Origin of the sequence: Xanthomonas sp. LMG 12460, from assembly GCF_009192895.1 — a bacterium.
In the GTDB taxonomy this organism is placed as follows: Bacteria; Pseudomonadota; Gammaproteobacteria; order Xanthomonadales; family Xanthomonadaceae; genus Xanthomonas_A; species Xanthomonas_A sontii.
In genome coordinates this window covers 1-48,903 of record NZ_NKUH01000046.1, presented here as the reverse complement: position 1 = coordinate 48,903, position 48,903 = coordinate 1, and the positions used below count along the sequence as shown (strand labels likewise).

The window sequence follows — 48,903 nt, the reverse complement described above, 5'->3', positions numbered from 1 at the left end:
GGGAATCGGGAGTGGGGAATGGGAACGGCAAAAGCGGAACGTCGGGTGCCCAAGATGGCGAAGCGACGGGGAACGGCTTTTCCCATTCCCCATTCTCGATTCCCCATTCCCGACGCGCGTCAGCGCGTGAGTCGTTCGTTCACCAACGAATCCACCACCGACGGATCGGCCAGGGTCGAGGTGTCGCCGAGCTGGTCGGGGGCGTTCTCGGCGATCTTGCGCAGGATGCGGCGCATGATCTTGCCCGAGCGGGTCTTGGGCAGGCCCGGCGCCCACTGCAGGTGGTCCGGAGCGGCGATCGGGCCGATCTCCTTGCGTACCCAGGCCACCAGTTCCTTGTGCAGGGCCTCGCTCGGTTGCTCCTCGGCAACCAGGGTCACGTAGGCGTAGATGCCCTGGCCCTTGATGTCGTGCGGGAAGCCGACCACCGCCGCTTCGGCGACCTTGGGGTGGGAAACCAGCGCGCTCTCCACTTCGGCGGTGCCGATGCGGTGGCCGGAGACGTTGATGACGTCGTCGACGCGGCCGGTGATCCAGTAGTAGCCGTCGGCATCGCGGCGGCAGCCGTCGCCGGTGAAGTAGCTGCCCGGGTAGGTGCGGAAATAGGTGTCGATGAAGCGCTGGTGGTCGCCATAGACGGTGCGCATCTGCCCCGGCCAGGAATCGCGCAGCACCAGGTTGCCCTCGGTGGCGCCTTCCAGGATCTCGCCGTCGGCGCTGACCAGCGCCGGCTGCACGCCGAAGAACGGCAGTGTCGCCGAGCCGGGCTTGAGGTCGATGGCACCGGCCAGCGGGGTGATCAGGATGCCGCCGGTCTCGGTCTGCCACCAGGTGTCCACGATCGGGCAGCGGCCATCGCCGACCACGTCGTAGTACCAGCGCCAGGCTTCGGGATTGATCGGCTCGCCGACGCTGCCGAGCAGGCGCAGGCTCGTGCGCGCGGTCTTCTTCACCGGCGCCTCGCCCTCGCGCATCAGCGCGCGGATCGCGGTCGGGGCGGTGTAGAAGATCGTCACCTGGTGCTTGTCGATGACTTCCCAGAAGCGCGACACGCTCGGGTAATTGGGCACGCCTTCGAACATCAGCGCGGTGGCGCCGTTGGCCAGCGGCCCGTAGACGATGTAGCTGTGGCCGGTGACCCAGCCCACGTCGGCGGTGCACCAGTAGATGTCGTCCTCGCGCAGGTCGAATACGGTCTCGTGGGTGTAGGCGGCGTACAGCAGGTAGCCGGCGGTGGTGTGCAGCACGCCCTTGGGCTTGCCGGTGGAGCCGGAGGTGTAGAGGATGAACAGCGGGTCCTCGGCGTTCATGCGCTCGGGTTCGCACTCGGCCGGCTGGGTGTCGACCACGTCGTGGAACCAGCGGTCGCGCGGGGCCTGCATGTCCACCGCGCCGCCGGTGTGGCGTACCACCAGCACGGTTTCCACGCTGGTGGTGCCGGGCAGCTTCAGCGCCGCGTCCACGTTCGCCTTGAGCGGGATCTTCTTGCCGCCGCGCAGGCCTTCGTCGGCGGTGATGATCAGCTTGCTGCCGCAGTCGATCACCCGGTCGGCGATCGAGTTGGGCGCAAAGCCGCCGAACACCACCGAGTGGATCGCGCCGATGCGCGCGCAGGCCAGCATCGCCACCGCCGCGTCGGGGATCATCGGCAGGTAGATGGTGACGCGGTCGCCCTTGCGCACGCCCAGCGCGCGCAGCGCGTTGCCGAGCCGGCACACGCGCTCGTACAGCTCGCGATAGGTGACGCGGTAGGACGGCGCATCCGGGCTGTCCGGCTCGAACAGCAGCGCGGTCTTGTCGCCGCGGGTGGCCAGTTGCCGGTCCAGGCAGTTGACGCCGGCGTTGAGTTCGCCGTCGTCGAACCAGCGGATACGGAAATCGTCCAGGGCGAAGCTGACGTCCTTGATCCGGGTCGGCTTCTTGAACCAGTCCAGGCGCTCGGCCACCTTGCCCCAGAACGCCTCCGGCTGTTCCACCGATTCCTTGTACTGGGTCTGGTACTGGGTCTTGTCGACCCGCGCACGGGCGGCGAACTGCGGATCGACGGGATAGAGATCGGCCATGGTTCCCTCTGCATTGAACGGGGCGCCGCATGCGGCGGCGCGTCAACGCGCAGTGTGCCGCATCCGGCGTCAAGCGCACACGCGCCGGGTCTTAGACGATGGTCGTAACTCAGCCGACGTTCGACTAATGGCCAATAGGCGCGGCCGGTGCGGTCGCGCACGCTGGGCTACGGCCGTGCGCATGCGTGTGGCCATCCATTATTCGGGAGGGAGTAATGAGCAACCGCATCGCATCCTTGGCACGTCGCCCGTTGGCGGCGGCGCTGTTGGTGGCCCTGGTCGCGCCCGGCGCGGCCTTCGCCCAAGACAAACCCTCGGCGCGCGAACAGGCGCTGGAGACCCGCGTGGCCGAGCTGGAACGGCAGGTGCAGCAACTGCTGTCGGCGCAGCAACAGCAGCAGGGACAGATCGCGCAGACCCAGACCGAGGTCGCCGCGGTCCGCTCGACCCAGGCCGCGCCGCCGCCGCCCCCCCCGGCACCGCCGGCCGGCAAGGCGCCGATCCAGGTCACCACCATCACCCCGGGGGCCACGCCCGGCACCACCTTCAAGGTCGGCGGCTTCATCAAGGCCGATTTCCTGGCCACCCGCACCGGCGACGGCCAGCTCGCCGACGACGCCACCGGCCGCGCGCTGTACCTGCCCGGGCAGACCCCGGTGGGCGGGGCCAAGTCCGGCACCGACTACAACGCGCATGCCAAGTTCTCGCGGATCAACTTCGGCGTGGACAGCGTCACCGAAGGCGGCAACAAGGCCGGCGCGCTGGTGGAACTGGATTTCTTCGGCAATTCACTGGGCACCCAGACCGCCACCAATACCTACGGCGCCACCCTGCGCCATGCCTACATGTACTGGAACCATTGGCTGGCCGGCCAGACCTGGTCCAACTTCATGGACCCGGCGGCGCTGCCGGAAGCGGCCGACTTCATCGGCCCCACCGACGGCGTGGTGTTCGTGCGCCAGGCGCAGCTGCGCTACACCAACGGCGGCTTCAGCATCGCCCTGGAGAATCCGGAAACCACGCTGTACACGCGCAGCGTGGCCGGCGTGGTCAGCACCGCCAGTTCCGACCGCGGCGCGCTGCCGGACCTGACCGTGCGCTACGGCTGGAAGGGCGACTGGGGCAGCTTCGGCGTCGCCGGCGTGGTCGGCCAGCAGAAGGTCGACAACCGCGCCACCGGCGCCGACGCCAGCAAGGCCTCCGGCGGCCTGACCCTGGGCGGCAAGTGGGTGGCCAGCGACAGCGACAGCCTGTTCTACCAGCTCACCGGCGGCGAAGGCATCGGCCGCTACATCGGCCTGGGCATCGCCCAGAATGCGGTGTACGACGCCGCCGACCGCGACCTGGACACGGTCGGGGTGGTCGCCGGCTATGTCGGCTGGCGCCACGCGTTCTCGCCCAAGCTGCGCACCAACCTGATCTACGCGCGCAGCGACTACGACAACGACACCGCGCGTACCGGCCTGGCCGTGACCAAGAGCGTGCAGAGCATCCGCGGCAACGTCTTCTACTCGCCGTTGCCCAAGGTCGATATCGGCGCCGAGCTGATGTACGGCAAGCGCGAAATCGAAAGCGGCGCCACGGGCGACATCACCCGCCTGCAGTTCACCACCAAGTACAGCTTCTGATCCGCGCCGCGGCCACTTACCGGAGCCATCACATGAGCCTCTCCAACGACGCGCTGATCGCCAAGATCGACGCCAATCCGAAGTACCACGCGCTCAAGCGCCAGCGCAACGCGCTGGGCTGGACGCTGACCATCCTGATGTTGCTGGCCTACTTCGGCTTCATCGGCCTGATCGCCTTCGACAAGGCGTTCCTGGCCCAGCCGATGGGCAGCGGCGTCACCACCATCGGCATCCCGATCGCGATCGGGGTGATGGTCTTCACCATCGCCATCACCGCGATCTACGTGCGTCGCGCCAACACCATGTACGACCAGCTGACCGCCGACATCCTCGAGGACGCCCGCCAATGAGCAAGCACCTGCGCTTCCTTCTGCTGCTGCTGGCCGCGCTGCTGCCGGCCGGCGCGGCCCTGGCCGCCGGCGGCGATGTCGGCCAGACCGACAAGCAGCCGACCAACTGGGTGGCGATCGGCATGTTCGCCTTCTTCGTCGCCGGCACGCTGTGGATCACCAAGTGGGCGGCGAAGAAGACCCGCTCGGCGTCGGACTTCTACACCGCTGGCGGCGGCATCACCGGCTTCCAGAACGGCCTGGCGATCGCCGGCGACTACATGTCGGCGGCCTCGTTCCTGGGCATCACCGCGGCGGTGATGACCAACGGCTACGACGGCCTGATCTACGCCATCGGCTTCCTGGTCGGCTGGCCGATCCTGACCTTCCTGATGGCCGAGCGCCTGCGCAACCTCGGCAAGTACACCTTCGCCGACGTGGCCGGCTACCGCTTCGCGCCGACCGCGATCCGCAGCTTCGCCGCCTCCGGCACGCTGGTGGTGGTGCTGTTCTACCTGATCGCGCAGATGGTCGGCGCCGGCGCGCTGATCAAGCTGCTGTTCGGCCTGGACTACTGGGTGGCGGTGAGCCTGGTCGGCGTGCTGATGATGGTCTACGTGCTGTTCGGCGGCATGACCGCCACCACCTGGGTGCAGATCATCAAGGCGGTGTTGCTGCTGACCGGCGTGACCTTCATGGCCGTGGCGATCATGTGGCACTTCAACTTCAGCTTCGAGGCGCTGTTCGCCGAGGGCGTGCGGGTGAAGACCGCGGTGGCGGCCAACGGCGGCGCCTCGCCGGAAGAGGCGGCCACTGCCGGCCTGTCGATCATGGGCCCGGGCGGCTTCGTCAAGGATCCGATCTCGGCGATCTCCTTCGGCATGGCGCTGATGTTCGGCACCGCCGGTCTGCCGCACATCCTGATGCGCTTCTTCACCGTCCCCGACGCCAAGCAGGCGCGCAAGTCGGTGCTGTGGGCCACCACCTGGATCGGCTACTTCTACATCCTGATCTTCATCATCGGCTTCGGCGCCATCGCCCTGGTGTTGACCAACCCGCAGTTCGCCGACGTCGCCACCGGCACCATCCACGGCGGCAAGGGCGCGGCCAACATGGCGGCGGTGCTGGTCGGCAACGCGGTGGGCGGCAACGTGTTCATGGGCTTCATCTCCGCGGTGGCCTTCGCCACCATCCTGGCGGTGGTCGCCGGCCTGACCCTGTCCGGCGCCTCGGCGGTGTCCCACGACCTGTACGCCACGGTGATCAAGAAGGGCAATCCCGCCCCGGGCTCGGAGCTGAAGGTGTCGCGCGTCACCACCATCGCGCTGGGCGTGATCGCGGTGCTGCTGGGCATCGTGTTCGAGAAGCAGAACGTGGCCTTCATGGTGTCGCTGGCCTTCGCCATCGCCGCCTCGGCCAACTTCCCGGTGCTGATCCTGTCGTTGCTGTGGAAGAACTGCACCACCCGCGGTGCGGTGATCGGCGGTTTCCTGGGCCTGATCTCCTCGCTGGTGCTGACGGTGCTGTCGCCGTCGGTGTGGGTGGACACGCTGGGCAACCCGACCGGTTCGGCGCCGTTCCCGTACACCTCGCCGGCGCTGTTCTCGGTCACCATCGGCTTCGTCGGCATCTGGCTGTTCTCGGTGCTGGACCGCAGCGCGCAGGCCGGCAAGGAACGCGCCGCGTTCAAGGCGCAGCAGATCCGCGCCGAGACCGGGCTGGGCGCCTCGCGCGGGTCGGGGCACTGAGCCATCGACACGGCTGCCATCGACCAGGACGCCGGCCTCGTGCCGGCGTCCTGCGTTGGCCCGGGCGCTGATCGCATCAGCTTCTGCATCTGCCGATCTAGGGTGCCGACCGAGTGTTGGCTTGCGCACGCCGCCGCACGCTGGCGTCACGGCCATGTGGCCGATGACGAGGCAAGACGATGACACGCGCATTGAACCAGCAGGAATTCCAGGTCGCCGATCAGGCGCTCACAAACGTCTTGGCCCTCTGCAACCAGGTCCTCGGATTGTCGGACCAGGCGCTCGCCAGGTTGGTCGGCAAGCACTTCGACAGCCGCGGCACGGCCGCGCATCTGGACGGCTACCGTCGGGACTACCGACAGATTGTCGCGGCGCTGCAGCGTCTGGACCGTAAGGCCGCGTTCGAGTTCGACGAACACGAGGCCAAGAACACGATCGCATACGTCTGGCCGAACAATCCGCAGCGGATCTACCTGTGCGCGGCGTACTTCACCCTGGATGCGGTGGAGCAGGCGGGAACCCTGGTGCACGAGGCGTCGCACTGGACGGCAGTGCGGGGCACCGACGACCATGCCTACGGCGAGCGGCAGGTCCGGGCGCTGTCCTATACCCTCAAGCGCAACACGGCCGATGCCTACGAGTTGCTGGTCGAGGACCTGGCGCGGACGGGCGGATGAAGGCAGCGGACGGCGGCGCAGCGCTGCGCCGCCGTCCGTGCGCGGGAGGCCGTCGCGGCGCTACCATGGCCGCCCGCCGCTGCATCATCTCGCCGCATGCGCTACCGCTGGATCCTGTTCGACGCCGACGACACGTTGTTCCACTTCGATGCCTTCGCCGGCCTGCAGCGCATGTTCGCCGGCTACGGCGTGCAGTTCGGCGAGGCGGATTACGCCGAATACACCGCCTGCAACCGGCCGCTGTGGGTGCAGTACCAGAACGGCGCGATCACCGCGCTGCAATTGCAGCAGCGCCGTTTCGCCGACTGGGCGCAGCGCCTGCAGACCGCGCCGGAGACCTTGAACACGGCGTTCCTGGCGGCGATGGCCGAGCTGTGTGCGCCGCTGGACGGAGCGGTGGATCTGCTCGACGCCTTGCGTGGGCGCGCGCGCCTGGGCCTGGTCACCAACGGCTTCGGCGCGCTGCAGAACGCGCGCCTGCAGCGTACCGGGCTGCACGACCGCTTCGAAGTCATCGCCATTTCCGAGGTGGTGGGCGTGGCCAAGCCGCACCCGGGGATCTTCGCGCACGCGCTGGCGCAACTCGGCGACCCACCGCCGGCGCAGGTGCTGATGGTCGGCGACAATCCGCAGGCGGACATCGCCGGCGGCCTGGCCGCAGGCCTGCACACCTGTTGGTTCAATGCGCGCGGCGCCGCCGCGCCGGAGGGCATCGTGCCGCACCACCAGGTCGCCTCGCTGGCGCAGTTGCAGGCATGGTTGCTGGAAGAGCCGGCGGCGCTGTAGCACATCTGCTCGCGTGCCTGGTGCCATCGGGTCGGGACTGAAGTCCCTCCCACAGGTGGAAACTTCAGTTCGCGGCGATGCCGGCGCGCCCCTCGTGGGAGGGACTTCAGTCCCGACCCCGGAAGGGTGGGGGTTGCCGGTCCCGAGACGGGATGCCGCATCATCTCGCCCGGTCGCTGCTGCTCTCTTGTGGGAGGGACTTCAGTCCCGACGCGAGCCACCGTCAGACCCGGGGTCTCGGTCGCATGCTGCCGACCCCCGACGTGGCGCACGGCAGCCGCGACCGCCATCGTATAGTGCGCCCATGCCGACCCTCGCCGCCGCCGCCGCTTCCACCGACACGCCACTGGCCGCCTTGCCAGTCACCCTGCAGCGTCTGCGCGCGGCCTGGCAGTCGGCCAAGCCGGAGCGGGCGCAGCGTCGCGAGGACCTGCTGCGGCTGCGCGCGGCGCTGAAGCGGCGGTTGCCGGAGATGGCCGATGCCATCGCCGCCGATTTCGGCCACCGCTCGCGCCACGAATCGCTGATCGCCGACGGCATGACCGTGCTCGGCGAGATCGATCACCTGCTGCGCCATCTGAAGCGCTGGATGCGCCCGCAGCGGGTCGGCGCCGGCTGGCGGCTGTGGCCGGCGCGTGCGGAAGTGCGGCCGGTGCCGGTCGGCGTGGTCGGGGTGATCGCGCCGTGGAACTACCCGGTCAACCTGGCGCTGATCCCGCTGGCCACCGCCATCGCCGCCGGCAACCACGTCTACCTGAAACCCTCCGAGCACACCCCGCGCAGCGCGCAGTTCCTGCAGTCGCTGCTGGCCGAGGTGTTCCCGCCGCAGCGGGTGGCGGTGGCGCTGGGCGGTGCCGAGGTGGCGTCCGCCTTCGCCGCGCTGCCGCTGGATCACCTGGTGTTCACCGGTTCCACCGCGGTCGGCCGCAAGGTGATGGCCGCCGCCGCCCCCAACCTGACCCCGCTGACCCTGGAACTGGGCGGCAAGTCGCCGGCCATCGTCTGCGCCGACTACCCGCTGGAACAGGCCGCCGCGCGCCTGGCCACCGGCAAGTGGTTCAACGCCGGGCAGACCTGCATCGCCCCGGACTACGTGCTGATCGACGCCGGCCGCGAGGCGGCGCTGGTGCAGGCGCTGCGTGCGCAGGTGCTGGCGCGCTACGGCGATTTCGCCAGCGCCGAGGACTACACCCGCATCGTCAACGAGGGTCAGTACCGGCGCCTGCGCGGCTACCTGGACGATGCCCACGCGCGCGGCCTGGAGGTCATCGAACTGGCCACGGTGGCGCGCGAGCGTGCCGAGCGCGAACGGCTGATCGTGCCCACGCTGGTGCTGCAGCCGGGCGACGACGCGCTGCTGATGCAGGAGGAGATCTTCGGCCCGATCCTGCCGGTGCGCAGCTACCGCTCCCTGGACGCGGCCATCGCCGAGATCAACAGCCGCGACCGGCCGCTGGCGCTGTATCCCTTCAGCCATGACCGCGCGCGGATCGAGACGATCCTGCACGCCACCATCGCCGGCGGGGTCACCGTCAACGACAGCCTGCTGCATTTCGCCGCCAACGCGCTGCCGTTCGGCGGCATCGGCCCCAGCGGCATGGGCGCCTACCACGGCCGCGCCGGCTTCGACGCCTTCAGCAAGGCGCTGCCGATCCTGTGGCAGTCGCGCCGCGCCGGCAGCGATTTGCTGAAGCCGCCGTACGCGCGGATCGCGCGCATGCTCTCGTTCCTGGTGCGGTGAGCGGGGGAGCAGCCGACGTCCAGAGCGCGTGTGCATGGCGTGGCGATAGGGCGCCTGCGTGTAGGCGCGACGAGGCATTACCGGTAAAGCCCCGCGGCTGAAGCCGTTCCTACAAGGCCTGCCTCGGCCGCGACCGGCGAAGCCTCCGATGTGGCGCCACGCCCGGCCGCGATCGCCCCGCACGCGCGATCCACGCCTGGGCCGCGTCCGCAGCCCCGTCACCGGGAAGCAATGCGACCCGCCTGCCCCAAATCGCGGCGCAGTCCACAGTCCAACGCGGGGTCGCACCCCGGAAATAAATAATTCACAGTAAGTTATTAGGTTCTCGCCCGACGCCGTCGCCGATCACGGCGGCTCAGGCTCCTGCGCGAGACGTCCGTGCGGAGCGCAACACACGAGATGCCGCCATGCGTCGACCTGACCGGCGCTCGTCCCCCGTGTCTCCCCCTTTCCTTCAGAACCGGACGCAGCCCAATGAAGATCGCATTCGTTCCCTCGCCCCTGGCGCGCGCCTGTCGCGTGCTCGCCGCCCTGACGGTCCTGGCCGTCGTGCCGCAGCTGGCCATGGCCAACTGCAACGACACCGTCGGTACCAAGATGAGCAACATCCTGTTCGGCGACAGCAGCGGCGACACCGTCGTGCTGGCCCACCGCGGTCTGTGGGGCAAGTACGGCAACTTCCCCGACATGCCGGAAAACTCGCGCGGTTCGCTGCAGCTGGCCAACGACCAGTGCATGGACGGCGTGGAGCTGGACATCAAGATGACCAGCGACGGCGTGCCGGTGGTGCTGCACGACTGGAACCTCGGTCGCACCACCAACGTGTGGACCAGCCGTGCCGGCGAAACCAAGTACGACCCGATGAGCAACCAGGGCTACAACCCGTCGATCACCGTGACCCCGTGGTCGGTGGTGAGCGGCCTGTTCCTGCTGACCCCCGATCGCCGCACCACCACCGGCTACCACGTGCCGCGCGTGGATGACCTGTTCTCCTACTTCAAGGCGCATGGCCTGAAGACGCCCATCGTGTTCGACATCAAGGACGCCGCCTCGGTGCGTGCGGTTTCGCGCGCGGCCGATGCCGCGTTCTCGGTGGGTGCGTCCAACTTCGTCGCGGCCAAGGTCAATGCCACCCTGTACCCGAGCCGCTCGGCGTTCCGCGCCGACACCACCAGCATGGTCGGCATTCCGGTGTTCACCACCAACATGCTGACCAAGATCAATGTCGACAACGCCATATCGGCCTGGAGCGATACCAAGGAGGCGATGGAGATCAACGTCAAGCAGCTCGGTGGCCTGCTGCAGGGCCAGGCCGACCGCGTGCGCGAGCGCGGCGTGCGCGTGGGCGTGTTCCAGGCGATTCCGGACAGCCCGCTGGCCGGGAAGTTCTACCAGAACAGCGGCGCCTGCTGCTATCAGCTGTCGGACCTGTACTTCTCCTACTCCGGCGGCCGCGACACCGCCGACAACCGTGGCGATCTCAACTTCATCGTCAACCAGGAGGCGTTCAGCCTGATCACCACCGACGATCCGAAGGCGGCGATCGCGTACCTGAAGGCACGCGGCAAGCACGACTGAGTCCTTGCACGTCCTGGCGGCCGACCCCGCGGTCGGCCGCCGTGTCGCGGCCGCGGCGCTCCGGCGCCGTGGGCCGCCCTCTCCTGGAGAAGCGCATGTCCCTGTCTTTCGCCAAATCCGCCGTGGCCAGGTCCATCACCTTGGCCACCTGCGCGCTGGCCGCGTTCGCCGCCCTGGCTGCGCCGGCCGCCGAGCCCGCCACCGCCGACCCGGTGGTGCTGCGCGTCGGTGCGCAGCAGTTCACCGCCAGCGAGTACCGCGCCCTGGCCGGCGACGCCACGCGCGGCGCTGCCGGCATCGACGATGACTCGGTGGTGCGCCGTTTCGCCGACCGCGCCATCCTGCTCGACCAGGCCCGGCAGCAGCACCTGCAGGACGACCCGGTGGTGGCCGCGCGCCTGCGCCGTGCTACCGACGCGATCCTGGCCGAGGCCGCGCAGGCACGGCTCAGCGCCGACGCGCACATCGACGAGGCGATGCTGCGCCGGCAGTTCGCCGCGCATCCGGACGACTACACCGAATACCACCTGCGCCATCTGTTCGTCGCGCTGCATCCGCAGGGCGGGCCGCGCAGCGGGCACACCCTGACCGAGGCGCAGGCTCTGCAGCGCGCCGAAGCGCTCAAGCGCCAGCTCGACGGCGGCGCCGATTTCGCCACGCTGGCGATGCGCGAGTCCGACGACACCGCCACCGCCGGCGAGGGTGGGCAGTTGTCGCCGACCTTCGGCCGCTACCTGGCCGACGCCTTCGACGCGCCGATCCGCCAGCTCGCGGTGGAGCAGGTCTCCGCGCCAGTGCGCGGCCCCGACGGCTACCACCTGATCCGGCTCGATGCGAAGACCGCGGCGCGCTTCGACGCGGTGCGCGGGCAGATCGACCTGCAACTGCGCGAGCAGGCGGCGGCCGACGCCATGCAGCGCCTGCGCCAGGCGCAGCCGATGGCGTTCGACCGCGACGCCTACACCGCCGCGGCGCGCTGAGCATGGCGGCGATGCGGCGCCCGCTGTGTTGGTTCGCCGGCGTTGTGGTCGTGGGAATGGTCGCGCTCGCGGCGAAGCTGATGCCGCCGACGGCCGCACCCGCCGTTGCCGCGAGCAAGGTGCAGGCACCGGCGCTACCGCGCTCGGCAGCACCGTCGCCGTTGGCGGTGTCCGCGACCACGCCGCCCGATGCGGCGCTGGCGGCCGGCACCAGCGAGGCGCAGCGTCTGACCGCCACCGCGCTGTTGGCGCTGGATTGCCGGCAACGCGCGCAAGCGCCGCCGTCCCGCCCGGCGGTGCTGCCGGGCGCAGACGCCGAGGACGCCGCGGCACGCCGGACGGCCGAACGGCAACGTCTCGCGGCCTGTCGCGGCGTTGTCGGACTCGGTGCCGCGCAGATCGAGGCGATGCTGCGCAGTGCGGCCGCGCGCGGCGATGCCGATGCGCAACGCCAGTTGCTGGCGCAGCGCGTGGCGCAGTTGGTCGCGCGCGCCGGCAGCGTCGACGCGGAAGGGCAACGCGCTCCGCTGTCGGCCGCCGATGAGCGCGATGCCGAGGACGTGGTGACGCAACTGGAAGACCGCGCGCTGCACGGCGACCGCACGTCGATCGACGCCTTGGCGCAACTGCTGCGCGCGCCCTGGCTGGCGGTGGCCGATCCGCCGTACGCCGCGGCCTGGCAACTGGCCGCGCGGCAGGCGCCGGAGCGGCCGTTCCCGCCGCCGGAACAGGCGCTCGGTGCCGACGAACTGCTCGACGGCTTGAACGAGGCGCAGCGTCAGCAGGCGCTGAGCCTGGCGCCGGCGCTGTTCGCGCAATGCTGCGCGCGGCGCTGAACGGCCTGGTGCCCGCGGTTTGGCCGCCGCGGCGGCTGCGGTCAGAATAGCGGCCGGCTTCCCCGTCCCGGATTTCCCTTGAAGATCGCCAGCTGGAACGTCAACTCGCTCAACGTGCGCCTGCCGCACCTGCAACAGTGGCTGGCCGCGTTCGCGCCGGACGTGGTCGGGATCCAGGAGACCAAGCTGGAGGACCACAAGTTTCCCGACACGGCGCTGGCCGAGGCCGGCTACCGCAGCGTGTTCGCCGGGCAGAAGACCTACAACGGCGTGGCGATCCTGTCGCGCCTGCCGATCGGCGACGTGCAGATCGGCGTGCCGGGCCTGGAGGACGAGCAGAAGCGCGCCATCGCCGCCACCATCGGCGACCTGCGCATCGTCAATCTGTACGTGGTCAACGGCCAGGACGTGGGCACCGACAAGTACGCCTACAAGCTGCGCTGGCTGGAGGCGGTGCACGCCTGGCTGGCCGACGAGCTGCAGCGGCATCCGCGGCTGGTGGTGCTGGGCGACTTCAACATCGCCCCGGACGCGCGCGACGTGCACGACCCGCTGGTGTGGAGCGACAACCACATCCTCACTTCCACCGCCGAGCGCGGCGCCCTGCACAAGCTGCTCGGCCTGGGCCTGCACGACGGCTTCCGCCTGCATCATGCCGACGGCGGCATCTTCAGTTGGTGGGACTACCGCCAGGCCGGCTTCCGCCGCGACCTGGGGCTGCGCATCGACCTGACCCTGGTGTCCGAGGCGCTGAAGGCGCGCACCCGCGGTGCCGGCATCGACCGCGAACCGCGCAGCTGGGACCGTCCCAGCGATCACGCGCCGGCCTGGGTCGAGCTGGAGCCGGCGGCATGAGCGAGCGCCACGTGCGCCGCTGCATCGACAAGGTCGGCGACACCGCGATCGCGCCGCTGCACCGGCTCAGCTGCCACTGCGGTGCGGTGCAGATCGACCTGGAGCTGCCGCAGGGCATCGTCGACCCGCGCCGCTGCAACTGCTCGCTGTGCCGGCGCCGCGGCGCCATCGTCGCCTCGGTGCCGCTGACGGCCCTGCACGTCCGCCAGGGCGAGCAGGCGCTGCGCCTGTACCAGTTCCACACGCATACCGCGCAGCATTATTTCTGCGGCACCTGCGGGATCTACACGCATCATCGGCGCCGCTCCGATCCCAGCCTGTACGGCTACAACGTCGGCTGCCTGGAGGGCGTGGACCCGTATGCGCTGGCCATCGCGGTGCCGGTCGAGGACGGCGTGCGCCATCCGGCCGACCGCGCTGCGCCGTGAGCGGCAGGCCCGTAAACGCAAAACGCCCGGCGAACCGGGCGTTTGCGCAAGCGGCGGGGGCGGCGCGTCAGCGCGCGCGACCGCGGGTGAACAGGTTGACGATCGCCAGCAGGATGATCGCGCCGATCAGCGAATACAGGAACGTCCACAGGGTGATCGCCTGGTTGATGCCGCCGCCGAACAGCCAACCGGCGATCAGCGCGCCGACGATGCCGACCACGATGTTCAGGATGATGCCCTGCTGTGCGTCACGGCGCATGATGATGCTGGCCAGCCAGCCCACGATGCCGCCGACGATCAACCAGATAATGATGCCCATGCGTCAGACTCCTCGGTTCTGCCCGCACCAGGAGCGGTGGGGTGCGCGCCATTTAAGGAGCGCGGCCGTGAAGCGGCCGTATAGCGTCGGCCCCGCCGCGCAGCGGCCATTGCGCTTTGTGGGCGCGGCGTGAGCGCGCCGATGCCGCCCGTGGCCGACGGCACCGAGCCGCCGGACTGGCGCCTCGGCCCGGTGGCGCTGTGGCTGCGCCCGCATCCGCCGCGGACCTCCGGCGAGGCGCAGGCACGGCGCCTGCTGGCCGGCGAACTGGCGGTGCCGGCGGCGCAATTGCCGCTGCAACGCGACGCCCGCGGCCGGCCCGGCCTGCATGCACCGCTGGCGCACGTGGACACCGGTTGGAGCCACAGCGGCGACTACCTGCTGGTGGCGGTCGCCGCGCACGTGCGGCTGGGGGTGGACATCGAGCGCCAGCGGCCACGGCCGCGCCTGCTGGAACTGGCGCAGCGCTTCTTCCACCCGGACGAGGTCGCGCTGCTGGCCGCGCTGGCGGCGCCGGCGCGCGAGGCGCTGTTCTTCCGCCTGTGGTGCGCCAAGGAAGCGCTGCTCAAGGCGCATGGCCACGGCATCGCCTTCGGCCTGCACCGGCTGCGCTTCGCCGAGGACGCCGGCGGCGCGCTGCGCCTGGTCTGGTGCGACCCGGGCCTGGGCACGGCCGAGGCCTGGCACCTGCACGAATGGGAGGCCGCGCCCGGCTACCGGGCGGCGCTGGCCTGGTGCGCGGACGCGCCGGTCGAGGCCACGCCTTAGCGCAGCGCGCTTCGGGCAGCGGCGGCACCTGCGATAATCCGCCGATGACCGATGCTTCCCTTCCCGATTCCGTCCGCGTCGCGCTCGAACAGGGCCTGCACGCGCAAGGCCTGGACGCGGCCGCGCTGGCGCCGCCGCTGCTGGCCTACCTGGCGCTGCTGACGCGCTGGAACCGCACCTACAACCTGACCGCGATCCGCGACCCGCACGAGATGGTGACCCGCCATCTGCTGGATTCGCTGGCGATGCAGCCGTTCGCCCAGGAGGGCGCGCTGGCCGACCTGGGCACCGGCCCGGGACTGCCCGGCATTCCGCTGGCGATCGCGCGGCCGCAGCTGCGGGTGACCCTGGTCGAAAGCAATGGCAAGAAGGCGCGGTTCCTGCGCGAGGCGGTGCGCCAGCTGCGCCTGGACAACGCGCGCGTGGCCGAGTCGCGCGCCGAGGCGCTGGACGAGGCCGGCGCCTACGACCTGCTGACCGCGCGCGCGCTGGACACCCTGGCCGGCATCGTCGCCGTCGGCGGCCACCTGCTGCGCCCGAGCGGGCGCCTGCTGGCGATGAAGGGCGTGCGCCCGGACGAGGAGATCGCCGCGCTGCCGCCGGGTTGGGTGGCGCCGACGGTGCACCCGCTGCAGGTCCCCGGCCTGGGCGCCGACCGCCACCTGGTGGTGGTCGAGCGCGGTTGAGCGGCGGCCGCGGCCGGCCCCGATTTCCGCCAGGGGGGGCTGTGACCGCATAATGCCCGGTCCCACCCCATCGCCGACGAGGCTCCCGCATGGCCCGCATCATCGCCATCGCCAACCAGAAGGGCGGCGTCGGCAAGACCACCACCGCGGTCAACCTGGCCGCGTCGCTGGCGCGGCAGTCGCAGCGCGTGCTGCTGGTGGACCTGGACTCGCAGGGCAATGCGACGATGGGCAGCGGCATCGACAAGCGCGAGCTGGCCGCCTCCACCTGCGACGTGCTGCTCGGCGAGAGCAGCGCCGAACAGATCCGGGTGACCGCGCCGGAAGGCTTCGACCTGCTGCCGGGCAATATCGATCTCACCGCCGCCGAGATCCAGCTGATGGACCAGCCGGCGCGCGAGCAGCGGCTGAAGACCGCGCTGGCGCCGCTGCGCGAAGCCTACGACTTCATCCTGATCGACTGCCCGCCGGCGCTGTCGCTGCTGACCCTGAACGCGCTGACCGCCGCCGACTCGGTGATCGTGCCGATGCAGTGCGAGTACTACGCGCTGGAAGGGCTGACCGCACTGCTGGAGACCATCGAGGCGCTGCGCGCCGAGCTGAACCCGGCGCTGGAGATCGAAGGCGTGCTGCGCACCATGTTCGACGTGCGCAACAACCTGGCCAACGCGGTGTCGGCGGAACTGACCAACCACTTCGGCGACAAGGTGTTCCGCACCATCGTGCCGCGCAACGTGCGCCTGGCCGAGGCGCCCAGCCATGGCCAGAGCATCGTCGGCTACGACCGTACCTCGCGTGGCGGCGTCGCCTACCTGGGACTGGCCGGCGAGATCGTGCGCCGCCGCAACGAACGCAATCGGCCGATGCCGGCCATGGAGACCATCTGATGAGCGCCAAGCCCCCCGCCCTCGGAGCGAAGAAGCGCGGCCTAGGCCGTGGCCTGGAAGCGCTGCTGGGGCCGAAGGGCGCGGCCGCGCCGGCGCCGACCGCCGAGCTGCAGCCGGGCGAGAGCCTGCGCCGCCTGCCGGTCGGGCAGCTGCAGCCGGGCAAGTACCAGCCGCGCCAGGAGATGGACGAGGCTAAGCTGCAGGAGCTGGCCGAGTCGATCAAGGCGCAGGGCGTGATCCAGCCGATCGTCGCCCGCGAACTGGCGCCGGGCAGTTTCGAGATCGTCGCTGGCGAACGCCGCTGGCGCGCCTCGCAACTGGCCGGCCTCAGCGAGGTGCCGGTGGTGGTGCGCGAGCTGGACGATCGCACCGTCATCGCCATGGCGCTGATCGAGAACATCCAGCGCGAGGATCTCAACCCGCTGGAAGAGGCGCAGGCGCTGCAGCGGCTGATCGACGAGTTCTCGCTGACCCACGCCGAGGCCGCCGAGGCGGTGGGCCGCTCGCGCGCGTCGGTGTCCAACCTGCTGCGCCTGCTGGAACTGCCGCCGGCGATCCGCGCGCTGCTGGAAGCGCGGCGCCTGGAGATGGGCCATGCGCGCGCGCTGCTGACGCTGTCGCCGGAGCTGGCCAGTCGCCTGGCCTCCGATGCCGCCGACCAGGGCTGGTCGGTGCGCGAGGTCGAGCACCGTGCGCAGCAGTTCGCCGCCGGCAAGGTGCCGAGCAATCGCAAGGCCAAGCCGGCGCGCACCGCGCCGCAGGCCGACATCGCCTCGCTGGAAACCGAGCTGTCCGAGTCGCTGGGCACCAAGGTGTCCATCGCCCATGGCCGCGGCGGCAAGGGCAAGCTGGTGATCCACTACACCGACCTGGACACGCTGGACGGCGTGCTCGAGAAACTGCGCCCGCGGCAGGCCTGAGCGCCGCCGCCCGCGTCCGCCAGGACCGTCCCCGCCATGCATCCCAGCAAGGTCGACCGTCACCACCTGCTGCGCCTGACCGACCTGCCCAACGTCGGGCCGGCCTGCGAGAAGGACCTGCGCCTGATCGGCATCCGCGTGCCGGCGCATCTGCAGGGCCGCGATCCCTACGACATGTACGCACAGCTGTGTCTGCGCACCGGGGTGATGCACGACCACTGCGTGATCGACGTGTTCCTGTCGATCGTGCGCTTCATGCAGGGCGAGACGCCGCGCCCGTGGTGGGAATTCAGCAAGGAGCGCAAGGCGGCGCTGGCCAAGGACGCGCCGCTGACCCTGCGCTGAGGCCGCGCGCCGCGGCGCTGGCCAGCAACCGGAGCATTGCATGAGCAACGAGGACACGCAGATCAGCCCGGGCGGCAGCCCGATCCTGCAGCACCGCGAGGAAAAACCGTTCGCGCTGGCGAGCGGCGAGTCCTGCCTGGAGCAGATCGGCGCGCACATCGAACGCCACCTGGGGCCGGTCGCCGGCGTGCTGCACGAGATCATCTCCGACACCGTGCATCTGGATGTGCATGTGGTGCCCGCCACCGACGAGGTGCCGTATCTGCGGCTGGTCACCTCGGGGATGAGCGACCTGCCGATGGCCGTGCCCGAGGGCGTGGGGGCACCGCGCTTCATGGAGCTGATGCTGACCCTGCCGCCCGACTGGCCGATCGAGTACGAAGATTTCCAGGATGAGCGCCATTACTGGCCGCTGCGCCTGCTCAAGACCCTGGCGCGGCTGCCGCACAAGTACGACACCTGGCTGGGCTTCGGCCACACCGTGCCCAACGGTCACCCGGCCGAACCGTACGCGCCCGGCATCGGCTTCGACGGGGCGATCGTGCTGCCGCCGGTGAGCACGCCCGAGGCGTTTGGGGAACTGGTCGTCGATGCCGACAAGACCATCGTGTTCATGACCCTGGTGCCGCTGTATCCGGAAGAAATGGCGCTCAAGCTGAAGAAGGGCGCCGAGGCGCTGATGGACCGCTTCGACGCCAAAGGCCTGCAGGACGTGATCGATCCCGCCCGGCCCAATGTCGCCCGCAAGCGCTTCGGGCTGTTCTGACCTGCCGTTCCGATCCACACACCGCGCACGCTGTTCCACGCTTTCCAGGACTTTCGCCATGCCCATCCTCGTCACCGGCGCCGCCGGCTTCATCGGTGCCCACACCGTCCGTGCGCTGCGCGCCGCCGGGCAACTGGTGGTGGGCCTGGACAACTACAACGACTACTACGACCCGCAGCTCAAGCGCGACCGCGTCGCCGCGCTGTGCGCGAACGCGGACATCCGCACCCTGGACCTGACCGACCGCGACGGCCTGGCCGCGCTGTTCGACGAGGTGCAGCCGACCCGCGTGGTGCACCTGGCCGCGCAGGCCGGGGTGCGCTATTCGCTGCAGAACCCCTATGCCTACGTCGACAGCAACCTGGTCGGCTTCGTCAACATGCTGGAGCTGTGCCGGCACCGCGGCGTGGAGCATCTGGTCTATGCCTCCAGCAGCTCGGTGTACGGCGATTCGGCGACGCCGCCGTTCTCCGAGGATCAGCGCATCGACCAGCCGCGCTCGCTGTACGCGGCGACCAAGGCCGCCAACGAGCTGATGGCGCACACCTATGCGCAGCTGTACGGCCTGCGCGCCACCGGGCTGCGCTTCTTTACCGTGTACGGCCCCTGGGGCCGTCCGGACATGGCGCCGCTGCTGTTCAGCCGCGCGGTGCTGGCCGGGCGCCCGATCGAGGTGTTCAACCACGGCCGCATGCGCCGCGACTTCACCTTCGTCGCCGACATCGTCGCCGGCGTGCTCGGCGCGCTCGATCACCCCTCCAGCGAGCCGGTACCGCACCGCGTGTTCAACCTCGGCAACCACACCCCGGTGGAGCTGGAGCGCTTCATCGCGGTGATCGAGGACGCCGCCGGGCGCAGCGCCGAGAAACAGTATCGGCCGATGCAGCCGGGCGACATGATCGAGACGATGGCCGATACTGCGCGGGCCCACGCCGCGTTCGGCTTCGATCCGAGCACCCCGATCGAGGTCGGCCTGCCGCAGGTGGTGGCCTGGTGCCGGGAGTATTTCGGCGCCGCCGCCTGACGCTTCATCCGCGGATCATCGGTCCGCGGCACAATGCCTGCCGCTTTTTCCCCCACGCGCGCCCCGCGCCCAGCCTTGCCGAATCCATGAGCCAGCTTTCCCTCTCCGTCGTCGTCCCGGTGTTCAACGAGCGCGACAACGTGCCGCCGCTGGTCGCCGAGATCGTCGCCGCGCTGCGCGGCACGATCGATTTCGAGATCGTCTACGTCGACGACCATTCGCGCGACGACACCCTGGCGGTGCTCGAAGGGCTGAAGGCGTCCACGCCGGAGCTGCGCGTGCTGCACCATGTCAGCCAGAGCGGGCAGAGCACCGCGGTGCGCAACGGCGTCAAGGCCGCGCGCGGGCTGTGGATCGCCACCCTGGACGGCGACGGCCAGAACGATCCGGCCGACATCCCCAAGCTGCTGGCCGCGCGCCAGGCAGCCGAGCCGCTGGTCAAGCTGTTCGCCGGCTGGCGGGTGTCGCGGCAGGATTCGGGCAGCAAGCGCTGGGCATCGAAGTGGGCCAACGCGATCCGCGCACGCATGCTGCGCGACGACACCCCGGACACCGGCTGCGGCATCAAGCTGTTCGAGCGCGAGGCGTTCCTGGACCTGCCGTACTTCGATCACATGCACCGCTACCTGCCCGCGCTGATGCAGCGCGCCGGCTGGCAGACCCTGAGCGTGCCGGTCAATCACCGTCACCGCACCTCCGGCGTCTCCAAGTACAACAACCTCAACCGCGCCCTGGTCGGCATCCGCGACCTGCGCGGCGTGGCCTGGCTGATCGCGCGCAGCCGCCGCACCGCGGTGCAGGAGCGCTGAGATGGACGCGCATTTCCTCAACGAACCGATCCAGGCGCTGTACTGGACCGGGCTGCACGTCACCGGCTGGAAGCTGATCGGCTACGTCGGCGCGCTGATGTTCGGCGGCCGCTGGCTGGTGCAGTTCGTCGCCTCCAAGCGCGCCGGCAAGCCGGTGATCCCGCGGCTGTTCTGGTACATGAGCGTGATCGGCAGCCTGATGACGCTGAGCTACTTCATGTTCTCGGCCAAGCAGGACTCGGTGGGCGTGCTGCAGAACCTGTTCCCCGCCTTCACTGCCTTCTACAGCCTGTACCTGGACATCAAGCACCGCGGCTGGCACCGCGACCGCGCCTCGCATTGAGTGCGGTGCCGCTGCGCGCGATTGCAGGCGGCGCATGATCGCAGGCGGCACGTAACACCCTCCGATGGCGATCCGCCATTGTGGGAGGGACTTCAGTCCCGACGCGCGCATCTTCCACACCTCAGTGGTTCTACCGTCATTGCCGCCGATGACGCCAAGGCTCCCCATGTGGGAGGGACTTCAGTCCCGACGCGTGAATCTTTCAGGTCTCGGTAGTGCCGCCCTCTGCTTCACACAGCAGCGAGCACCGGCTTTCTGACGCCACGCCTGTGAGTTTCCCCACGCCTGTACCGGTCGATTCCCGATGGTCCCGCATGATCCGCCCTGCAACCCTGGCGTCATGCAAAGCAGAACTCCCCGAGGTTACCGCGCGCTGCGTGCAGGACGCTGGAGCGAGACCGGGCGCATCTATCTGGTCACCACAGTGACCTGGCAGCGCCAGCGCCTGTTCGAGGACTGGCGCTGCGCGTGGGCAGCCGCGTCCTGCCTGGGCCATGCCGATACCTGGGCCGGCGCGCAGCTTCTGTGCTGGGTGCTGATGCCCGATCACTGGCATGGGCTGGTCATGCTCGAGCGCGGTGCTGCTCTGCCAACCGTCGTGCGCGATGCCAAGGGCCGCGCCGCCAGGGCGGCCAATCATGCGCGGGGCCGCGGCGGCGCCGTGTGGATGGAGGGGTTCCACGATCGTGCACTGCGCGACGCGCGGCAGTTGCTGCCGGCAGCGCGCTACATCGTCGCCGACCCGTTGCGCGCCGGTCTGGTGCGCCGCGTCGGCGACTACCCGTACTGGGATGCGGTTTGGCTGTGTCCGGCCGCTACCGCGCCGTGCGCGACATCATGCTCGGGTGCAAGTGCGACGGCGTGATGCCGTGCAGACCGACGGTGAGGCTTGCGGTCGCATGGTCGATGTCGGCACCAGCAGGCCTGCGACCGCTGCAATGGCTGCAGTTGCTGCTGGATGCTGTCGCAGGCGGAGCGACCGCGCGTCGGGACTGAATTCCCTCCCACAATGGGAAGCCATCCTGCGCAGCGGCAGCGGCAGCGGCAGCCGCAGCCGCAGCCGCAGCGGCTGCCGCAGCCAGCCAGAGCTACAGCCATATTTATAGCTAAGCCAGCGATGCAGTTCCTGAGTTGCAGCCCGGTACAACCGCTGCGAAGTGCGTTTCCGTTCCCTGCATTGCCCCACACAGGACTTCCGGCCCACCCGCCAGGCCGGGCGGTGATGCGATCATCGGCGATCCGTTCCCGTCGTGTGCCGCCCATGCCCATGCTCGCCAAGACCCCGCTGGCCGTTTCCCTGCTGATCGCGTTCGCCGTGGCCACGCCCGCACTGGCCGCACCGCCGGCGTCGGCAGCGTCCAGTGCAACACCGGCCACGGCCAACGCCAACGCCGCCGATGCGCGCTTCCAGGCCATCTACGAGAAGGAGTGGGCCTGGCGCCAGGCGCAGCTCGGCCAGGCCGACGAGGACAGCGACAGCAGCGGCGACAACACCCATCTGCCCGACGTCGGCGCGGCGTCGCAGGCGGCGCGCCTGAAGGTGTGGGAGGACGTGCTGCGGCAGCTGGACACGCTCGATGCGGCCCAGCTCTCGCCCGAGAACCAGGTCAACCTGGCGGTGTACCGGCCGCAGGTGGAGAACCTGGCCGCGGCGGTGCGCCTGCGCGCCTACGAGATGCCGTTCAATTCCGACAGCGCGTTTTGGTCGGACCTGGCGTTCATGGCCCGGCGCACGCTGCGCACGCCCGACGAGTACCGCGCCTACATCGCGCGGCTGGAGGACGTGCCGCGCTACTTCGCGCAGCAGACCGACAACATGCGCGCCGGGCTCAAGCGCGGCTTCAGCGTGCCGCGCGCGGTGCTCGACGGCCGCGATGGCGCCATCGCCACCGTGGCCGAACTGAAGGATCCGACCGCGGCGGTGCTGTACACGCCGTTCAAGCAGATGCCGGCGCAGATTCCCGCCGCCGAGCAGGCGCAACTGCGCGCGCAGGCGCAGGCCGCGCTGCGCGACAAGGTGATCCCGGCCTACGCGCAGCTGCTGACCTTCTATCGCCAGGAGTACATGCCGCAGGCGCGCACCACGCTGGCGGCCGAAGCCCTGCCGGACGGCAAGGCCTACTACCGGCAGCAGATCCGCGAGTACACCACGCTGGACATGGACCCCGAGCAGATCCATCAGCTCGGCCTGCGCGAGGTGGCGCGGATCCAGAGGGAGATGGACGCGATCATCCAGCAGGTCGGCTTTCACGCGCCGGCCGGGCAGAAGACCTTCCCGGCATTCCTGCAGTTCCTGCGCACCGATCCGCAGTTCTACGTGAAGACGCCGCAGGAACTGCTCGATCGCGCCGCGTGGATCGCCAAGCGCGTGGACGGGGAGGTCGGCAAGTTCATCGGCACGCTGCCGCGCGGGCGCTTCACCATCGTGCCGGTGCCGGCGGACATCGCCCCGTTCTGGACCGCCGGCCGTGGCGGCGTCGGCACCTACTGGCTCAACACCTACGACCTGCCGTCGCGGCCGCTCTACAACCTGCCGGCGCTGACCCTGCACGAGTCTTCGCCGGGCCATTCGCTGCAGGGCGCGCTGGCCGAGGAGCAGGGCGCGCAGCCGGCGTTCCGCCGCGAGAACTACATCTCCGCCTACGGTGAGGGCTGGGCGCTGTACGCCGAGAAGCTGGGCAAGGAGATGGGCATCTACGCCACGCCCTACGAGGACTTCGGCCGGCTCAGCTACGAGATGTGGCGCGCCTGCCGCCTGGTGATCGACACCGGTATCCACCACAAGGGCTGGACCCGCGCGCAGGCGCAGGCCTACCTGCGCGAGCGCACCGCGCTCAGCGAGCACGAGGTCACCACCGAGGTCGACCGCTACATTTCCTGGCCGGGGCAGGCGCTGAGCTACAAGCTCGGCGAACTGACCATCCTCGACCTGCGCGCCGAGGCCGAGCGCGAACTCGGCCCGGACTTCGACATCAAGTCCTTCCACGACGCGGTGCTGCAGCAGGGCTCGGTGCCGCTGCCGGTACTGCAGCAGCAGATCCGCGCCTACATCGCCGCGCGCAAGAAGAAGGCCTGATCGCTGCCGCGCAGGCCGGCGCCGCTTCCTGCGGGAAGGGCGCCGGCCTGCGGCGGATCAGCCGGCGTGGCGTGGCCCGGCCACGCGTGCGGCGAAGGTCGGCAGCACCAGCAGGGTCAGGGCGGTGGCGGTGATCAGCCCGCCGATCACCACCGTCGCCAGCGGTTTCTGCACCTCCGCACCGGAGCCGCTGGCGATCGCCATCGGAATGAAGCCGACGATCGCGACCAGCGCGGTGGTCAACACCGCGCGGATGCGGCTGCCCGCGCCGTCGATCGCCGCCTGCAGCGGCAGGTCGCCGGCCTCCAGGCGCTCGCGGATCGCCTGCATCAGCACCAGGCCGTTCAAGGTGGCCACGCCGGAGACGGCGATGAAGCCCACCGCGGCCGACACCGAGAACGGCATGCCGCGCAGCAGCAGGGCGAGCAGGCCGCCGACCAGCGCCAGCGGCACGCAACTGAACACCAGCACCGCTTCCTTGACGCTGCGCAGGGCCATGAACAGCAGGCCGCCGATCAGCAGGAACACCACCGGCACCACGGTCGCCAGCCGCCGCTCGGCACGCTGCAGGTTCTCGAACTGGCCGCCCCAGGCCAGGTAGGCACCCGGCGGCAACGGTATGTCGGCCACCGCGGCCTGCGCTGCGCCGACGAAGCCGCCCAGGTCGCGGCCGCGCACGTTGGCCTGCACCACCACGCGGCGGCTGCCGTTGTCGCGGCTGATCTGGTTCGGCCCTTCGCTGACGGCGATGCGCGCCACCGACGACAGCGGGATCACCTGTCCGGTCGGCGTGGCGATCGGCAGCGCGGCCAGCTGATCCGGGTCGTTGCGCGCGGCATCGTCCATCCGCACCACCACGTCGAAGCGGCGGTCGCCCTCGAAGATCTTGCCGGCGGCGCGGCCGCCGATGCCGGTGGCCAGCGCGTCGCTCACATCCGCCGCGCTCAGCCCGACCTGCGCCGCCGCCGTGTGGTCGATGCTTACATCCAGCGTGGGCAGCCCGGAAATCTGCTCCACCCGCACGTCGGCCGCGCCCTCCACCGCGCGCAGCGTCGATGCGATCTGCTCGGCCACCTTCTGCAACTGGCCGAAGTCGTCGCCGAAGATCATCACCGCCAGGTCGGTGCGCACGCCGGAGATCAGTTCGTTGAAGCGCAATTCGATCGGTTGGCTGAACTCGAAGCTGTTGCCGAGCTGCTGTCCCGCCAGCGCCTCCAGGCGGGCCACCAGCCGCTCCTTGTCCAGCGCCGGATCGGGCCAGTCCTTGCGCGGCTTGAGCACGATGACGCTGTCGGAGATGTTGGTCGGCATCGGGTCGATCGCCGCCTCGGCGGTGCCGGTCCGCGAGAACACCGTCGCCACTTCCGGCTGCGCGGCGATGGCCTTTTCCAGCGCCAGCTGCATCGCCAGCGACTGTTCCAGCGAGGTGGACGGCACGCGCAGCGCCTGCATCGCCACATTGCCTTCGTCCAGCGTCGGCATGAATTCGCGGCCCAGCAGCGCGAACGCGCCGACGCCCGCCAGCAGCATCGCCACCGCACCGCCGGCGACCGTGCGCGGATGCGCGACGGCGGTGCGGATCACCGGTGCGATGCGCGTGCGCAGCGCGCGGAGCAGCCATGTTTCGTGCGCGCCCTCGGCCGCATGCGCCGCGTCGTCCGGCAGCGGCGGCTCGCGCACCAGCAGCGCCGCCATCGCCGGCACGAAGGTGAAGGAAAACAGGAACGCACCGACCAGGGCCAGCATGAAGGTGGCCGCCATCGGCTGGAACGTCTTGCCCTCCACCCCCTCCAGGGTGAGGATCGGCGCGAACACCAGCAGGATGATCAACTGACCGAAGGCGGCCGGCCGCGCCATCTTGCGCGCCGCCTCGGCGGCCACGCCCAGGCGCTCGGTCGCGCTCAACGCACGGCCCAGCGCGGCGCGGCGCTGGCCGAGCAACAGCAGGGTCGCTTCGATCACGATCACCGCCCCGTCCACCAGGATGCCGAAGTCCAGCGCACCCAGGCTCATCAGGTTGCCGCTGATGCCGAAGCGGTGCATGCCGATCACCGCGAACAGGAACGACAGCGGAATCACCAGCGCGGTGATCGCAGCCGCGCGCAGGTTGCCCAGCAGCAGGAACAGGATCACCACCACCAGCAGCGCGCCCTCGGTGAGGTTCCTGGCCACGGTCCTGATGGTCGCGTTGACCAGCACGCTGCGGTCCAGCACCGGCGCCGCCACGATGTCAGGCGGCAGCGACGCGTTCACCTGCGCCAGCCGCGTGGCCGCGGCCTGCGCCACAGTGCGGCTGTTGCCGCCGGCGAGCATCAGCGCGGTCCCCAGCACCGCCTCGTGGCCGTTGCGGCTGGCCGCGCCCAGGCGCGGGGCGCGACCGGAGGCGACCTCGGCCACGTCGGCCACGCGCACCACGATGCCGTTGCGGATGGTCACCGGCGCCTGCGCGAGATCGTCGGCGCTCAGCGCCAGGCCGTCTGCGCGCACCACCAGGCCTTCGCCGGCACGCTGCACGAAGCCGGCGCCGGCCTGCACGTTGGCGCGCTGCAGGGCGGCGACCAGGTCGGCCAGGCCCAGGCCGTGCGCGGCCAGTCTGGCAGTGTCCGGATGCACGCCGTATTCCTTGACGTAGCCGCCGACCGTATCGACGCCGGCCAGGCCCGGGCTGGAGCGCATCTGCGGCGCGATGATCCAGTCCTGCACGGTGCGCAGATAGGTGGTGCGCTCCTGCGGCGTGCGCAGCAGCTCGCCGTCCGGCGTGCGGTAGACCTCCCCGGCCTGCCAGCCCGCCGCGCCCGGTCGCGCCACCCGCGCCGGGTCGAACGCGGTGAAGTCCACCGTCCACATCAGCACCTCGCCCAGGCCGGTGGTCACCGGCGACAGCCGTGGCGTCACGCCGTCGGGCAACGCCTCGGCCGCCTCGCGCATACGCTCGGCCACCTGCTGGCGGGCGAAGTAGAGGTCGGTCGCATCGGTGAAGATCGCGGTGACCTGCGAAAAGCCGTTGCGCGACAGCGAGCGGGTGGCGGTCAGGCCGGGAATGCCGGCCAGCGCGGTTTCCAGCGGGTAGGTCACCTGCCGTTCGATCTGCTCCGGGGTCAGGGCCGGCGCCACCGTGTTGAGTTGCACCTGGCGGTTGGTGATGTCCGGTACCGCGTCGATCGGCAGCCTGCCCAACTGGAACAGGCCCACGGCGGCGAGCAGCGCGGCCAGCGCCACCACCAGCCAGCGGTGGCGCACGGCGGTGTCGATGATCAGCTTGAACATGGTCGCCTCCTCAGTGGCCGTGGTCGGCGTCGCCCTTGGCCAGTTCGGCCTTGAGCAGGAAGGCGTTGGCGCCGACGATGCGTTCGTCGCCGCGCAGTCCGCCGAGGATCTCGATGCGGTCGCCGGCGCGCCGCCCGACCAGCACCGGCTGCGCCTTGAAGCCGCCCGCGACCGCCACGAACACCGCGTTGCGGCCCTCGACGGTCTGCACCGCATCGGCGGGGACGCTGAGCGCGCTGTCCTGGCCGTCGGCGACCAGCACCGCCGAGACCGGCGAGCCGGCCGCCGGCAGGGGCGCAGCGACCGGCATCGCGCGGATCACCGCGGCGCCACCCTGCTGGCGCAAGTCGGCCGCCGCCGCCGTGACCCGGGCGGCGAAGCTGCCGCCCGTCCCGCGCACCTCCAGCGCCATGCCGGGCGCGACCTGCGCCGCCAGCGCCGGCGGCGCGCTGAACACCAGCTCGTTCATCGCCGGATCGGCGACCTCGGCCACCACGCTTCCGGCGGCGACCACGCTGCCGGGCGTGACCTGCACGTTGCCGACGATGCCGGCCACCGGGCTGACGATGCGCACGCGGCCGCTGGCATCGGGGGCGCCGCTGGCCGCGGCCTGCGCCTGCGCGGCGGCAGCCTGCGCCCGCGCCGCCAGCGCCCGCGCGTGCGAGGTTTCCAGCTCCTGGCGGGCGACCACGCCCTGTTCGACCAGGGCGCGGTCGCGGGCATGCGCCAAGCCGGCGGCCTTGGCCTCGGCCGCGGCCGCCAGCGCATTGGCGCGGAACACCGCGGCCTCGCCGCTGACCACGATGGCCAGCGGCTGCTGCGCCTGCACCGCGTCGCCTGGCGCGACCAGCACGCGCTCGACCCGGCCGGTCACCGTCGAGGCGACCGAGGCGCGCGCGCCCACCGCCGGTTCGACCCGCCCGGCCAGGCGCACCGAGGCGCCGCCGCCGCGGCCGACCGCGACCACATCCAGGCCGGAGGCGGCGATCTGTTGCGGCGTCAGCCGCACCACGTCGCCGGTTTCGGCATCCGCGTGGGCAGTGGCATCGGTCTTGGCCACCGGTGCGTGGGCTGCGTCCTTGCCCTCGGCGCCATGGTCGTGGGCGTCATCGGCCGCCGGGGCGGCCTGCCTGTCGCCGGCGCAGGCGGCCAGCAGGAGCGCCAGCAGCACGCTGCCGGCAAGGGAGATCGGACGGGACAGGTTCATTGGGCCTCCATGAACGGCGCGCGCCCTTCCAGGCGGGCCAGTTCGATTTCCGCCGCGACGCGCGCCAGGCGCGCGTCCACGGCAATGCCGCGCGCGGCGATGAGCGCAGCGCGGGTGCTGCGCAGTTCCAGTTGCGTGATGCGACCGGCATCGACGCCGATGCGGGCCAGGCGGTAGGCCTCCTGCGCCGCCGCCACGCCGTCGTCGGCGGCGCGTGTGCGGCTGCCGGCGGCCTTCAGCGTGGCCAGCGCGGACAGGCGGTCGGCGGCGCTGGTGCGACGTTGTCGCTCCAGTCGTGCCTCCGCCGCGCGCCGTTCGGCGCTGGCGGCACGGATGCCGCCGCGGTTGCGATCGAACAGCGGCAGGCTGAGGCTGACGCCGAGCGTGTAGGCGTGGGCGCGGTCTTCGCGGAACCGCGTCTGCGCGGCGGTCAGGCTCAGCTCGGGCAGGGCACGCTTGCGCTCCACTTCGACTAGGCGATCAGCGGCCTCGGCTTCCGCAGCGGCGATGCGCACTGGCAGCGCTGCCGCCTCGGTCGCGCGCGGCGACGGCGGCGTGCGGTCGAGCAGGCTGCCATCGAGGGACTGCACCGGCGTCTCCAGCAGGGCGATCGCCGCCAGGCGCGCCAGCGCCGCGTCGCGGAACGCCTGCGCTTCATCCAGCGCCGCGGTGGCATCGGCCACTTCGCTGCGCGCCTGCACCGCGCGCAGTCGCGGCTCGCGGCCCTGCGCGACCATCGCCTCGACGGCGGCCGCATCGTCGCGGATCAGGCCCAGCGCTTCCTCGGCCAGCGCGTAGCGGCGCAGTGCGCTTTCGGCCAGCGCGTAGGCCGAGGCCACCTCGCCGGCGGCCTCGCTGCGGCTCTGCGTGCCGCGCAGGGCGGCCCTGTCGGCGTCGGCGCGGGCCGCGCGGATGCGCGCGCCGCGTTGGCCCCACAGTTCCAGCGGTTGCGACAGGGTCAGCGAGGTTTCGGCCCGGTCGGTGCCCGCATAAGTGCCGCTGCCCCAGGCGTTTTCGGTGGACCAGGACAGCGACGGGTTGGGCAGCGCCCGCGCCTGTTCGGCGCGCGCATCGGCGGCCTCGGTCAGCGCCGCGCCGACGCGGCTGCCGGGCAGTTGATCGAGACGTTGCAGCAAGGTGTCGTACGAAGGGGCGGTCTGCGCCATCGCCAGCGCGGCCGGAGCCAGGCCCAGCAGCACGGCGACGACCCGCCCGGCCGCGCGCGGCGGCCGACGTGTCGGAGTCGACATGAGGAAATTCCAGAGGTGAGGGAAACGGAAACCCGCGATCGCGGGACACGCTCAACTCACGCTCTGGGTGGGCGCTTCAATCCGTCCTGGACGACGCCTGCAGGGGGGGCGTCGACGGCCTGCATCCAGCGCGCCGGTCGCGGCGCGCCGAACACGGCGAGGGCGCTCGCCGGCAGGCTCAGATTCGAGTGGTGGCAATGGTTGTGGCTGCAGGCGCCGGCATGCTTGCCGTCGCTGTCCTCGCCATCGGCATGCGCCGCGGCGGGCGCGTGCACGGCGTCGGCCGATTCCGGCTCCAGCGCGCAGGCCAGCGCATCGGCCACCGGCACGACCACGAACGCCGCCAGCAGCAGCATCAGCAGGGAGGTACGCAGTGGACGGAACAGGCGGCGCATGGTCTGGGCGAGGCTAGCAAGCGGCTTGCGCCGGATACAATAGCAACGCCCGCCTGGTCCATCCGCCCGGATCTGCGCGCGGCGCCTGGCCCTGTGGACAACTTGCACAAGCCCTTGATCGCCTGCATAATGCGCGGCTCGCTGTGCCCGACGAGGTCGGGGCCGGCGGCCGGATGCGCGATCTCCGGCCGGCCTTTCCCAGCGTAACCGCTTGATTTCCCACGTCGCGTGGTGGCCGCAGGGCTGCCGGGGCCGCCGTCTCCCAGGCTATGGGCGACCAAACTACTATCGAGGTGCGCAATGTCCCGCGTATGCCAAGTGTCCGGCAAGCGTGTGCAGACGGGTAACAACGTCTCCCACGCCAACAACAAGACCCGCCGTCGTTTCCTGCCCAACCTGCACGAGCGTCGCTTCTGGGTCGCCAGCGAGAACCGCTGGGTCAAGCTGAAGGTTTCCGCGCACGCGCTGCGCACCATCGACAAGAACGGCATCGACACCGTTCTGGCTGAGCTGCGTGCGCGCGGCGAAAAGGTCTGAGGAGTAGAGCATCATGGCAGGCAAGCGCGATAAGGTCCGTATGATTTCCTCGGCCGGTACCGGCCACTTCTACACCACGGACAAGAACAAGAAGAACACCCCGGGGAAGATGGAATTCCTCAAGTACGATCCGGTCGTGCGCAAGCACGTCCTGTACAAGGAAGGCAAGATCAAGTGATCGGCTGATCCTCGGATCGCTGCTCACGTTGCACACGGAACCCGCCGCAAGGCGGGTTTCGTGCGTCTGGAACAAGGAAAAAGCGCACCGCCGCTGCGGCCATGGTTGCGTTTGCCGGCGCAGTCCGCAGAATCGGGCGACCTGGGTTGCGAGGATCGCGATGCTGCCGGTCTGGTTGGAAGGCACGTGGCTGCTGGCGCTGGACTGGCTGATCCGGCTGGTGGCGCTGTTGTGGATCCCCACCCGCACCACGCCGGGCGCGGCGCGCAGCTGGCTGTTGCTGGTGGGCTTCGTGCCGTTGCTGGGGCTGCCGCTGTACCTGTTGCTCGGCCACCCGTGGCTGTCGCGCGAGCGCGTCCGGCGCCAGGCGCTGGCCTCGCAGGTGATCCGCGAGCAGCAGGTGCCGCTGACCGCGCTGCGCTGGGCGCCGCCGGCCGATACCGTGGTCGCCGAAGTGGTGCCGCTGGTCGAGCGCCAGGGCGACTTCATGCCGACCCACGGCAACAGCGTCGAGCTGCTCGACCGCTACGCGCCCTCGCTGCAGGCGCTGATCGACGACATCGACGCGGCGGTCGAGCGCGTGCACCTGTTGTATTACCTGATGTTCGACGACGCGGTCGGCGATGCGGTGAGCGCGGCGCTGCTGCGCGCCGCCGCGCGCGGCGTGCAGTGCCGGCTGTTGCTGGATGCGCGCGGCGGCCGCCGCGGCCTGCGCCGCTACCGCAAGCGCCTGCATGCGGCCGGGGTCGAGGTGCAGGCGCTGCTGCCGGGCGGGCTGCGCTGGCGCCGCAGCGGCCGCATGGACCTGCGCAACCACCGCAAGATCGCGGTGATCGACAACCGTGTCGGCTACATCGGTTCGCAGAACCTGGCCGAACCGCAGTTCGTCCCCGGCCATCCCAACCGCGAGCTGGTGGCGCGAGTACAGGGACCGGTGGTGGCGCACCTGGAAGCGGTGTTCGCCAGCGACTGGTTCATCGAGACCGGGCAACGCCTGAGCGTGGTCGCGCCCGCCTCCATCCACGGCGGCGGCGTCGCCGCGCAGCTGTTGCCCAGCGGGCCGGCGTACCCGTTCGAGAACGCCCGCGACACGGTCAACGCGCTGATCCATCTGGCACGGCGGCGCATCGTCATGGTCACGCCGTATTTCGTGCCGGACGAGGCCACGCTCAGCGCGCTGCGCATCGCCGCGCTGTCCGGGGTGGACGTGCAGTTGATCCTGTCCGAGAGCAACAACCAGCGGCTCACCGCCTGGGCGCAGGAGGCGTACTACGACGAACTGCTGCGCAGCGGGGTCAAGATCGCGCTGTACCGGCCGTGCTTCCTGCACGCCAAGCACCTGAGCGTGGACGAGGGCATCGCCCTGGTCGGCTCGATCAACCTGGACATCCGCTCGTTCGCATTGAACGCCGAGGTCGGCATGCTGTGCTACAGCGCTGCGGTGGTGCAGCGGCTGCGCGCGGTGGAGGCCGACTACCTGGCCGATGCGCGGGTGCTGACGTTGCAGGACTGGCGCAAGCGACCGGCCTGGCGGCGCAGCCGCGAAGGCATCGCGCGCCTCGCCGATGCACTGATGTGACGCATGCCGATGACAGGCGCATGACGCGCTCATGCGCGATCGGTGCCGGCACATGCACCACGGTTCTCAGCCGCGGGCCGGGCCGGTGGGGGCTTCCCTTACAATCGCGGCATGAATGAGCTTGTGCCCAGCGAACCGGCCGACGACGACTGCGACATCGCCATCGTCGGCGGCGGCGCGGCCGGCGTGCTGGTCGCGCTGCAGTTGCTGCGCCAGGCCGGCACCGCGCTGCGCGTGCAATTGATCGAATCGCAGCCGGCGCTGGCGCAGGGCGTGGCCTATGCGACGCCCTGCGCCGAACACCTGTTGAACGTGACGGCCGGGCGCATGAGCGCCTTCGCCGACGCGCCCGACGACTTCCTCGACTGGCTGCAGCAGCAGGCGTTGTATCCGCAGCTGTCGCGCGCCGCACTGGCCGAGGCCTATGTGCAGCGCCGCCATTACGCCGCCTATCTGCGCGCACGCCTGTGGCAGGCGCAGACCGCCGGGCCGGCGCGCCTGCAATGGCACCAGGCGCGGGTGCTGGCGCTGCATCCGCAGCCGACCGGCGGTCAGATTCTGCAATTGCACGACGGTGGACAGCTGCACGCTGGCGCCACCGTGCTGGCGCTGGGCAACAGCCTGCGTCCGCTGCCGGCGCGCGGTGCCCCCAGTCTCGACGCGCCGTCGCGGATCGAGGCCTGGGACTATGCGCAGTTGCAGGCGATTCCGCGCGAGGCCACGGTGTGCATCGTCGGCTCCGGGCTGAGCATGGCCGACAGCGTGCTGACCCTGCTGGCCAACGCGCACCGCGGCCCGGTGCATGTGGTCTCGCGGCACGCCTTGCTGCCGTTGCCGCATGCCGCGCATGGCGCGCCGGCCGACTTCGATGCGCAGGCATTGCTGGCGATGCCGCTGCGCCAGCGCGTGCGCGCGCTGCGTCGCCACGCCGCCGCGGCACAGGCGCAGGGCCGGCCCTGGCAGAGCGTGATGGACCGGATACGCCCGCTGAGCCAGGCGCTGTGGCAATCGCTGTCGATCACCGAGCAGCGCCGCTTCCTGCGCCACGTGGTGCGCTACTGGGACGTGCACCGGCATCGCATTGCCGCGCCGGTGTTCGCGCAGCTGCAGGCGATGCGCCGGGTCGGCCAGTTGCGCCTGCACCGCGCGCGGCTGGACACGGTGTTCCCGGTCGGCGCCTGCGTGCAGGTCAACGGCATGGGCGCAGACGGCGTGCCGCTGCAGCTCGACGCCCACTGCGTGATCAACGCCACCGGCGTCGAACTGCGCGTCCAGACCATGCGCAATCCGCTGCTGCACCAGTTGCTGGGTTGCGGCCATGCGCAGCCGGGGCCGCACGGCATCGGCGTGGGCAGCGCCGCCGACGGCGCGCTGCTCGACGCCGACGGCCGCGCCACGCCGCGTATCCGCGTGCTCGGCAGCCTGCGCATCGGCAGCCTGTGGGAAAGCCTGGCGATCCCCGAGCTGCGCGTGCAGGCGCAGCAGACCGCGCAGGCGCTGCTGGCGCTGGACGTGTCGGCCCGCGTCGCTGCGCAATGAACACCGCGGAACAGGCCTCGCTACGATGTATGTCGGCGCGGTGGTGACATCCGAAGGCCTCCCATCGCGCTCATTGCCACAGCGGACCGAGGTGTGACCGCGTAGAAGCTGCTTCAGCCGCGACAGGCCTTCGCCGGTCACGCCCATCGCGGCTGAAGCCGCTCCTGCACGAGACTTCCCCGCAGGTATCAGCGGCTTTCATCCACCGCGTCTTGCGGCGTGCGCCCGAGCAACAGGCATATCGCGATCGCCGCCAGCGCGGTGATCGCCGCCAGCACCCGGGTGAGCGTGCCGAAGGCCGCCGCGTAGGCCAGCCGCAGTTGCGTCGCGGACAGCGCGCCCTCGGCCATGGAGGCGGACAGATCGCCGGCGACCAGCCGCTGCGCGGTGTCCGCCAGGGTCGCGTGCGGCAGCAGCGGCGCGACCGCGGCCAGCTGCGCCTGCACCAAGGCCGCGAGCAGGGCCGCCACGCTGGCCAGGGCGATGCCTTCGCCGGCCACGCGCAGCGTGCCGAACAGGCCGGCGGCCATGCCGGCGCGTTCGATCGGCACCACGCTCACCGACAGCGCATCCATCAGGCCCCAGGGCAGGGCGGTACCGGCACCGATCAACAACAATGCCGGCAGCGCCTGCGCCGGGGGCCGCGCGCCGAGCCAGCACAGGCCGGCCGCGGCCGCCGCCAACCCGGCTGCCGACAGCCAGGCCGGGGCGATGCGCTGCGCCAGTACGGCGGCCAGGCTCGGCACCAGCAGCATCGGCGCCGACAACGCCAGCAGCGTCAGGCCGGCACTGGCCGCCGGCGTGCCATCCACGCCGATCATGCGCAGCGGCAGCAGCACCAGCAGCACCACGTAGCTGGTGCAGGTGGCGACCGGCAGCAGCTGCACGCCGACGAAGCGCCGGTAGCGGAACAGGCTCAGGTCCAGCAGCGGATGGCTGCGGCGCCGTTCGATGCACACGAAGGCGAGCAGCAGCAGGGCCGCGGCACCGAGCAGGGCCAGCGTCGCGGCGCTGCCCCAGCCGCTGTGTGGCCCCTGGATCAGGCCGGCGGTGAACAGCGCCAGCGCCGCGCTGAAACACAGCGCGCCGGCGCGATCCGGCGGGCCGGCGGCCGGATCGCGCGAGGCCGGCAGCCAGCGCGCGGCCAACGCACACGCCAGCGCGGCGACCGCGGCCACGCCGAAGAAGATCGCACGCCAGCCCAGCCGTTCGCTCAGCGCGCCGGCGGCCAGCGGGCCGAACGCCAGGCCGGTGCCGAAGGTGGTGCCGAGCAGGCTGAACGCGCGCGTGCGCGCCGCGCCGGTGTACAGCTGGGCCAGCGCCGCGGTGCCGGCGGCGAGCGCGGCGGCGGCACCGACGCCTTGCAGCGCCCGCCACAGGTCGATCGCCGCGACCGAGCCGGCCACGGCCACGCCCAGGCTGGCGCTGGCGAACAGCGCCAGGCCGCCGAGGAACACCCGGCGCCGCCCATGCCGATCGGCGAGCGCGCCGGCGGCCAGCAGCAGGCTGCCGAAGCTGAGCATGAAGGCGTTGGTGATCCAGGCCAGGGCCAGCGCGCTGCCGCCCAGGGCCGCGCCGATCGCCGGGGTGGCGACGGCGCCGCCGGAGAAGTTCAGCGGCAGCGCCAGGGCGGCCAAGCACACCGCGGCCAGGGCGGCGCCGCGGCGCGGCAGGGGAGTGGAATCGGGAGGCGAAGCGGAGGTCATCGGAGCGGCTCTGGCGGCGGATGTCGGAAGGCCACTAGAGATACCGAGGCGGCAATTCGCGAAAAAGGCCGCGATCCTCCGCACTTTGCGGAATGGAACGCTCTAATATCGCGGGATGGACCGCCTCACCGGCATCGTCGCCTTCGTCCGGGCCGCCGAACAGCGCAGCTTCGTCGGCGCCGGCCGCGTGCTCGGCATCTCGGCCTCGGCGGTGGGCAAGAGCGTGGCCGCGCTGGAGCGCGAGTTCGGCGTGCGCCTGCTGCAGCGGACCACCCGGCGCATCGCGTTGACCGCCGAAGGCGCGCTGTTCCTGGAGCATTGCCAGCGTGTGCTGGCCGATCTGCGCGAAGCCGAGGAGGCGCTGGCGCAGACCCGGCAGGCGCCGCGCGGGCGGCTGCGGGTCGGCCTGCCGACCATCGGCTACCGCTTCCTGGTGCCGCTGCTGCCCGAGTTCCGCCAGCGCTACCCGGACGTGGCGCTGGACCTGGAGTTCGACGACCGCGTGGTCGACCTGCTCGAGCACGGCCTGGACGCGGTGATCCGCAGCGGCGTGCAGGCCGACTCGCGGCTGCTGGCGCGGCGCCTGGGGCCGTTCCGCTTCTGCCTGTGTGCCGCGCCGGACTACCTGCGCCGCCGCGGCGTGCCGCAGACCCCGGCGGAGCTGGCCGCGCACGACGGCGTGCTGTTCCGCGTTCCCGATACCGGCAAGCCGCAGGACTGGCCACTGGCCGAACCGGCGCCGCTGCCGCCGGCGGTGCTCACCTGCAACAACATGGAAGCGGTGCGCGCCGCGGCGATCGCCGGCCTGGGCATCGCCTGCATGCCGGCGTTCCTGGCGCAGGACGCGTTGGCCGATGGCCGCCTGCAGTCGGTGCTGGACGCGCACCTGACCGACGGCGGCGCGTTCTTCGTGGTGTGGCCGTCGCGTCGGCAACTGTCGCCGAAGCTGCGCGTGTTCGTGGATTTCCTCGCCGAACGGCTGTTCCGCACCGATTGACGCCACGTCGTGTGCCGGGCGACGCGCGCTGTCGCAGCCGCTGCGCCGCCGCACCGGCTAAAATGCGCGGGTGGATGTCTCTCATTTGCTCGACGATCTGAACCCCGCCCAGCGCGAGGCCGTTTCCGCCGCGCCCGGCCATTATCTGGTCCTGGCCGGCGCCGGCTCCGGCAAGACGCGCGTGCTCACCCATCGCATCGCCTGGTTGCACCAGGTGCATGGGGTGCCGGTGCACGGGATCCTGGCGGTCACCTTCACCAACAAGGCCGCGGGCGAGATGCGCCACCGCGCCGATCTGCAGTTGCGCAACGGCAGCCGCGGCATGTGGATCGGCACCTTCCACGGCCTGGCGCACCGCCTGCTGCGCCTGCACTGGCAGGACGCGAAGCTGCCCGAGAGCTTCCAGGTGCTCGACGCCGACGACCAGCTGCGGCTGGTCAAGCGCGTGGTGCAGCAGCTGGAGCTGGACGAGGGCAAGTACCCGCCCAAGCAGATCGTGTGGTGGATCAACCAGCAGAAGGACGAGGGCCGCCGCGCCCAGCACATCCAGCCGGAACCGCGCGACGAGTGGGTGACCACCCTGCGCAACGCCTACGCGCTGTACCAGGAGCGCTGCGACCGCGCCGGCTTGGTCGACTTCGCCGAACTGCTGCTGCGCGCACACGAATTGTTGCGCGACACCCCGGCGCTGCTGGCGCACTACCGCGCCCGCTTCGGCGAGATCCTGGTCGACGAATTCCAGGACACCAACGCCATCCAGTACGCGTTCGTGCGCGTGCTCGCCGGCGACAGCGGCCACGTGTTCGTGGTCGGCGACGACGACCAGGCGATCTACGGCTGGCGCGGCGCCAAGGTCGAGAACGTGCAGCGCTTCCTCACCGATTTCCCCAGCGCGCAGACCATCCGCCTGGAGCAGAACTACCGCTCCAGCGCCAACATCCTCAACGCCGCCAACGCGGTGATCGCGCACAACCCCGACCGTATCGGCAAGCAGTTGTGGACCGATTCGGGGGATGGCGAGCCGATCGACCTGTACGCGGCCTACAACGAGGTGGACGAGGCGCGCTACGTGGTCGAGCGCGTGCGCCAGTGGGTGCGCGACGGCGGCAGCTACAGCGAGGCGGCGGTGCTCTACCGCAGCAACGCGCAGTCGCGCGCCTTCGAAGAGGCGCTGATCGCCGAGCAGGTGCCGTACCGGGTCTATGGCGGCATGCGCTTCTTCGAGCGCGCCGAAATCAAGGACACCCTGGCCTACCTGCGCCTGGTCGCCAACCGCGCCGACGATGCGGCGTTCGAGCGTGCGGTCAACACGCCGCCGCGCGGCATCGGCGACCGCACCCTGGACGAAGTGCGGCGCCTGGCGCGCGCGCAGTCGCTGTCGCTGTGGGCGGCGGCGCGACAGGCCGCGCAGCAGGGCGGCGACCTGGCCGCACGCGCGCGCAACGCGCTGGGCCAGTTCCTCGGCCTGATCGAGCAACTGGCCCTGGACGTGGCCGGGCTGCCGCTGCCCGAACAGATCGACCAGGTGCTGGCGCGCTCCACCCTGCGCGAGCACTGGGGCAAGGAAAGCCGCGGCGGGCTGGATTCGGAATCGCGTACCGACAACCTCGACGAACTGGTGTCGGTGGCCTCGCGCTTCGTCCGCGCCGACGGCGACGAGGACGCCGACGAAGGCCGCCAGGCGATGACCGAGCTGGTCGCGTTCCTCGCCTACGCCTCGCTGGAGGCCGGCGAAGGCCAGGCCCAGGCCGGCGAGGAGGGCGTGCAGTTGATGACCCTGCACTCGGCCAAGGGCCTGGAATTTCCGATCGTGTTCCTGGCCGGCATGGAAGACGGCCTGTTCCCCAGTGCGCGTTCGCTGGAAGAGAGCGGGCGCCTGGAGGAAGAGCGGCGCCTGGCCTATGTCGGCATCACTCGCGCCCGCCACAAGCTGGTGCTGAGCTATGCCGAGTCGCGGCGCATCCACGGCCAGGACAACTACAACGTGCCCTCGCGCTTCCTGCGCGAGATCCCGCGCGAACTGCTGCACGAAGTGCGGCCGAAGGTGCAGGTGTCGCGCAGCGCCTCGCTTGGCGCGCCGCGCAGCCTCGGGCACAGCGTGATCGAGGCCCCGGCGATCAAGCTCGGCGCCAACGTGCAGCACCCCAAGTTCGGCGGCGGCGTGGTCATCGACTACGAAGGCAGCGGCGCGCACGCGCGGGTGCAGGTGCAGTTCGACGAGGCCGGCGCCAAGTGGCTGGTGATGGCGTACGCCAATCTGACCCTGTTGTAGGTGCGCTCTTCGGTCCCGTCTGCGGACGCGGCGGGATGGCGACATGCTCGACGTTCTAAATGTCTTCAATAGAAGACTTAAAGCTGCATAAAATTCATAATTGAAGACTATTCTTCGATTTGCGGCCGATGTCTGCCGCGGTATGATGTATCCGATTAGTTGCATAAACGCTGTTTGCGTATCGGATTGAAGACATGGCTGCTTACGACAGGTTGTCGCCATTGGCGAGCTCGGCCATCACGTCGCTGGGAGACGTCATTCGTCGCGGCCGTAGAGCCCGGACGATGACCCAGGAGGAACTGGCCGAGCGTGCCCGGGTCAGCCGTCTGACCGTCCTCAAGATCGAATCGGGCAATCCCGGCGTCGCCATCTGGGCGTGGGTCAGCGTCATGGAAGTGCTGGGCCTGCTTGGCACATTGCAGGCATTGCACGATCCGGTGGCGCAGGCCATGGATGCGGCGCATGGACGCCGGGTGCGCAAGCGCGATCTGCGCAAGAAACTGGATTTCTGACGATGCCTGTCCACGAACGTTACGTCATGATCCGCCTTGAGGGAGCCGATCAGGACGTGCCCGCAGGGCTGCTGACCCTGGTGGAAACGCACGCCGCATCAGTCGGTAGCCGGTTTGCCTATGGCATGCGCTATTCCCGCCGCCCCGGCGCCATCGACGTCGATCCCCGCAGCCTGCGCCTGGACGAAGTAGCGCCCGGTATCGAGGTCGCACCGCCGGGCGATCTCGCCCTGTTCGGCGCCATCCGCGATGCCCTTCCCGATGCCTGGGGCCGGCGCGTACTTGCCAACACGCTGCGCATCCAGGAAGGCCAACTCAACGACCGGGTGCTGATCGACAATTCCAGTCCCAACCGCAGCGGTGCCCTCGACTTCCGTCGCAGTCCCGAAGACGCGCCGCGCGACAGCGGTCTGCTGCGGCCGATGCATCTGGATCACCTGCTCGATGCCGCCGAGCGAATCGAAGAGGGCGAGTCCGTTCCGCAACACTTGCTCGAGCTGCTGGGCGAGGCGCCCACGCTCGGCGGCATGCGGCCCAAAGCGGTGCTGGTCGATCAGGGACGGCAGTGGTTGGCCAAGTTCCCGACCCGGCGCGATCCGTTCGACATTCCCTTGATCGAGCACGCCACGCTGGAACTGGCCCGTCTTGCCAAGATGGATGTTCCCGACACCCGGCTGATCGATGTGCCAGGTCGCGGGACGGTGATGATGATTGCGCGCTTCGATCGCGGCACGGAGGCCGAGGGCTATCGCAAATGGCATATGGTCAGTGCGCTGACGGCGCTGGGCGTGCATGAAATGGATTCGCCGAAGATGGCCTATGCGGACATCGCCGACGCGCTGGGCCGGCTGGGTGCGGCGGGACAGGTGACTGCCGATCGCCACGAACTGTTCCGGCGCATGGTGTTCAACATTCTGGTCTGCAACGACGACGACCATCTCCGCAACCACGCGCTTGTGTACCGTGGCGACCTCGGCGGCTGGCGCCTGAGCCCGCTCTACGACGTGGTTCCCAGGCCGAGCGGCGGCAGCGAGCGCTTCCTGCACCTGGGGATCGGCGCACAGGGGCGCCTGTCCACGCTCGACAACGCGCTCACGCACTGCGCGAGGTTTGCCCTCACCACCGCGGCCGCGGCAGCGGTGATCGACGAGGTGGCGGGCGTGGTGCGCCAGTGGAAAGGCCACTTCGAGGCGCAAGGCGTACCTGGTTCGCAGATCGACAAGGTGCAGAACGCATTCCGGCGGCCATCGCAGATCGGCCTGGCACAAGTGAACCGGTTCCTGTAACGCGGTCTGCCGCTCGCGGCGGGCTGGCGCGACTGGCCGGGCAGGGCGGGCATCTACGCAGGGAGCATCCATGGTCTTGCTTCATGGTCCCTACGTCAGCGACCGCGGCCGCGCCAGGACGCCAGGCGATGACCGAACTGGTTGGGTTCCTGGCCTGTACCTCGCTGGAGAGCAGCGTAGGCCAGCACCAGGCTGACATGCGCCGCGCCCGGTGCGTGCGTCAGCGCGACGACGGCGTGGCAGATGCCGCGACGCGGGTGAAGTAGTTGGTGCGCATCGTCGGCGTGCCGTCCGGTGCGAACGCGGAGACCGTCTCGGTCATCGAGCGGCCGTCGGCGGCGACGGTGTAGATGCGGGTCGAGGCCACGCTCCTGTCCTTGGATAGCATCATCACCAGCACGTTGGGCGCGGGCATCCGCAGGGCAAAGACATCGGCCTCGAAGTTGTTCTTCACCGGCGTGGCGCTGCCATCGAGCGCGGCGACGCCTTCGGCATGCATGGTGCCGCCGCCCTGTTCGGCGATGTCGACCTTGACCGCCCACTTGCCCTTGCCCACCTCGCTGAAGCGCAGGGTGACGGCCTTGGGCCGGTCCTGGGGTGCCCGATCCAGGCGCGCCACGTCCACGGCCCAGTTGCCGAGCAGGGGCGAGGGCGCAGCGGATGCGGACAGACACGGCGACAGCAGCGCCGCGAGCGCGACGGCGAATAGCAGTTTCATGCGACCTCCCGGGAATGGTGTGCGGCGATGAGGACAGCCAATGGTGTGCGCTGCGCGCGTTCGCTCGGTCGACCGTGCCGGGGTGCCGAAGAGCGCATCCGTGCGGCGGCATGACCGCCCTGCTCCGGGACGCGTGCGCTGCGACGCTGGCACCGCAGGCGCAGCGCAACAGGTCAGGTGGTCACGGGTCTGGGTTTGCTGCGCACACGGTCTCGCTCAGGCCGCGCCGCCATCGCGCTTCCAGCAGCGCGTAGCCCGCACAGGCCAGCAGCAGCGGGCCGAGGTAATAGAAGGCGCGATAGGCCAGCAATGCCGCCAGCAGTTCCGCTTGCGGTGCATGCGATCCCAGCAGCGGCAGCACCACCGCTTCCAGCACGCCGATGCCGGCCGGCACGTGGGCGATGGCGGTGGCCACGGCCGCCGCCAGCAGTGCGCCGAGCGCCGCGGTATAGGCCACGCCGGCCGGCATCAGCACGTACAGCAGGGCGCCCATCAGCGCCCAGTTGCCGGTGCCCAGGCCGAGTTGCAGCAGCGCCAGCGGCAACGGCGGCAGGTGCAGGACGTGGCCGCGCACCTGCAGCGTGCGGCCATGCGCGCGCTGGCAGGCGATCAGGTAGCCCACCACCAAGCCCAGCATGGCGGCGCCGACCCATGGCAGCACCGCGCCGCTCAGCGGCCACTGCGCCGGCGTGCGCAGGCGGCCGCTGACCAGCAGCACGCCGGTCAGCAGCAGATAGCCCATCCAGTTGGTGGCGATGGCGAAGCCGACCACGCGGCTGATCGTCGCCAGGCCCAGCCCGGCGCGTCCGTACAGCCGGTAGCGGATCGCGGTGCCGCCGATCAGCGCACCGACATTCAGGCTGAAAGCGTAGGCGATGTCCGCGATCGCCATGACCCGCGGCGTCGGCACCGCATGCGTCGCGTAACGTCGCGCGGCCAGGTCGTAGCCGGCATACAGCACGTAGCTGGCCAGGCTCAGGCCTGCGGCGGCGGCCAGGGTGCCGGCACCGTAGCCCGCCAGGGTGGTGCCGACCTGCGCCCAGTCCACGGTGCGCGCCGCGCGCACCAGCAGGACCGCCACCAGGACCAGGAAGGCCAGATAGGCGAAGCGGCGCAGCATGCGCCAACGCGTGCGCGGATGGTTCATGGCGCGTGCCGCTTGCGCCGCAGCACCGCGGTGCGCGGCGTGCGCTTGGGCAGGCGGCTGGCCCACTGCGGCACGTTGCGCAGCACATGGAACAGCAGCGGCCGCAGCAGCGGTTGCCAGAAGCGTCCGTGTGGCACCTGCGCCGGCACGACTTCGCGGCAGTGCCGTTGCATCAGTCGCTGCAGGCGCCCGTGCAGGTCGCGCGCGAAGGCGGCATTTCGGATCATCAGGTTGGCTTCCAGGTTCAGCGCCAGGCTCAGCGGATCCAGGTTGCTCGATCCCACCGTGCTCCAGTGGCCGTCGATCACCGCGACCTTGCCGTGGAACGGGCGCTCGCAGTATTCGAAGATCTGCACGCCGGCATCGACCAGATGCCGGTACAGCGCGCGTGCGGCGAACAGCGCCAGCGGCGTGTCCGGCTGGCCCTGGAAGATCAGCTTCACCGCCACCCCGCGGCGCGCAGCGGCGCACAGGTCGCGCAGGAAGCCGTAGCCGGGGAAGAAGTAGGCGTTGGCGAGCACGATCTGGTGCCGCGCGTTGCGGAATGCCTGCCGGTAGGCGCGCTCGATGCTGCGTGAACGGCCGGCGTTGTCGCGTGGCAGGAAGCACACCTCGGCCGCGCCGGCGGGCGGCATATCGACGTTCTCCTGCGGCACCCACCCCGCACCGGTACCGTGGGTGGCCAGGGTCCGGCGCACGAACGCGACCATGTCCGCCACCACCGGGCCTTGTACCTCCACCGCGTAGTCCTGTTTCGCCTCCGGGCCGAAATCGGCCAGGTGATCGGCCGACCAGTTGATGCCGCCGATCATGCCGATCCGCCCGTCCACCACCAGCAGCTTGCGGTGCATGCGCCGGAACACGTTCAAACGCACGCCGAGCAGGGTCGGCTGCTGGTCGTACAGGCGCAGCTCGGCGCCGGCCTCGGTCAGTTCGCGCACGAAGCCGGGCGAGAGATCCGGCGAGCCGAACGCATCCACCAGCAGGTGCACGCGCACGCCGCGGCGCGCAGCGGCGACCAAGTGATCCTTCAGCGCCAGGCCGACCTTGTCCTCGAACCAGATGAAGGTCTCCAGCAGCACCTCGTGCCGGGCCGCGTCGATCGCGGCGAAGGCGCACCGGAAGTACGCATCGCCGTTCTCCAGCAACTCCAGGCGGTGGCCCTGGCGCCAGCGCGTGTCGCGGTTCGCGGTCCGGTTCACAGCACGATCCTGGCGTGCAGCGGGGCGTGGTCGGACAGGTGCGACCACGGCCGGCCGGTCAACACCCTTGCGGCCTCGATGCGCACGTTGCGCACATAGATGCGGTCCAGCGGCAACAGCGGCCAGCGCGCCGGGAAGCTGCGCGCCACGCGTCCGTGCAGGTGCACGAAGGCCTCGGTCAGGCCATGCCGCTGCAGCAGCGGATGCCCGCGCTGGCGCCAGTCGTTGAAGTCGCCGGCGACGATCAGCGGCGACTGTGACGGCAGTTCGGCGATCAGCGCACCGAGCAGGCCGATCTGCCGGCGCCGGTGCGCCTCGCGCAGGCCCAGATGCACGCAGATCGCATGCACCGCCACCGCAAGCCCAGGGATCTCCAGCACCGCATGCAACAGCCCGCGATGCTCGTGGCCGGCGATGGAGACGTCGCGGTTGACGAAGGAGGCGATCGGGAAGCGCGACAGCAGCGCGTTGCCGTGATGCCCATGCGGATACACCGCATTGCGGCCATAGGCGAACTGCGGCCACAGCGTATCGGCGAGGAATGCGTACTGGCTCTGCGCCGGCCAGTCGGCGTGGCGGCCGGCGTGCAGCTGATGCTCGCCCAGCACCTCCTGCAGGAACACCAGGTGCGCGGGCAGGGCGCGGATCGCCGCACGCAACTCCGGCAGCATGAAGCGCTGCTTCAGCACGCTGAAGCCCATGTGCGCATTGATGGTCAGCAACTCGATCGCAGGCATGCCGGGACAGGACGGAAACCACACCTGCCATTGTCGTCGGCGTCCGCGTGCGGCGCGTGACGGTGCCGCGTCGCGCACCTGCCGCCGCTGCGTTGTCGGCAGCGGCGGCGGTGTCGGCTCAGTGCCGTGCGGCGATGATCTTGCTCAGGTAGTCCTGCGTGCCCTCGACCCGCACCAGGTGCGGGTACTGCAGGCCGTCGTGGTAGTTCACCGGCACGTCGCGCACGCCGCCCTGGTACTTGAGCGTCAGCACGATCGGCGCGCTGCCACCCTTGGCGTCGGCGATGGCCTGCTTGAGCGTGTCGCGCGAGTAGTCCTGGCCGTTGACCGCCAGCACCGTGGCGCCGCTGCTGACCCCGGCCTTGAACGCCGGGCCGTCCCACAGCACGTCATTGATGCTGGCGTCGTCGTTCATCACCAGGCCGATCGACCAGGCGAAGTTGTAGCGGTGCCGCGCCGACTGGTGGCGGCCGTCGTACTGCTTTTCGAATGCGCTGGGCTGGTCGGTGTACACCAGCTTCCAGCCGCTGGCCTGCAGGCCTTCCAGCAGCGGCGGGTCCACCTGATACACGCGGCGGTTGATGTAGTCGGCCCAGTCGTAGCGGACCACGCCGTCGAGCGCGGCGATGACGTCGTCGAAGGTGTAGGTCTTGACCGCGAAACTGCCGTCGTCGATGCCGAAGAACGCCTTGGCCACGTCGTCCAGCGACTTGCGCCCGCCGCTCATCGCGCGCAGCTTGGCGTCCACCGCCAGCCACACCATCTGCCCGCCGCTGTAGTAGTCCTCGCTCATCTGCCAGCTGCGGTAGGGCAGCGGGGACCGGTGCGCGGCGGTGGGGTCGTTGGTGGTGTCCTCCAGCGAGCGCCAGCGGAAGCCGGCGCGGTTGCGGTCGTAGTTGGCGGCGGTCATCGCCAGCGCGTCGCGGAACTGCTGCGGCGTCCACATCCCGGCGCGCGCGGTCAACACATAGCCCCAGTACTGGGTCTGGCCCTCGTAGACCCACAGCAGCGAGTCGCCCATCGGCACGTTGAAGGTCGGCGTCCACAGGTCGGCCGGGCGCCGGAACTTGCCATTCCACGAGTGCGTGTATTCGTGCGCCAGAAGATCGCGGTCCGGCGCATTCTCGTCCCAGGCGCTGAAGTAGTCGGCAGCCAGTCCGTTCTCGCTGGATTGGTGGTGTTCCAGGCCGTTGCCGCCCAGCACGTCCGACAGCGAGAACAGGAAGTCGTAATGCGCATAGTGATGCGAGCCGAACAGCTTGATCGCCTGTACCGGCAGATTGCGGTGCGCCTGCAGCTGCTCGGCGCTGATGTCCAGGAACCGCGGTGCGTCGGCGACCACGTCCAGGTGCACCGGCGCGCCGCCGGCCGGGGTCAGGTCCACGCGCTTGAAGTAGCGCCCGGCGTAGATCGGCGAGTCGACCAGGGTGGTGAAGTCCACCGGCTTGAAGGTGGTGGTGGCGCCGTTGCTGCTGGCGGTCTCCAGCGCGGTGCCGAACTCCCAGCCGGCCGGCAGGGTCACGCTCGGCGCCACGGTGATGCCGCGGGTGTCGTGGCCGGCCGGGTACAGCGCCACCTTGTTCCACTCCAGCTGCAGCATCTTGTCGGTCATCTCGAAGCCGTCGTCGCGCGGCGACAGGTACTGGAAGCTGGCGTCGATCGCGCTCACGCCCTGCGGCACGTCGACGTGGAAGCTGTACACGTCGAAGGTGTCGCGGCGCCACGGCAGCGGCTTGCCGTTGGCGGTGAGGGTGAGACCGGCCAGCATCGCCACCGGCCCGCTCGGCGAATGGTCGCCGGGAATCCACTGCGGGTACTGCAGGGTCAGCCGCCCGGCGCTGACCGGGATGGTCTCGTGCACCCGGTAGATACCCTGGCGCACATCGCCGGCGTCCACCTGCAGGGTCAGGGTGCCGGGGTAGGGCGTGTCCTGCGGCGCCGGCACGTCCGGTGTGCGCACCACCTGTGCCTGCGCGGCGCCGGCGAGCGCCAGGCCGATGCCGAGGACCAGCGCCTGGCGGGCGCAACGGGAGACGGGAAAAGCGGTTGCGGACATGCGCGGCTCCGGGAGCGGGATGGGATGCGAAGCGCGGAACGTTAGCACCTGCCGCCGTCGCCGTCGCACTTGCCCGGCCCGGTCACGCAGGTGCCAGGCAATGCCATTCATCCGGCGGCCACGGGTCCCGGGCTGTGACCGCGGGACGGCCGCGCGACAGCGATGTCCCTCCAGCGCCTGGCGGCAGCGTTGGTCGTCCAGCGCTGTCCCACTGTGGACCGCCGCCAAGTGCGCAACCCCTTGGACTCCGGCTGCACCGCAGCTGCGGTGTTGCAGCTGGAAAGTGTGCCGCCTCAGTCTTTCAGCGCCCCGTCGCTCGGATCGCTGGCGGCATAGGTCGAGGTTGGCAACTCCGCATCATGCGGATGCCGCAACGCCTCGCGCAGCGGCGCCGGCAGGTGCTCGACCGCCAGGATCACCTTGCCGAAATGCACGTCGCGCACCGCGCTCGCCGGCACCACGAAGTCGCCGCCATTCTCGATGTTGACGACGAACGCGGCGCCGCCGTCACGGACCTCGCGCACCGCCCCTACACCGACCTTGCCATCGGCGACGAACACCATCTGGCCTGCTTCCACACGTTCGGACATCGCGCACCGCCTTTGTCTGGGGAGAGCCCACGCGGGCTGGAATGCGCCGGCATGGGCGTTCGATGATCGGACGCATAGGCGTTGCTGGACGGTGAATGCGACGTGGTCTGTTGGTCACGACGTCGCCGTGGCTGCGGCTTGCGCGTCACCGCCAGGGACACGCGCCGTGACGCAGCGCGATGCGATCATTCGCGTTCGACCACTGCCTGGGAGGGCAAGTATGCGAAGCGAGAAAGAGAAGATGCTGGCCGCCGAACCGTATCGCCCCAACGACGCACAGCTTCAGGCCGAGCAGGACGCGGCCAGTGCCTGGATGCAGCGCTACAACGCGGCGCTGGCCGAGCCACCGGCGCGGCGGCACGCGCTGCTGGTCGAAGGACTGGGTTCGGTGGGACGCGGCGCGGTGGTGCGGCCGCCGTTCCATTGCGACTACGGCTACAACATCCATCTCGGCGAGGACGTGTTCCTCAACTTCAACTGCGTGATCCTGGACGTGGCACCGGTGCACATCGGCGCCGGCACCCAGATCGGGCCGGCGGTGCAACTCTATGCCGCCGATCATCCGCGCGATGCTGCGCAGCGCGCCGAGGGGTTGGAGTTGGGGCGGCCGGTGACGATCGGGCGCAACGTCTGGATCGGCGGCGGCGCGATCGTACTGCCCGGTGTGACCATCGGCGACGACGCGGTGGTCGGCGCCGGCAGCGTGGTCACCCGCGACGTGCCGGCCGGCGCGCGCGTGGCCGGCAATCCAGCACGCCTGCTGAAGCCGCACAGCGACTGAATTTGATCCGGGTCAAGGCAGGCGCCGCGCAATGGGTGTGCAATGCTGTCCAGGCCGCCGTGTGCGGCGTCACCGGAGCATCCCATGTACCAGCGCATCCTGATCGCCATCGATGGTTCCGAGTTGTCCGCCAAGGGTCTCCAGCAGGGGCTGGCGCTGGCCGCCGCGCTTGGCGCGGACGTGGATATCGTCACCGTGTCCGAGCCGTGGGCAATGGGCATGTACGACGCGATGGGCTGGAGCGTGGGCTACGAGGCCAGCCCCGAATACCGCCAGGACCGCGAAGCCGGCGCGCAGAAGATCCTGGCGCCGGCGCTGGCCGCGGCCGCGGCTACCGGAGTGACCGCGCACGGCCGCCACGTGCTCGACCGCTACGCCGCCGAGGGCATCATCGACATGGCCGTGGCCTGCAACAGCGACCTGATCGTGATGACCTCGCACGGCCGCCGCGGCATGAGCCGGGTCCTGCTTGGCAGCCAGACCGCGGAAGTGCTCGCCAACAGCCAGGTCCCGGTGCTGGTGATCCGCTGAGGCGCTGACCGGCCCGCGCCGGGGTCGGCGCGGTGCGGAACACGTTCGAGGCCGGCATCCGGCCGCTGGCCGCAGCGACCTATCGCTTTGCCGATACGCTTCGGCCTGTCACGCGGCTGCGCCGGGAGGCGACGCCGCGACAGGGGCCGGCATCCGGCACGTGCATGCATTCGTCCGTCTGGGCAGATCGGGGACGCGAGCACGCCCGCGCGCCGCCGCCGTTGGGTGGCGCGCCGGGCGCGCCATCACCAGCTGTACAGCTTCCAGTACACGGGCGACACATTGTCCTTGCTGCCGTCCACTTCCATGTGGCCGTCGCCGTTGCGGTCGTACAGGTAATAGGCCGGGCCGCGCGCCGGGGTCACCTTGACCATGCGCAGTTGGCCACCCACGCGGTACTCGTCGACGGTATCGCCGTTGTCCATCTTGCGCTGGGTCGTTTCCGCGCCGCGCACGTCCATCGGCGCGCCGTCCGGGCCGAGGCCGGTGGAGGCGCAGCCCGCCAGCAGCAACAGCGGGACCAGGATCAGGGCTTTCATTGCGGTGTTCTCCACGGGCAGGACATGCGCAGAGTATGCGCCGAGTGTCTGCATGCGGTGTGGGAATGGCGCGCCGCACCCTCACCCCAACCCCTCTCCCGGTGGGAGAGGGGCTCGCGCCTTTCCTTCTCCCTCCGGGAGAAGGTGCCCCGAAGGGGCGGATGAGGGTACGGGCGCAGCCTCGTGCACCCAAACATCGCGAGACGCTTCGCGCCGGACCCTCACCCCAACCCCTCTCCCGGTGGGAGAGGGGCTCCTGGCTGTTCCCTTCTCCCCCCGGGAGAA

The 48,903-nt window shown here is 70.4% G+C and carries 46 protein-coding genes; 32 read left to right on the top strand and 14 right to left on the bottom strand.

All coding sequences use genetic code 11. From position 1 onward, the window contains the following. Window positions 1–119: 119 nt before the first annotated feature. The gene (gene acs, locus CEK66_RS11095; RefSeq protein ID WP_152236952.1) at window positions 120–2,063 is read right to left on the bottom strand and encodes an acetate--CoA ligase; all 1,944 of its coding nucleotides are present in this window, start codon (window positions 2,061–2,063) and stop codon (window positions 120–122) included. A 215-nt stretch (window positions 2,064–2,278) separates the two neighbouring features. Here acs and CEK66_RS11090 point away from each other — a divergent pair, with 215 nt between their 5' ends. The 11 genes from CEK66_RS11090 to CEK66_RS11040 all read left to right on the top strand — a co-directional run bounded on the left by CEK66_RS11090 (window position 2,279) and on the right by CEK66_RS11040 (window position 13,649). Beyond that, window positions 2,279–3,691 carry a DcaP family trimeric outer membrane transporter gene (locus CEK66_RS11090; RefSeq protein ID WP_152236951.1) on the top strand — a complete coding sequence of 471 codons (1,413 nt, stop codon included), beginning with the start codon at window positions 2,279–2,281 and terminating at the stop codon, window positions 3,689–3,691. Between the two features lie 32 nt (window positions 3,692–3,723). Then, complete coding sequence (locus CEK66_RS11085) at window positions 3,724–4,041, top strand: DUF485 domain-containing protein (RefSeq protein WP_152236950.1); 318 nt, start codon at window positions 3,724–3,726, stop codon at window positions 4,039–4,041. Then, window positions 4,038–5,768, top strand: a complete 1,731-nt coding sequence (locus CEK66_RS11080) for a cation acetate symporter (RefSeq protein ID WP_017915353.1) — start codon at window positions 4,038–4,040, stop codon at window positions 5,766–5,768. The genes CEK66_RS11085 and CEK66_RS11080 overlap by 4 nt, the downstream gene beginning before the upstream one ends. Before the next feature lie 179 nt (window positions 5,769–5,947). Then, complete coding sequence (locus CEK66_RS11075; protein ID WP_152236949.1) at window positions 5,948–6,445, top strand: M35 family metallo-endopeptidase; 498 nt, start codon at window positions 5,948–5,950, stop codon at window positions 6,443–6,445. 96 nt (window positions 6,446–6,541) lie between these two features. Next, window positions 6,542–7,231, top strand: coding sequence for a pyrimidine 5'-nucleotidase (yjjG, locus tag CEK66_RS11070; RefSeq protein WP_152236948.1), 690 nt, complete (start codon window positions 6,542–6,544; stop codon window positions 7,229–7,231). Between the two features lie 304 nt (window positions 7,232–7,535). Beyond that, complete coding sequence (locus tag CEK66_RS11065) at window positions 7,536–8,972, top strand: coniferyl aldehyde dehydrogenase (protein WP_152236947.1); 1,437 nt, start codon at window positions 7,536–7,538, stop codon at window positions 8,970–8,972. A gap of 474 nt (window positions 8,973–9,446) precedes the next feature. Then, window positions 9,447–10,550, top strand: a complete 1,104-nt coding sequence (locus CEK66_RS11060) for a glycerophosphodiester phosphodiesterase family protein (RefSeq protein ID WP_017915595.1) — start codon at window positions 9,447–9,449, stop codon at window positions 10,548–10,550. 95 nt (window positions 10,551–10,645) lie between these two features. Continuing rightward, window positions 10,646–11,530, top strand: a complete 885-nt coding sequence (locus CEK66_RS11055) for a peptidylprolyl isomerase (protein ID WP_152236946.1) — start codon at window positions 10,646–10,648, stop codon at window positions 11,528–11,530. Between the two features lie 80 nt (window positions 11,531–11,610). Next, entirely contained in the window at window positions 11,611–12,366 is a 756-nt protein-coding gene (locus CEK66_RS11050; RefSeq protein ID WP_152236945.1) for a hypothetical protein, read from the top strand. Window positions 12,367–12,444: 78 nt separating this feature from the next. Further along, a complete protein-coding gene (gene xth / locus CEK66_RS11045) occupies window positions 12,445–13,221 on the top strand; it encodes an exodeoxyribonuclease III (RefSeq protein WP_017915013.1) in 777 nt (258 codons plus the stop codon). Next, the gene (locus tag CEK66_RS11040) at window positions 13,218–13,649 is read left to right on the top strand and encodes a GFA family protein (RefSeq protein ID WP_043093833.1); all 432 of its coding nucleotides are present in this window, start codon (window positions 13,218–13,220) and stop codon (window positions 13,647–13,649) included. The genes xth and CEK66_RS11040 overlap by 4 nt, the downstream gene beginning before the upstream one ends. A gap of 67 nt (window positions 13,650–13,716) precedes the next feature. Here CEK66_RS11040 and CEK66_RS11035 read toward each other — a convergent pair whose 3' ends face one another. Then, entirely contained in the window at window positions 13,717–13,968 is a 252-nt protein-coding gene (locus CEK66_RS11035) for a GlsB/YeaQ/YmgE family stress response membrane protein (protein WP_017908994.1), read from the bottom strand. A gap of 141 nt (window positions 13,969–14,109) precedes the next feature. On the opposite strand from CEK66_RS11035, the gene CEK66_RS11030 reads away from it, so the two are divergent. The 11 genes from CEK66_RS11030 (at window position 14,110) to CEK66_RS10980 (ending at window position 23,592) form a co-directional block, all read left to right on the top strand. Then, window positions 14,110–14,736 carry a 4'-phosphopantetheinyl transferase superfamily protein gene (locus CEK66_RS11030; RefSeq protein ID WP_052250819.1) on the top strand — a complete coding sequence of 209 codons (627 nt, stop codon included), beginning with the start codon at window positions 14,110–14,112 and terminating at the stop codon, window positions 14,734–14,736. Window positions 14,737–14,780: 44 nt separating this feature from the next. Continuing rightward, window positions 14,781–15,422, top strand: coding sequence for a 16S rRNA (guanine(527)-N(7))-methyltransferase RsmG (rsmG, locus tag CEK66_RS11025; RefSeq protein WP_152236944.1), 642 nt, complete (start codon window positions 14,781–14,783; stop codon window positions 15,420–15,422). Between the two features lie 89 nt (window positions 15,423–15,511). Beyond that, window positions 15,512–16,309, top strand: a complete 798-nt coding sequence (locus CEK66_RS11020) for an AAA family ATPase (protein WP_017913880.1) — start codon at window positions 15,512–15,514, stop codon at window positions 16,307–16,309. Continuing rightward, complete coding sequence (locus CEK66_RS11015; protein WP_017908742.1) at window positions 16,309–17,229, top strand: ParB/RepB/Spo0J family partition protein; 921 nt, start codon at window positions 16,309–16,311, stop codon at window positions 17,227–17,229. Before CEK66_RS11020 ends, CEK66_RS11015 begins: the two co-directional genes overlap by 1 nt. Window positions 17,230–17,265: 36 nt before the next feature. Next, the gene (locus tag CEK66_RS11010) at window positions 17,266–17,574 is read left to right on the top strand and encodes a helix-hairpin-helix domain-containing protein (RefSeq protein ID WP_017917017.1); all 309 of its coding nucleotides are present in this window, start codon (window positions 17,266–17,268) and stop codon (window positions 17,572–17,574) included. A 40-nt stretch (window positions 17,575–17,614) separates the two neighbouring features. After that, entirely contained in the window at window positions 17,615–18,340 is a 726-nt protein-coding gene (locus tag CEK66_RS11005; RefSeq protein ID WP_152236943.1) for a suppressor of fused domain protein, read from the top strand. 58 nt (window positions 18,341–18,398) lie between these two features. Beyond that, window positions 18,399–19,364, top strand: a complete 966-nt coding sequence (locus CEK66_RS11000) for an NAD-dependent epimerase/dehydratase family protein (RefSeq protein ID WP_017908745.1) — start codon at window positions 18,399–18,401, stop codon at window positions 19,362–19,364. 86 nt (window positions 19,365–19,450) lie between these two features. Further along, a complete protein-coding gene (locus CEK66_RS10995) occupies window positions 19,451–20,173 on the top strand; it encodes a glycosyltransferase family 2 protein (RefSeq protein WP_010342743.1) in 723 nt (240 codons plus the stop codon). A gap of 1 nt (window position 20,174) precedes the next feature. Continuing rightward, window positions 20,175–20,516, top strand: coding sequence for a lipid-A-disaccharide synthase N-terminal domain-containing protein (locus CEK66_RS10990; protein WP_017908747.1), 342 nt, complete (start codon window positions 20,175–20,177; stop codon window positions 20,514–20,516). A 340-nt stretch (window positions 20,517–20,856) separates the two neighbouring features. Continuing rightward, window positions 20,857–21,381, top strand: coding sequence for a transposase (locus CEK66_RS10985; RefSeq protein WP_226978577.1), 525 nt, complete (start codon window positions 20,857–20,859; stop codon window positions 21,379–21,381). 396 nt (window positions 21,382–21,777) lie between these two features. Next, window positions 21,778–23,592: a DUF885 family protein gene (locus CEK66_RS10980; protein ID WP_193312632.1), complete on the top strand. Its 1,815-nt coding sequence runs from the start codon at window positions 21,778–21,780 to the stop codon at window positions 23,590–23,592. A 57-nt stretch (window positions 23,593–23,649) separates the two neighbouring features. On the opposite strand, the gene CEK66_RS10975 is transcribed toward CEK66_RS10980, so the two are convergent. From CEK66_RS10975 to CEK66_RS10960, 4 genes are read right to left on the bottom strand one after another with little or no spacing between them, the layout of a single operon-like run. Further along, complete coding sequence (locus CEK66_RS10975) at window positions 23,650–26,859, bottom strand: CusA/CzcA family heavy metal efflux RND transporter (protein WP_152236942.1); 3,210 nt, start codon at window positions 26,857–26,859, stop codon at window positions 23,650–23,652. 10 nt (window positions 26,860–26,869) lie between these two features. Then, window positions 26,870–28,066: an efflux RND transporter periplasmic adaptor subunit gene (locus CEK66_RS10970; RefSeq protein WP_152236941.1), complete on the bottom strand. Its 1,197-nt coding sequence runs from the start codon at window positions 28,064–28,066 to the stop codon at window positions 26,870–26,872. Then, complete coding sequence (locus CEK66_RS10965) at window positions 28,063–29,316, bottom strand: TolC family protein (protein WP_152236940.1); 1,254 nt, start codon at window positions 29,314–29,316, stop codon at window positions 28,063–28,065. Before CEK66_RS10965 ends, CEK66_RS10970 begins: the two co-directional genes overlap by 4 nt. 56 nt (window positions 29,317–29,372) lie before the next feature. Next, window positions 29,373–29,711, bottom strand: coding sequence for a hypothetical protein (locus CEK66_RS10960; protein ID WP_150410188.1), 339 nt, complete (start codon window positions 29,709–29,711; stop codon window positions 29,373–29,375). Window positions 29,712–30,011: 300 nt separating this feature from the next. On the opposite strand from CEK66_RS10960, the gene rpmB reads away from it, so the two are divergent. From rpmB to CEK66_RS10940, 4 genes are all read left to right on the top strand, one after another. Beyond that, on the top strand, window positions 30,012–30,248 hold the full coding sequence (gene rpmB, locus CEK66_RS10955; protein ID WP_010342733.1) for a 50S ribosomal protein L28: 237 nt from the start codon (window positions 30,012–30,014) through the stop codon (window positions 30,246–30,248). Window positions 30,249–30,258: 10 nt separating this feature from the next. Then, a complete protein-coding gene (gene rpmG / locus CEK66_RS10950) occupies window positions 30,259–30,426 on the top strand; it encodes a 50S ribosomal protein L33 (RefSeq protein WP_169411268.1) in 168 nt (55 codons plus the stop codon). Window positions 30,427–30,586: 160 nt separating this feature from the next. Next, complete coding sequence (gene cls / locus CEK66_RS10945) at window positions 30,587–32,005, top strand: cardiolipin synthase (RefSeq protein WP_152236939.1); 1,419 nt, start codon at window positions 30,587–30,589, stop codon at window positions 32,003–32,005. 111 nt (window positions 32,006–32,116) lie between these two features. Next, complete coding sequence (locus CEK66_RS10940; protein WP_152236938.1) at window positions 32,117–33,544, top strand: FAD/NAD(P)-binding protein; 1,428 nt, start codon at window positions 32,117–32,119, stop codon at window positions 33,542–33,544. Between the two features lie 188 nt (window positions 33,545–33,732). On the opposite strand, the gene CEK66_RS10935 is transcribed toward CEK66_RS10940, so the two are convergent. Then, the gene (locus tag CEK66_RS10935) at window positions 33,733–35,250 is read right to left on the bottom strand and encodes an MFS transporter (RefSeq protein ID WP_152236937.1); all 1,518 of its coding nucleotides are present in this window, start codon (window positions 35,248–35,250) and stop codon (window positions 33,733–33,735) included. A gap of 115 nt (window positions 35,251–35,365) precedes the next feature. On the opposite strand from CEK66_RS10935, the gene CEK66_RS10930 reads away from it, so the two are divergent. The 4 genes from CEK66_RS10930 to CEK66_RS10915 all read left to right on the top strand — a co-directional run bounded on the left by CEK66_RS10930 (window position 35,366) and on the right by CEK66_RS10915 (window position 40,317). Continuing rightward, on the top strand, window positions 35,366–36,247 hold the full coding sequence (locus CEK66_RS10930; protein WP_152236936.1) for a LysR substrate-binding domain-containing protein: 882 nt from the start codon (window positions 35,366–35,368) through the stop codon (window positions 36,245–36,247). 70 nt (window positions 36,248–36,317) lie between these two features. Further along, complete coding sequence (gene uvrD / locus CEK66_RS10925) at window positions 36,318–38,519, top strand: DNA helicase II (RefSeq protein WP_043091413.1); 2,202 nt, start codon at window positions 36,318–36,320, stop codon at window positions 38,517–38,519. 194 nt (window positions 38,520–38,713) lie between these two features. Then, on the top strand, window positions 38,714–39,031 hold the full coding sequence (locus CEK66_RS10920; protein ID WP_223875660.1) for a helix-turn-helix transcriptional regulator: 318 nt from the start codon (window positions 38,714–38,716) through the stop codon (window positions 39,029–39,031). 26 nt (window positions 39,032–39,057) lie between these two features. Next, on the top strand, window positions 39,058–40,317 hold the full coding sequence (locus CEK66_RS10915) for a HipA domain-containing protein (protein ID WP_193312631.1): 1,260 nt from the start codon (window positions 39,058–39,060) through the stop codon (window positions 40,315–40,317). A gap of 220 nt (window positions 40,318–40,537) precedes the next feature. Here the strand turns inward: CEK66_RS10915 and CEK66_RS10910 are convergent, their stop codons facing one another. From CEK66_RS10910 to CEK66_RS10885, 6 genes are all read right to left on the bottom strand, one after another. Beyond that, the gene (locus CEK66_RS10910) at window positions 40,538–41,035 is read right to left on the bottom strand and encodes a hypothetical protein (RefSeq protein WP_193312630.1); all 498 of its coding nucleotides are present in this window, start codon (window positions 41,033–41,035) and stop codon (window positions 40,538–40,540) included. Between the two features lie 181 nt (window positions 41,036–41,216). Further along, window positions 41,217–42,182, bottom strand: a complete 966-nt coding sequence (locus CEK66_RS10905; RefSeq protein ID WP_226978576.1) for a lysylphosphatidylglycerol synthase domain-containing protein — start codon at window positions 42,180–42,182, stop codon at window positions 41,217–41,219. Next, window positions 42,179–43,384 (bottom strand): cardiolipin synthase ClsB, encoded by a 1,206-nt coding sequence (gene clsB, locus CEK66_RS10900; protein WP_152236933.1) that lies wholly within the window; start codon window positions 43,382–43,384, stop codon window positions 42,179–42,181. Before clsB ends, CEK66_RS10905 begins: the two co-directional genes overlap by 4 nt. Beyond that, on the bottom strand, window positions 43,381–44,121 hold the full coding sequence (locus tag CEK66_RS10895) for an endonuclease/exonuclease/phosphatase family protein (RefSeq protein WP_152236932.1): 741 nt from the start codon (window positions 44,119–44,121) through the stop codon (window positions 43,381–43,383). Before CEK66_RS10895 ends, clsB begins: the two co-directional genes overlap by 4 nt. Window positions 44,122–44,239: 118 nt before the next feature. Continuing rightward, window positions 44,240–46,177, bottom strand: a complete 1,938-nt coding sequence (locus CEK66_RS10890) for a M61 family metallopeptidase (protein ID WP_152236931.1) — start codon at window positions 46,175–46,177, stop codon at window positions 44,240–44,242. Between the two features lie 293 nt (window positions 46,178–46,470). Beyond that, window positions 46,471–46,740 carry a hypothetical protein gene (locus CEK66_RS10885; protein ID WP_152236930.1) on the bottom strand — a complete coding sequence of 90 codons (270 nt, stop codon included), beginning with the start codon at window positions 46,738–46,740 and terminating at the stop codon, window positions 46,471–46,473. 247 nt (window positions 46,741–46,987) lie between these two features. Here CEK66_RS10885 and CEK66_RS10880 point away from each other — a divergent pair, with 247 nt between their 5' ends. Both CEK66_RS10880 and CEK66_RS10875 read left to right on the top strand, forming a co-directional pair. Next, on the top strand, window positions 46,988–47,548 hold the full coding sequence (locus CEK66_RS10880) for a sugar O-acetyltransferase (protein ID WP_152236929.1): 561 nt from the start codon (window positions 46,988–46,990) through the stop codon (window positions 47,546–47,548). An 84-nt stretch (window positions 47,549–47,632) separates the two neighbouring features. Further along, window positions 47,633–48,079 (top strand): universal stress protein, encoded by a 447-nt coding sequence (locus tag CEK66_RS10875; RefSeq protein ID WP_152236928.1) that lies wholly within the window; start codon window positions 47,633–47,635, stop codon window positions 48,077–48,079. Window positions 48,080–48,324: 245 nt separating this feature from the next. Here the strand turns inward: CEK66_RS10875 and CEK66_RS10870 are convergent, their stop codons facing one another. Continuing rightward, window positions 48,325–48,618 carry a DUF2782 domain-containing protein gene (locus tag CEK66_RS10870; protein WP_017910345.1) on the bottom strand — a complete coding sequence of 98 codons (294 nt, stop codon included), beginning with the start codon at window positions 48,616–48,618 and terminating at the stop codon, window positions 48,325–48,327. Between the last annotated feature and the right edge of the window lie 285 nt (window positions 48,619–48,903).

Bases quoted from the DNA above. Each gene is read 5' to 3' on its own strand.
- CEK66_RS10965 (WP_152236940.1), bottom strand. From the start codon at position 29,316: ATGTCGACTCCGACACGTCGGCCGCCGCGCGCGGCCGGGCGGGTCGTC.
- CEK66_RS10910 (WP_193312630.1), bottom strand. From the start codon at position 41,035: ATGAAACTGCTATTCGCCGTCGCGCTCGCGGCGCTGCTGTCGCCGTGT.
- CEK66_RS11020 (WP_017913880.1), top strand. From the start codon at position 15,512: ATGGCCCGCATCATCGCCATCGCCAACCAGAAGGGCGGCGTCGGCAAG.
- CEK66_RS10905 (WP_226978576.1), bottom strand. From the start codon at position 42,182: ATGAACCATCCGCGCACGCGTTGGCGCATGCTGCGCCGCTTCGCCTAT.
- rpmB (WP_010342733.1), top strand. From the start codon at position 30,012: ATGTCCCGCGTATGCCAAGTGTCCGGCAAGCGTGTGCAGACGGGTAAC.
- CEK66_RS10870 (WP_017910345.1), bottom strand. From the start codon at position 48,618: ATGAAAGCCCTGATCCTGGTCCCGCTGTTGCTGCTGGCGGGCTGCGCC.
- CEK66_RS10930 (WP_152236936.1), top strand. From the start codon at position 35,366: ATGGACCGCCTCACCGGCATCGTCGCCTTCGTCCGGGCCGCCGAACAG.
- cls (WP_152236939.1), top strand. From the start codon at position 30,587: ATGCTGCCGGTCTGGTTGGAAGGCACGTGGCTGCTGGCGCTGGACTGG.
- CEK66_RS10935 (WP_152236937.1), bottom strand. From the start codon at position 35,250: ATGACCTCCGCTTCGCCTCCCGATTCCACTCCCCTGCCGCGCCGCGGC.
- CEK66_RS10985 (WP_226978577.1), top strand. From the start codon at position 20,857: ATGCAAAGCAGAACTCCCCGAGGTTACCGCGCGCTGCGTGCAGGACGC.
- CEK66_RS11090 (WP_152236951.1), top strand. From the start codon at position 2,279: ATGAGCAACCGCATCGCATCCTTGGCACGTCGCCCGTTGGCGGCGGCG.
- CEK66_RS11055 (WP_152236946.1), top strand. From the start codon at position 10,646: ATGTCCCTGTCTTTCGCCAAATCCGCCGTGGCCAGGTCCATCACCTTG.
- rsmG (WP_152236944.1), top strand. From the start codon at position 14,781: ATGACCGATGCTTCCCTTCCCGATTCCGTCCGCGTCGCGCTCGAACAG.
- CEK66_RS11015 (WP_017908742.1), top strand. From the start codon at position 16,309: ATGAGCGCCAAGCCCCCCGCCCTCGGAGCGAAGAAGCGCGGCCTAGGC.
- CEK66_RS11075 (WP_152236949.1), top strand. From the start codon at position 5,948: ATGACACGCGCATTGAACCAGCAGGAATTCCAGGTCGCCGATCAGGCG.
- CEK66_RS10990 (WP_017908747.1), top strand. From the start codon at position 20,175: ATGGACGCGCATTTCCTCAACGAACCGATCCAGGCGCTGTACTGGACC.
- CEK66_RS10915 (WP_193312631.1), top strand. From the start codon at position 39,058: ATGATCCGCCTTGAGGGAGCCGATCAGGACGTGCCCGCAGGGCTGCTG.
- CEK66_RS11080 (WP_017915353.1), top strand. From the start codon at position 4,038: ATGAGCAAGCACCTGCGCTTCCTTCTGCTGCTGCTGGCCGCGCTGCTG.
- CEK66_RS10960 (WP_150410188.1), bottom strand. From the start codon at position 29,711: ATGCGCCGCCTGTTCCGTCCACTGCGTACCTCCCTGCTGATGCTGCTG.
- CEK66_RS11040 (WP_043093833.1), top strand. From the start codon at position 13,218: ATGAGCGAGCGCCACGTGCGCCGCTGCATCGACAAGGTCGGCGACACC.
- CEK66_RS10880 (WP_152236929.1), top strand. From the start codon at position 46,988: ATGCGAAGCGAGAAAGAGAAGATGCTGGCCGCCGAACCGTATCGCCCC.
- CEK66_RS11035 (WP_017908994.1), bottom strand. From the start codon at position 13,968: ATGGGCATCATTATCTGGTTGATCGTCGGCGGCATCGTGGGCTGGCTG.
- CEK66_RS10980 (WP_193312632.1), top strand. From the start codon at position 21,778: ATGCCCATGCTCGCCAAGACCCCGCTGGCCGTTTCCCTGCTGATCGCG.
- CEK66_RS11065 (WP_152236947.1), top strand. From the start codon at position 7,536: ATGCCGACCCTCGCCGCCGCCGCCGCTTCCACCGACACGCCACTGGCC.
- CEK66_RS11050 (WP_152236945.1), top strand. From the start codon at position 11,611: ATGCCGCCGACGGCCGCACCCGCCGTTGCCGCGAGCAAGGTGCAGGCA.
- CEK66_RS11000 (WP_017908745.1), top strand. From the start codon at position 18,399: ATGCCCATCCTCGTCACCGGCGCCGCCGGCTTCATCGGTGCCCACACC.
- CEK66_RS10970 (WP_152236941.1), bottom strand. From the start codon at position 28,066: ATGAACCTGTCCCGTCCGATCTCCCTTGCCGGCAGCGTGCTGCTGGCG.
- acs (WP_152236952.1), bottom strand. From the start codon at position 2,063: ATGGCCGATCTCTATCCCGTCGATCCGCAGTTCGCCGCCCGTGCGCGG.
- CEK66_RS10885 (WP_152236930.1), bottom strand. From the start codon at position 46,740: ATGGTGTTCGTCGCCGATGGCAAGGTCGGTGTAGGGGCGGTGCGCGAG.
- CEK66_RS10940 (WP_152236938.1), top strand. From the start codon at position 32,117: ATGAATGAGCTTGTGCCCAGCGAACCGGCCGACGACGACTGCGACATC.
- CEK66_RS10895 (WP_152236932.1), bottom strand. From the start codon at position 44,121: ATGCCTGCGATCGAGTTGCTGACCATCAATGCGCACATGGGCTTCAGC.
- CEK66_RS11060 (WP_017915595.1), top strand. From the start codon at position 9,447: ATGAAGATCGCATTCGTTCCCTCGCCCCTGGCGCGCGCCTGTCGCGTG.
- yjjG (WP_152236948.1), top strand. From the start codon at position 6,542: ATGCGCTACCGCTGGATCCTGTTCGACGCCGACGACACGTTGTTCCAC.
- CEK66_RS11085 (WP_152236950.1), top strand. From the start codon at position 3,724: ATGAGCCTCTCCAACGACGCGCTGATCGCCAAGATCGACGCCAATCCG.
- CEK66_RS10995 (WP_010342743.1), top strand. From the start codon at position 19,451: ATGAGCCAGCTTTCCCTCTCCGTCGTCGTCCCGGTGTTCAACGAGCGC.
- CEK66_RS11010 (WP_017917017.1), top strand. From the start codon at position 17,266: ATGCATCCCAGCAAGGTCGACCGTCACCACCTGCTGCGCCTGACCGAC.
- CEK66_RS10890 (WP_152236931.1), bottom strand. From the start codon at position 46,177: ATGTCCGCAACCGCTTTTCCCGTCTCCCGTTGCGCCCGCCAGGCGCTG.
- CEK66_RS11005 (WP_152236943.1), top strand. From the start codon at position 17,615: ATGAGCAACGAGGACACGCAGATCAGCCCGGGCGGCAGCCCGATCCTG.
- CEK66_RS10920 (WP_223875660.1), top strand. From the start codon at position 38,714: ATGGCTGCTTACGACAGGTTGTCGCCATTGGCGAGCTCGGCCATCACG.
- CEK66_RS10875 (WP_152236928.1), top strand. From the start codon at position 47,633: ATGTACCAGCGCATCCTGATCGCCATCGATGGTTCCGAGTTGTCCGCC.
- CEK66_RS10975 (WP_152236942.1), bottom strand. From the start codon at position 26,859: ATGTTCAAGCTGATCATCGACACCGCCGTGCGCCACCGCTGGCTGGTG.
- CEK66_RS11030 (WP_052250819.1), top strand. From the start codon at position 14,110: ATGCCGCCCGTGGCCGACGGCACCGAGCCGCCGGACTGGCGCCTCGGC.